This window comes from Empedobacter sp. UBA6305, from assembly GCF_002440405.1.
Taxonomy (GTDB): domain Bacteria; phylum Bacteroidota; class Bacteroidia; order Flavobacteriales; family Weeksellaceae; genus Empedobacter; species Empedobacter falsenii_B.
Genome location: NZ_DJTP01000047.1, coordinates 1 through 57671, shown reverse-complemented (window position 1 = coordinate 57671; position 57671 = coordinate 1). Strand labels below are relative to the sequence as shown.

Sequence of the window (57671 nt, the reverse complement as noted above, 5' to 3'; positions counted from 1 at the left end):
CAGCATCGTCAACCATATCAACTTTGTTTAAGAAAACAACGATACGAGGAACGTTTACTTGGCGACATAATAAGATGTGCTCACGAGTTTGAGGCATTGGACCATCAGTAGCAGCTACTACTAAGATACCACCATCCATTTGAGCAGCTCCTGTAACCATGTTTTTTACGTAATCCGCGTGACCTGGACAGTCAACGTGTGCGTAGTGACGGTTAGCAGTTTCATACTCTACGTGAGATGTATTAATTGTAATACCACGCTCTTTTTCTTCTGGAGCATTATCGATTTGATCGAAAGCTTTTGCTTCTGAATAACCAGCATCAGCTAATACTTTAGTAATCGCTGCAGTCAAAGTTGTTTTACCGTGGTCAACGTGACCAATAGTACCAATATTTAAGTGCGGCTTATTACGGTTGAAAGTTTCCTTTGCCATTTTACTTTTTATTAATTTCTATTGTTATACTTAAATTAAAAAAATAACTTTAAATTATTTTCAAGTGTAAAAGTACACTTTTTGATTTATATAAAGATATTAATTTTTGACTCGCGTTAACCTTGGTTTAAATGAGTTTCAACAACTACTTAAAAGATTAACTATACTGGACGAACCAGAATTTGAGCGGGAAACGGGACTCGAACCCGCAACATTCAGCTTGGAAGGCTGACGCTCTACCAATTGAGCTATTCCCGCATTCACTTCTAAAAAGCTTTGCAAATTTAAAGATTAAATCCTAAACCACAAAAAATTTTAAAAATTAAGTTTGTGGGGAGAGCAGGATTCGAACCTGCGAAGGTTACCCAACGGATTTACAGTCCGTCCTCGTTGGCCGCTTGAGTATCTCCCCGCCTTATTTTTTTGTTCTTCTAAAAACCTTGAGCCGATAGAGGGACTCGAACCCACGACCTGCTGATTACAAATCAGCTGCTCTAGCCAGCTGAGCTACATCGGCATTTTTGTTTTTAAAAGCGTTATTTAAAAGAACAGTCCGTTAAATATGTTTGTTTAACGGACTGCAAATTTACGTTGTTTTTTGAATTAACCAAATTTTTAGGTTCTTTTTTTAGTCAATTCCCTATTTTTTATCTTTCGCTAATTTTTTCTTTTTTTCTGATAATTAATTTTTTTAATGTATCTACCGCTAAATCAATACATTCTTCAAAAGATTGTCCTGTTTTACTTACAACAATATCATCTCCTGGTACTTCTAACTTAATATCAACTGTCTTGTTATTTTTTTCTGCAGTATTCTCTAATTTAAAAGAAACATTCGCTGCAATGATTTTGTCTGACAAAGTTTCTAATTTTTCTAATTTTTTCTCTAAATACTCCTCTAAACCTGGTTTAGTATTGAAGTTTACTGCTTGAAAGTTAATTGTCATAATTACTCTTTTTTGTTCTCACGCGGGTGAGCTTTGTTAAACACTTTTTTTAAATTTTCTATACTCCCATGTGTATAAATTTGAGTCGATGACAAACTTGAATGCCCTAAAATATCTTTTACTGCATTCAGATCTGCTCCTGAATCTAACATATGAGTCGCAAATGAATGCCTCAACATATGAGGACTTTTTTTATGTTTTACACTTATAAGACTAAGATAGTATTTTACTTTCGAATAAACAAGATTATCGTACAAAGGTTTTCCTTTTTCTGTTACAAAAACATTCGTACATTGTAAAGTAATTTCGTTATGTTTTCTAGTGTTATAATTCGCCAAATCCTCTAACAGAAAGGTAGAAATAGGAATTATGCGTTCTTTATTTCTTTTTCCAAGAACTTTTATAGAAAGTGTATTCGGATCGATATCATTTTCTTTCAAACCAATTAATTCGGCACGTCGAATTCCTGTTTGATACATTACATCAATCATTAATCGATCACGTAAACCTTCGAATGTGTCAGGGAAAAATTCATCATTATTCAACAAATCATTCAATTCTGCTTCTGTAAAAGGTACTAAAACTTGTTTATTTTGTTTAAGTGAATGAATTTGCTCGATTGGATTAATGGAAAGATGATTTTCTTTGACCAAATATTTATAAAACGTTCGTAAAGCGCTTAATTTGCGATTAACTGTTTTCTCAGACTTTTCTAATTCTGATAAATGCATCACAAATGCACGAATATGATTTTTTGTTGCAAGTTGTATTTCTGACGAATTTTCTTCTTGTTGATAGAACTCAACAAAATCGTCCAAATCTCTTTTGTAGCTAGTAATTGTTAGCGTAGAATAGTTTTTCTCGAGCGCTAAATAATCTAAGAATAGTTGAATAAATTCCATAAAAAAACCTATTCATCAAAGTTACAACTTTAATAAATAGGTCAACAGAAATTAATTTCTTTATATCGTTTAAAACGGCAATTTATGCTTCCTCCTTTTCGATTAAGGCTTGTTTGTAGATTGCTCTACTCATCTTAATTCTATTTGTAACAGAAGGTTTTGTAAATTGTTGACGTGCTCTTAACTGACGTACAACACCTGTTTTATCAAATTTTCTTTTGTATTTTTTTAGAGCTCTTTCGATTGACTCTCCGTCTTTTACTGGTATAATCAACATAATTTTATCTATTTCTTTTTGAGATGGCAAATATACAACTCTTTAGTAATTAAACAAATCGTTTTGTATTAATCTTTCAAAATATTTCTTCCAATCACTAATTTTTGGATCTCAGTTGTTCCTTCACCGATTGTACACAACTTAGAATCACGGTAGAATTTCTCTACTGGAAAATCTTTTGTATATCCGTATCCACCAAATATTTGAACTGCTTCATTCGAGATTTTAACACACGCTTCCGATGCATAATATTTTGCCATTGCACCTTCTGTCGTCATTGGTTTTTTATGATTTTTTAAATAAGATGCTTTACGAATTAATAATTCTGAAGCTTCGATTTCTGTAATCATTTCAGCCAATTTAAAGTTAATTGCTTGGAAATTTGCAATTGCAGTTCCAAATTGATGACGCTCTTGTGCATATTTCAATGCTGCTTTGTATGCTCCTTTCGCGATTCCTAAAGATAAAGCTGCAATCGAGATACGACCACCATCTAAAATCTTAAGTGCTTGCTTGAAACCATCACCAACATTTCCTAAACGATTTGCATCCGAAACACGTACGTTATCGAAGATTAACTCTGCCGTTTCCGAAGCACGCATTCCTAATTTATTTTCTTTTTTACCCGATGTAAAACCTGGCGTTCCTTTTTCTATTACAAAAGCTGTCGCGTTATTTTTAGCTCCTTTCTCTCCTGTTCTTGTCATCACAACCGCAACATCACCAGAAATTGCATGTGTAATAAAGTTTTTTGCTCCGTTAATCACCCATTCATCTCCATCTTTTACAGCTGTTGTAGACATTCCTCCTGCATCAGATCCTGTGTTGTGCTCTGTTAATCCCCAAGCACCAATCCATTCTGCTGTTGCTAATTTTGGTAACCAACGTTGTTTTTGTTCTTCGTTACCGAATTCTAAAATATGATTTGTACAAAGTGAATTATGTGCCGCTACAGACAAACCAATAGAAGGATCAACTTGTGAAATTTCATCTACAATTGATACATATTCATCATATGACAAACCACTTCCTCCATATTCTTCTGGAACAACGATTCCCATGAATCCCATTTTTCCAAGTTCTTTGAAAACTTCAACTGGAAAAGTTTGAGCTTCATCCCACTCCATTATATTCGGTTGAATGTATTGTTTTGCAAAATCTCTTGCCGATTGCGCGATTAATGATAAATTTTCATTTTCTAAGAAATCCATTTTTTTGAGTTTTTTTGTTTTTTTATGACTTTCCTCCAAAAGTAATAAATTTCTATTAAGTGAAAAGTTTTTCTTTTACGATTATTTTTACTCATTAAAAATAATTGACTATCAGCGTGTTTAAGTTAATAATATCCTTAAAAAAAACAAATGTTTAAAGTCATTTTCGGAAATGATATTTGACATTTTAATTCGGATGAATTAATCCGAGTTTTGTTTCGAAAAATAAAATAAACATTATGAAAAAAGGACTATTAATATTAGGAGCAATCTTTGCATCAACAATTTCATTTGGACAAGAGGCTAGTGAATTACATATGCGTGTAAGAGCAACTGGTGTAGTTCCTATGGAAGATGCTAAAATAGAAGCAATAGGTGGAAATGTAGCAGTTACAAACAATCTTATTCCAGAAATTGACTTTACCTATTATATTACAAAAAATATCGCGGCCGAATTAATCTTAGGAACATCTAAACACGAAGTTGTAGCGGTAAATACTGCATTAGGAAATTTAGATTTGGGACGAGTAATGCTGTTACCTCCAACTCTTAATGTACAATATCATTTGTATCCAACCAAAAACCTAAAACCTTATGTTGGTGCTGGAATTAATTATACAATCTTCTATGATCAAGGGCAAGGAAAAGGGAGAAACGCAGCCGTAACTAGTGTAGATTACAAAAACAATGTAGGTTTCGGATTTCAATTAGGATTTGATTACAAAATCAATGATAAATTATACTGGAACGTAGATGTTAAAAAATTATACTTAAACACAGACGTTACAGTTGGTGCAGCTTTAGACAAACAAGTTTATGTACCAGCAGATGTAGATCTTAATCCTTGGTTAATCAGTACTGGTATTGGTTTCAAATTATTCTAAAATCGACCTTTTATATATATTATGATTTTTTATTAACCAACTAAAAGATCAAAAAGAGAAGCAATTGCTTCTCTTTTTTTATTTAATATAATTTATTTTTACTCCTCCACTCTTTTATCTTCGATGTGATTTGTTCGAAAATATTCTCGAACCGAGACAAAAGTAGGCTCTATATGCACTAATACATCTTTTACTTGTGGCATTTTAGCTTGTACAGCATCTTTCAGATCATGACTAATTTTATGTCCTTCCACCACCGAAATCGTTCCATCGACTATTGCATGTAAATCGACATAATAATTCATTCCATTCTTACGCACATTACATTTTTCAGTCGCCATAACACCCGGAACATGCGAAGCGATTTCTCTAATTTGTTCAATTTCATTTTCGTACAATTGCTCATCCATAATTTCTCCCAACGCAGGTCGAAGGATTTTGTACGCATTATATAAAATAAAACTTGATGCAAAAAGTGCTGCAACATCATCTGCTGCCTCCCAACCTGGTCCCATTACCAATGAAATCGAAATTCCGATAAACGCCATTAACGATGTAATTGCGTCCGAACGATGATGCCAAGCATCTGCTTTTAGAGAAGAACTATTGGTTTCAACACTTTTTCGCATTACATACTGAAACGATAATTCTTTGAATAAAATAATTCCTCCAAGAACTAATAAGGTAAATGGTTTGGGCTGATGATGTGGTGTAATAATATTGTTAATACTTTCTTTTGCAATGATAATCGCAGAAACAATAAGGAAAGTAACCACTAAAAATGTGATTAACGCTTCTGCTTTTCCGTGTCCATAAGGATGATTTTCATCTGCAGGTTTTGCAGAATACTTTAGTCCAAAGAAAACAAATATAGAAGAAAAAACATCTGCCGAAGACTCGATTGCATCTGCAATAAGTGCGTAAGAATTCCCAAAATAACCAGCCAAAAACTTAATTCCAGCCAAAGAAGCGTTTCCTACAATACTAAAAATTGAAGCTTTGATTGCTTTTTCCGAATTATCATTCATACCAAAAAAATAAGCCCTACAAATGTAAGGCTTATTCTAATTTTGTATCTCGAAAATATTATTTTTCTAAGAATGGGTATTTGTAATCTTTTGCAGGAACAAATGTTTCTTTGATTGTTTGAACAGAAGTCCAACGTAACAAGTTCATTGCAGAACCTGCTTTATCATTTGTACCAGAAGCACGCGCTCCACCAAATGGTTGTTGACCTACAACTGCACCTGTTGGTTTATCGTTGATGTAGAAATTTCCACAAGCATTTTTCAATGCTTTAGCAGCTAATTCTACAGCAGCACGATCTTTCGCGAAGATTGATCCTGTTAATGCGTAAGCAGAAGTTTCGTCAACTAATTTTAAAGTTGCTTCAAATTCATTTTCATCATAAACATAAACTGATAATACAGGTCCGAAGATTTCTTCTACCATTGATTCATATTTAGGATTCGTTGCTTTGATAACTGTTGGTTGAACAAAATATCCAACTGAATCATCATAAGTACCACCGATTACAACTTCAGCTTCAGAAGATGCTTGTGCACGATCGATATATGCTTTAGATTTTTCGAAAGAGTTTTTATCGATAACCGCTGTCATGAAATTAGAGAAATCCTCTGGAGATCCTAATCTAACAGTTGCTAACATTTCTTTCATTTGTTTCTCAACTTCGTTCCATAAGTTAGATGGAATATAAGCACGAGAAGCAGCAGAACATTTTTGTCCTTGGTATTCAAATGCTCCACGAACTAAACCTACAGCAACTTCTGTTGGACAAGCTGATTTGTGAACCATTACGAAATCTTTTCCTCCTGTTTCTCCTACGATACGTGGATAAGTTCTGTAATTGTTGATGTTATCTCCAATTTGTTTCCATAAAGTATTGAAAACTTTTGTAGAACCTGTGAAGTGTAAACCTGCGAAATCTTTGTGTTCTAAAACTGTTTTTGCAGTTTCTGCTCCATCAGTTAAGATCATGTTGATTACACCATCTGGTAAACCAGCTTTTTTGAACACTTCCATTGTTACTTTAGCAGCTAAAGTTTGTTTATCAGAAGGTTTCCAAACTACAACGTTCCCCATCAAAGCCATACAAGATGGTAAGTTACCAGCGATTGCAGTAAAATTGAATGGAGTAATTGCGAAAGTAAATCCTTCTAATGGACGATAATCTACACGATTCCAAATTCCAGGAGAAGAAATTGGTTGATCTGCATAAATTTCTGTCATGTATTGTACATTGAAACGTAAAAAGTCAATCAACTCACAAGCTGAATCAATTTCTGCTTGCATTGCATTTTTAGATTGACCAATCATTGTTGCAGCATTTATTTTTGCACGGTAAGGACCAGCAATCAAATCTGCAGCTTTCAAGAAAATTGCCGCTCTATCTTCCCAAGGCATTGCAACCCAAGCTTCTTTTGCAGCTAAAGCTGTATCAATCGCTTTTCTTACATCATCTTGTGTTCCTTCGTGGAAATAACCAACAACTTTTTGGTGGTCATGTGGAGGACGAATTTCTTTTTTATTTCCTGAAAAAATTTCTTCAGAACCAATGTATTGAGGAACTTCAGTTACCTCGTTAAACATTTTTTTGTAAGCGTCTAATAATTGCGCACGCTCTGGTGTTCCAGGAGCATATGATTTTACCTCTTCGTTAACAGCGTGAGGAATTTGAGCAAATGATTTTGACATTTTGATTATTTTGTTTGTTTATACTTTTCAAAGTTCAAATTTAAGAAAAATAAATGGAAATGTTTCAGTTCAGATAATTAAGTCTTTTACCACTTTAAACATAAAATCATCCATTATTCTTCCTTTTTATTTTCTTTTTTATCTTTTGTATGAAGAATTTGATTTTCGATATTCTCTAAATATTGGATTTGCATTTCCTGTATTTCTAATAATTTCTTATTCTGATGAACCAATAAATGATCTATTTTTTCGCTTAATAATTTTATTTCCAATTCAGCTTTCAAGTTAATTTTATAATCATGTTCGGCTCTATCACGGTCTTTATCTTCTTGACGATTTTGACTCATCATAATAATTGGAGCTTGTATTGCTGCTAAACAAGACAAAATCAAATTGAGTAAAATAAATGGATAGGGATCAAAACCTTTGTTGTGCAACATCCAAAAATTAAGAAACATCCAAACCAATAAGAAAATAAAAAACGAAATAATAAATGTCCAACTTCCTCCAAAAGACGCTACTTTATCTGCGATTCTATCGCCTGTTGTCAATGGCTTTGATGTATTTTCTTTTATATTTTCGGAAAGAATAGAATTATCACGAATTGCTTCTACTACATCTTGATCCAATTTTTCCATTTCACCTTTTTCTTGCGAAATCAAATTTGCAAAAAATTGACGACGATATTTGTTCAATATTTTTATCGAAACATAATCTTCTTCGGTAATTGCTGGATAATCTTGCTCAATCAATTTAAAAATCTCTTGCTGAATTTCTTTTCCTTTTACAGCTTCGTAGCGATTAATTGGTTCTTGAGTTACAAAACATTTCATAATAATCTATTTTAGTCAAAAATCACATCACAAAAAACGCTCCTAAAATTAGAAGCGTTTTAATTATTAAAAGTTATTTGTGTAATAATCGAAATATTTACAATTTGATTTTATTTCTTGATATGTTTTCGTGTCCGAATATTGTTTCAAATTTTTAAAATTAGAACGATAATTTGCCACTTTAAACGCTAAAATTTTATCTTCGTTGTCATATTGATTTTCGTACAAACGTTTCAACACAGGATCTTTTGCATTATAAAATCTTCCTTGTTCATTCTTAGACAATGCAAATAAAATTTGCGCTTTCATTTCTTTGTCTTTTGTCGAATCAAAAGCTTTTTTCAAATAATTTTCTGACGGCGTAAAATTATCTACGTAGTTTCCACCCCAACCGAAACTTTTGTAAAAGAAGTTGCTTGTCGCTTCATATTGATCACCATAATTATTAAATTTTGGTCCATTATCATTGTTTCGATCAAATGTCAACAAATAACGATAATAGCCTAAAGTCGTCGTATTGTAAAAGAAATTCCCCAACAAATAATTCGCTTTTGCAGCTTCTTCGGTATTCTTCTTTGCTATTTTATTCAATTCAATCATCGCATTTGTCAATTCTAATTTTGACATTTTTGGTTTGATAAATTTAAATTCATTCAAATAAGGAGTTGCGATCACTTGATTTTCGTCACAATTAAAACATTCAATCTTATTATATCCAAAGATTTTATTCGGAATATTATGATAACCATCAAACTGATTTTCTACCCAAGTTTTGCTTTCTTTTTCTGTTGTATAATCGTAATCATAAACAAAATAAGCACTTTCTGACGTGTGATATTTTTGATCAATCTTCTCAAATTCTTTTTTCGCCAAATCAAATTTCATTTCGCCTAAATACAATGTTCCTTTGAAATCGGCTAAATAATCTGATAATTTAAACTGAATTTCTTTTGATTTTTTTGTTCTCCAATCCCATGAACTCGATTTTACTTTTGCATTAATCAAATATTTTTCGAAAGCTGTTTTATTCGATTTTTTATCCAATTTATCTAAATCATTGATAATCGCCCAATCTGGATTTGAACCTAATTGTGTAATTTCATTATGAATCAAAAATGCTTTTCCTTTGTCACCTTGCAAAAAATATCGATTTGCTAAAACATCTAAAATCACATTTTTCAAGTTCATTTTTTGATCATCTTCATCCGAATAACCATAGACATCTTCTGGTAATTTTGGATATTCATAATTCAAAATCGACGCATATTTTTGCATCAATTGATTCTCAAAACTATCTGTAATTTTCTTTTGTTCGAAAATTTCTAATAAAATTTCAATCACTTTTTTCTGTTGTTGAAATCCTTTCGAAGTTGAATTTACTTTGGTTAAATACGTTTTTGTTTCCGCAAAATTTTTGTTCAATAAATTCAAATATGCCACCGATAATTTCCAATATTCTTTGTCGTCAGCTTTTATCGCTTGTGATTTTGCCAGAGCAATCAATTCATTAATCTGAACTTCATCTTTTGAATCTTCGGGGTTACTGTAATAATTGCCATTTGTTTTTACAGGTAAATATAAATCTGTATATTTTTTTCGTTCTTGAGAAGAATTCCAATAATAATCTTCAGGATTTTGTTGCAAATATTCGCGTTCAATTAAATTAATAGAACGTGCAAATAAAATTCTCGCTTGTGGCGCATTTACATCATTCGCAATAATTTTTTTCGCAGGAGCTAACGGATTCGAAAAATCATTATAACCAATCAATAAATACAAATCATTTTTTTCTTGAATCGTTTTGGCATTGGCTAACATTTTCTCATAATTCAAATCTTCTGTCACGCGCATCGATTGATAAGCACTCATTTTTCGATCATTCGAATGAGAAAAAACTTCGAAAAAGTCATAATTCGCCTGAATATAATTTCCAAGTGCACGCTCCGCTCCACCTTTTTGATCTAACGCATAATAATACATCGAATTTTTGAGTCCTTGCGACGCCACATACATATTAAAATAATTGATAGCGTCTTTATATTCGTGGAAATAATGCGCAAAACGCACCAATTGATAACCGTAACGAACTTTTAATTCTTTGTCCGTTTCTGCATTCCAACTTTTCTTTAGAACCTCAAGAACTTTTCTATAGTTTAGATTATTGACATTTTTTTCTGGACGATCTACATACGACCATTCACCATTATCGATATAATAAAAAGCCATATAAGGCTCTAAATACTTGGCATACGACAAGTAAAGTAAACTTTGCTTATTCTTTTTTACCCAATCTGTTGTCGCAAAATTATAGTTCGTATTGGACGATTTTCCATTCTTTACCATCAAATCAATTTCTTGTTTCGATACTTTAAAAACCAACTCAAACGCTTGCTGATAGCTAATTCCTAACGTTTTTTGCCAATCCAAAATATTCTCATTCTTTTGATTTGCATCCATCGTATAATATGGATTATCCAACGTCATCAAAAATGGCTGATATTGAGGCGCTTCGCTTAAAGTTTGCGAAAAAAGATTGTAGTAATAATAATCTTCTCCACCTCCATCAGCACACGCAAATACTTTGGTTAAACCAAAAGTTAAGCATAAAGTAAGTACTATTTTTTTCATAATTGTGTTGGTATTGTTTTCAAAAATTTTGAGTCTAAATGATAATAAATCAAGCGATAATTGTAAGATAATTTTGTATCGATAAATGATTTTGTTTCAATTAATAATTCAGGAGAAATCATTTCAACTTTTATTGTAAAACCTTTGCTCACATAAAAATTTCGTACAAAAAAATCATCTTCCACTTCATAAAATCCATTTCTGATTTTCTTTACAGGTTTTCCTATCAAATCTTGCTCCGAAAAAGAATTGATTAATTTTATTTTTCCTTGATGATTTGTCAAAATTGCCCACGAATAAATTGGCAAAGCAACATCTAATTTGATTGGATAATCGTTCAAGTTTTTTAAATAATCTTTTGCTATTTTCAAATCTAAAATCGAATTATTTTCAGATTGATCAGTTGGATTTTCGGTTGCATAACACATCAAAACCATTTTATCCAAAGGCGGAACTCCTTCTTTGTCTTTAAATTTGACTTGATGCAAACGCAAAGTTGCCGAAAGTTTTTTGCCCGAAATATGTTTCAATTCCGACAAAAACATAAAATAATTTTCGCGCGTAGATTTCGTCCAATCACAATCTATCTGAATTTCATTGAAACTTTTTAGATTTCCTCTTTCAGCCGTTTCACTCAAAAAATTATACACATCTTTTGCTAAAATTTTGATTTGATCTTTTGATGTATTCAGAAAAGTTTGATTGGTAATAAAAACCGTCGGAATATAATTGACATTGAGTTTCGTTGCATCAAAATTCTGAATAATTCCAACTGGAGAAATTTTATTCAACTTTTTATCCACATCAAAAAAACGAACATAAATATTTTCCACTTTTAGTGAATCAACCGCTTTTTTCTCTGTTTCATTCACCGAATAATTACTTCGCCAATAATAAAAATCAATTGGTGATTTTTTGGTTTCAGAAGTACATCCAACCAAACTAATTATCGTAAACAGTATTAAAAATCTAAATAAAAATTTCATACTCAAATTTAACTCAAAATCTATAAATCACAATCGATGAAAATAGTGAGATTTTATCAAATTAATTGTCGAAATTTATCCTCTATAATATTCTTAAAAAATGAATGATAAAAATTTTCAGCGTGTAATCGAAATGTCTTTTGCAAGTGTTTATCCGCATTACATCACAAAAGCAGAAAAGAAAAACCGAACAAAAACGGAAGTTGATCAAATTATTTTTTGGTTAACAGGTTATACTGAAAAAGATTTGGAAGAAATTTTAACGAAGAAAACTAACTTTCATGATTTTTTTGAAAATGCACCAAAGTTTAATCCAAATGCAACTAAAATAAAAGGTGTGATTTGCGGTTATCGTGTGGAAGAAATTGAAAATCCATTGATGCAAAAAATTCGATATTTAGACAAATTAATCGATGAATTAGCCAAAGGAAAAATAATGGAAAAAATTTTGAGAAGTTAAGCTACTTATCTCCTCGAATTTCCAGTTCCATATCCCATCAACACATCGTATCGTTGTCCCCAAGGGCGATAGTAAAACAATGCTTGATATTGATTTTCGGTTTGCCAAAAACTTCCGCTCACATAACTTGGATCGATTTTGCCTGTTTTGGTATTTTTTACGACATATTGATAATTGTAATAACCTTGTTTCAAGAATAATTCGGTTACCCAAAATCCTGCATCGTCTTTTTCTAATTTCGAATTTTCATCAATTTCCCAATTATTAAAAGCACCTACAACATACGGAACGTATAATCCATTTTGATCTTCGAAAGCATCTAAGGCAAAATAAACCCATGAATAATCTGCTTCAGAATTTGCTGCATATTCGTTTCCATAACGGTTATTTCGGATATAAAAATTACCATTAATGTCTGGATAATCATCATAAGGTAAATTATATTTCGGAATATCTGCACGCAAAACAGTGTGATAAACACTATCTTTTCTGAATGTTTTTTCTGTTGTTAAACTCGGAACTTCTAAATTTTTGTTATCAAACCAATTGTATTCTGCACCACCGTCAAACAAAATATTAGTATCATTATATGTTAATTGATTTGGACGAGAAAAAGATGGTCGATTGACAAAATAACCTTCGTTCCAATTGTTATTTTTCATCAAAAATAATCTTGCACCATCAGGAACTTCAGTTAAATTTTGTGTTCCACTCGAAACTTGAACTTGCAAACGCTGATTCAATTCTTTTACGGTTGGATTATTGTAACGAGAAACCATCACTCCAACATCCGCAATTGGTTGATAAACGGCAAAACGTTTCGTGAAAATTGGGTTTGAATCATTTTCTAAATACACTTTTAACACATAATTTCCAGGTAATTTTACATTCATTTGATCATTCGGAAATTGAATTTGATAATTGGTATATTTTTGATACGTATTGAATGAATTCTTATATGTTCGCGCATAATCAGCATTAACACCATTTAAAAATTCGGTTTGAAAAATATTCGATTCTGACCAATCTGCATTTCTGTGTTCAATAGAATATTGATAACGCTTATAACCTGCACTGATATCATCAAAAAGAAAAATTAATCTTTCGCTAGAACCTAACTTGATAACGGGTGTATTATCGTTTGTTTGCGGATTAAAAACTTGAACCGTCTTGATATTCTTTGGAGGAATTACATCTTGAAATTGCCCAAAAAGAATTGAAGTCAATAGACAAAGTATAATCGAATAGAATTTCATTTTCATTATAATTTTGATTGTTAAAAATACAAAAAAAGCGCATGCCTTTTTGAAAAAGACATACGCTTATATAACTCTAAAATTTATTTTTTAGTACAAAGCAGGAAACTCGTTTGGTTTCGCTTCGCGCATTAGTTCATAGACTTGTTCTGTAATATCATCAACAGAAGGTTTTGAAAAATAATCTCCATCAGTCGCATACGCAGGACGGTGAGCTTTCGCTGTAATCGTCAATGGTGCGCTATCTAATGTAAAATATCCACCTTGTTTCTCGATAATTTCTTGTAACAAGAATGCACTTGCTCCACCTGGAACATCTTCGTCAACAATAACTAAACGATTCGTTTTGTTCAAACTTTTTGCAACATCTGCATTGATATCGAAAGGCAATAAAGATTGTGCATCAATTACTTCAACAGAAATACCTAGTTGCTCCAATTCTTTCGCAGCATCCATCACAATTCTCCAAGTAGAACCGTATGTTAATAACGTTACATCTTTTCCTTCTTTTGTAATTTCTACTTCACCTATTGGCGTTGTAAATTCTCCAATATTAGTTGGTGCAGGTTCTTTCAAACGATAACCATTCAAACTTTCTACAACAATTGCAGGCTCATCTGCTTGCATCAATGTATTGTAAAAACCTGCGGCTTTTGTTAAATCACGTGGAACTAAAACATTCACGCCACGAACCAAATTCAAAATTCCTCCCATTGGCGAACCTGAATGCCAAACACCTTCTAAACGGTGACCACGCGTTCTGATAATCACAGGCGCTTTTTGACCTCCATTCGAACGATAAAGCACAGTTGCCAAATCATCAGAAATTCCTTGTAAACAATAAAGGATATAATCTAAATATTGAATTTCTGCAATTGGACGTAAACCACGCATCGCTAATCCAATTCCTTGACCAAGAATTGTTGCTTCGCGAATACCTGTATCCGAAATACGATCGATACCATATTTTGCTTGAAGACCTTCTAAACCTTGGTTTACATCACCAATATTTCCAGCATCTTCACCAAAAACTAATGCCTTTGGATATTTTTCGAAGATTTTATCAAAGTTATCACGAACAATTACACGACCATCTTCTAACGCTGGATTTTCTCCAAACTCAGGTTTTACTTGTGGTACTTGAGTTGCCGTTCCTGAAACTAATTTAGTCGAATAGATTTCTTCTTCGCGCTTCATTTTGGCATCTAACCAAGAAATTAATTCAGCTTTTGTAACTAAATTTTCTGAACGTATTAAACGAATTACTTTACGAACAGCTCCATAAACATCACGTTTGAAAGGACTTTTCTTTGATTTTAGATTACTAATTTCAATGTTGATAAAAGCACCGTTTGCACTTTCTAAAGCAATTTTCGTTAATAATTCTAACGCTTCATTTTTCAAATCCAAAATTGGATTCAAATAATCGTCCCAACATTGTTTTTGAGAAGCTTTTACTTCAGCTTTTACTTCAGCTTCTAATTGATCCAACTCTTCCGCAGAAATAATTGCTTCTGAATGATCTGCAAATGCTAAAATATATTCACGGAATTTTGAGATTCCATCAAAATCTTTTTCCCATGTCAAACGCTCCTCTGATTTATAACGCTCGTGCGAACCAGAAGTCGAGTGACCTTGTGGTTGCGTACATTCTTGCACGTGTACAATACACGGAATGTGATGCTCACGCGCAAATCTTTCTGCACGTGTATACGCTTCAATCAAAGCAGGATAATCCCACGCTTTTACAGTAATAATTTCGTAACCTCTTTCCTCTTCCGTTCTTCCGAAACCTGATAATAATTCAGAAAGATTCGATTTTGTGCGTTGAAATTTAGCTGGTACAGAAATTCCGTAACCATCGTCCCAAATAGAAACAACCATTGGCACTTGCAAAACTCCACCTGCATTTATCGTTTCCCAAAAATGACCTTCAGAAGTACTTGCGTCACCAATTGTTCCGAAAGCAATTTCATTTCCGTTTACAGAAAATTGTTGATCTTCGTCTGATTGAGGAACATTTCTAAAATATTTTGAAGCTTGTGCTAAGCCTAACAAACGTGGCATTTGACCAGCTGTTGGCGAAATATCAGCACTCGAATTTTTTTGTTCTGTTAATTTTTTCCAAGAACCATCTTCATTTAAAGAACGTGTTCCGAAATGAGATGTCATTTGACGACCTCCTGATGAAGGTTCTTTCTCTAAATCTGTTAAAGCGTATAATTGTGCAAAAAATTGTTCAACAGTTAATTGACCAATTGCGAACATAAATGTTTGATCGCGATAGTATCCAGAACGGAAATCTCCATTTTTGAATACTTTTGCCATTGCAATTTGTGGTAATTCTTTTCCATCACCAAAAATCCCAAATTTTGCTTTCCCAGTAAGTACTTCTCTTCTTCCTAAAAGACTTGCTTCACGAGACATAAAAGCCGTCTTGTAATCATTAATGATTTGACTTTTAAACTCTTCGAAAGTAATTTTATTTACCTCTTTTGTTTCCATTTCTTTTGTTTGTTGCATCACAAATTTAACAAAAGATTTGTAACTTACACCATACAATTTGCGTCTAACGAATAGATTATAGAATTGTATCATCCAATTAATAACTATAAAAATAAATACATGAAAAAAACTTTACTGAGTATATGTCTGGTTTTTGCCTTTGCAAATTCACCATACTTAATGGCTCAAACGAAATCTGGAAACGCAACTTTTGTGACGCAAGTAGAAGGAATTAAGGAATACAAACTACCAAATGGATTACAAGTTTTATTAGTCTCTGATCAATCGCAAAGTAATGTTGTAGTAAATATTGTTTACAATGTTGGTTCTAAACACGAAGGTTACGGTGAAAAAGGAATGGCGCATTTGTTAGAACATATGTTGTTTAAATCAACAAAAAACTTAGGTGATATCAAGAAAATGTTATCTGACAAAGGTGGACGTGCAAATGGAACGACATATTATGATCGTACAAATTATTACGAAGTTTTCCCATCAAGCGACGAAAATTTACGTTGGAGTTTGGAAATGGAAGCTGATCGTATGATTAATGCAACCATTAAACAAGAAGATTTGGACAAAGAATTTTCGGTTGTACGTAATGAATTTGAAATTGGTGAAAATGATCCGTCAAGTGTTTTAATGGAACGCGTTATTTCTGCTGGCTATTTATGGCACAATTACGGAAAATCTACAATTGGATCTAAAGAAGATATTGAGCGTGTAAAAACACCACAGTTGCGCAAATTCTACGAAAAATATTATCAACCAGATAATGCAACCTTAATTATTGCTGGAAAATTTGACGAGAAAAAAACGATGGAATATGTGAATCAGTATTTTGCTTCGATTCCAAAACCAACTCGTGTTTTAGACGAAATTTTAACAGTTGAGCCAGCGCAAGATGGTGAAAAATTTGTTGAAGTAAAACGTGCAGGAGATTCCCAATCTGTTGGTGTAATGTATCACGTTGCAGCATATAGCGATAAAGATTATGCAGCAATTGATGTTTTAAATAATATTTTAACTTCAGATCCTTCGGGATATTTGTACAAATCTTTAGTTGACACACACAAAATTGCTTCAATTTGGGCGTATAGTCCAGAAGTTCGCGATGCGAGTTTCTTCTACATCGGAACTGAAATTCCAAAAGAGAAAAATATCGAGCAAACTAAAAATGATATTCGTTCAGAATTAGACAAAGTTGCTACAATTAATTATACTGATCAAGATGTGCAACGTGCGAAAGCAAGTATTGTGAAAAACATCGAAAATCAAAAAAATAATACGATTAATTATGCCATTGGTTTAACAGAAATTGTTGGTGCTGGTGATTATCGTTTAGGTTTCTTGTACCGCGATAATATCGAGAAAGTAACCAAAGAAGATGTAAAACGTGTTGCTGAAAAATATTTTAGAGCGAATAATAGAACAGTTGGAACTTTTATTCCGACGAAAGATGAAATTCGTGTAAAACCGACTGAATTAACGAATAAACAAATCTCAGATTTAGTTTCGAACTACAAAGGTCGTGCAGTTGAGAAAGAAGCAAAACCATTTGAAGCTTCGATCAAAAATTTGAAAGCTCATTATGCAGAAGGAAAATTGAACAATGGTCTAAAATACGGAATCATCGATAAAGAAATTAAAGGTGAAAAAGTAATTCTTTCGTTTAATTTGCCAGTTTCTAATGAAAAAGATTTGGCAAATAAAGGAATGATTGGTCAACTAACAGCTGAATTGTTAATGTCTGGAACGAAGAATCTAACAAAAGAACAAATCAAAGATCAATTAGATGCTTTAAAATCTTCGGTTGGATTTAGATTTAGTGGACAAAATTTATCTGTAACAATCAATACGTACAAAAATTCATTAGACAAAACTATGGATATCGTACGTCAAATCATTACAGAACCTACTTTCCCAGATGCTGAATTAGCGAAATCTGTAAATGAATATGTAACATATTTGGATGCAAATACAAACGATCCGCAAGCATTAGCCTTCAACGAAATTAGTCGTTTAACATCTAATTATCCTAAATCTTCTATTTTCTACACAGCTTCTTTTGCTGAAACGAAAGATGATTTGAAGAAAATCAAACAAGCTGATTTAGTTGATTTTTATAAAAATATTTTAGGTGCGCAAAATGGTGTTGTTTCTATTGTTGGAACAAATGACAAAGCAAAAGTTGAAAAATTATTGAATGATACTTTTGGTAAATGGAACAGCAAATCGAAGTACGAAAAGGCGTATCCAACTTTTACAGCAACGAAGAAAGAGGATAAACTTTACAACATTCCAGACAAAGAAAATGCTGCTGCAGTTGGATCAATTAACTTCAAAATGAATCGTGAAAGTGCTGATTACGCCGCAATGGTTATGGCAAATGAAATGATTGGAAGTGGAGGATTTTTATCTGCTCGTATTCCAATGCGATTAAGAGAAAAAGAAGGAATCAGCTACGGTGCAGGTTCATTTGTTTCGATTCCAAGCGATCCTAAAAACGATGTTTCTTCTTGGGGATATTATGCATTCTTGAATCCAACAAAACGTGAAGCGGTAGAAAAAGCATTGAAAGAAGAAGTTGCAAAAGCATTGAAAGATGGTTTCACAGCGGACGAATTGAAAACAAATATTGTAAGTTGGAAAAACGGTCGTACGACTTCTTTGGGAACTGACGGAACTTTATTAGGTTTATCGAATGGTTATTTATTGAACGGAATTACGTTTGATGAATTTGATAATTTAGAGAAAAAGGTAGATGCATTGAATATAAACCAAGTAAACGAGGTTTTCAAAAAGTACATTTCTTTGGATAAATTGACTTCTGTTTACACAGGAACTTTTGATAAAAAGTAAATACAATTCATCAAAATAGAAAGAAAGCTTCAGATTATTCTGGAGCTTTTTTTATGATTTATTTAGAATAAAATTCTGTATGATTATTCATTTTCGGTCTAAAATGTGAAAAAATTTGTTAAAAAACCCTCATTTTAACATCATCATAAGTTTTTGGCATCATAATTTCTTAACACTAGAAACAATAAAAAAACAATTAACCTTAAATAATAATTCATATGCAAGGATTAGAAGAAAACAATCAACCAACAAACAAAGGAAAAAACGGTTTAGTAGTTCCTTTGGCATTAGTCGGAATCTTATTAGCAGGAAGTGTAGGATATAATATTTATCAAGCAAACCAAATCGGGAATCTTGAAAAAAATGAATCTTTAAATTCTCAAATCCTTAAAAACGAAACGGGTCAAAAAGATCAAATTCGTAAACAATATGATTCGATTTTAAACGACTATACACAATATAAAGCACGCATCGAAGATCGTAACAATTTATTGAGCGATAAAGAAAATATGATTCAGTTAAAGAATCAAGATATTCAAGAAATTTTAGATAAAGACAATCCAACTGCAGAGGAAATGAATCGTGCTCGTAAAATGATTAACGATTTAGAAGGAAGTGTAAAAAATTACAAATCTGAAGTTGCTCGTTTACAAAAAGAAAATGCAATTCTTGTACGTAGCGTTGACGAATTAAATAATAAAAATTCTGCTTTAACAACAGACAACAACAATTTAAGAGAAAACAATAAAGAGTTAACATATAACTACGAAACAGAAAAAAGTGTTCGTCAAAAAGACAATGCAATTTCGAAAGGAAAGATCAATGAATTAAGTTCAACTTTATCTGTTTCTAATCAACAAATCAAAGGAATTCGTGTAAGAAATAGCGGAAAAGAAGTTGAAAAAACACGTGCAAAACGTATTGATAAAATTCGTGTTTCTTTTGATGTAGATCGTAATTCGAGAACAGAATCTGGAGACAAAAAATTATATGTTGCTATCTATAATCCTGACGGAACATTAGGAAGATATGGAAATGCGCAAGGCGGACAAATTGAATTGAGATCTGGAGATACAGTTAATTTCTCTGATGCAATCAACTTTAATTACACAAACGGACAAACAAAAAATATTACGTTTGATTGGGAAAACGAGGAATTCCAAAAAGGAGTTTACACGTTCAATGTTTACGAAAATGGATTTAAGATTAGTCAAGCAAAAATAACCCTAAACTAATTATTGACACAAGACTAACCAAGAAAGCTCAGCAATTGCTGAGCTTTTTTTGATTTAATATATCTTTTAAATATTATCGTTTCAAAAGATTGATACTAACAGTTGCCAATTCACTGTTTGGATATTTTTTGAACAATGTTTTATCTGGAACTAAACCAGTTTCTTGACAAATTCGATGAAAAACATCGACTTCTACAATATATTGATCCGAAAATCCATGCGTTGCATCATACGCTGTTGCAGGTGTATTTCCTAAATTCTCCGCCGTTAAATCTGGAGCAATCGTATGTAATTCGATCAATAACAAACCAAATTTATCTACATAAGGCGCCCATTTTTTGAGATGATTCAATAAATTTTGTTCCACATCATTATTTGACAATCGTTTTCCTCTAAACGCAAAAGCTCCTGTAGAAGCACTAATTCGATTTGTTTTGATATCTTCTACATCTTCCCAAATTCGATTATGATCTAAAAATGTTCTAATGTTTAATAAATCACTCAACTCTATTGAATAATCATTTTTCAAATCTGTTGCCAAACGATCTGGATCACCAATATCACCCCAAATCACTTTTGCCCAAATATCATTTTTAATTAAATTGGCACGCGTTACTTTCAGCGCTGCTTGATTATAATCTGCACCAACCAAAAAAAGTGGATATTCGTCGAGATGTTTTCCCCGTAAGGTTTGACGTTCTATCACATCATACAAATGTTGTAAAAGCGCTCCATTCCCGCATCCCATATCCAAAATTCCTTTCGGTTGCTCTTCTATTGGACGATTAAAAATATCTACAATAAACTCATCAATCACTTTGAAATAAGTGGAATGCGCTCCTCCACTACCCCAAACATTCATTTCGCGATTCACGTGTTGTTCATCTTCGCCTTCGGTAATTTCACGCAATTTTGTTGGCGAACCAAAAAGCAAATCATTCAACTTCGCGAACATTGGTAAATAAGAAACTGTAACACCATAAGATGTTGCACGGCGCGCAAAAAATAATCCTATTTCTGTGAATTTATAGTTTTTTTCGTGTTTTGTAAACCAACCTAATTCGGTTAATCGTTCCAATATTTTCTCGAAAGTTTGTGGGTTTTTGTGAAATTCATCTGGATTGAAAGAAGCTTCCATAAAGTATTTATGAAACAAACCACTCATTCCCATTCGCACAATAATTGGTCCAACTAAAACGCCTTCGATATGTTTGGTAATTTGATAATGCAAAGGTTTTTCAAGAAACTCTTCGTCGTCAGCAGTCATCAAATAAGTTTTATATTTATCAAATAATTTAATCCATTTTTTACAAAATTCATCCGAAAAATCATGTTGATTAATTACTTCATTTTCTGCCAAAAAAACAGCTAAATCATGGTAAATATCAACATTAGTAAATGCGCGATCTGAATATTTATTGGTTTGAATCTCGACGCTATTTTCTGCATTATTCACTGAATATTCTAACATATTCTGCGAAGCCAACACACGCAAAGCAACATTTAGATAACCTTCGTTTGCCTGAAATTCGTTTGTCAATTCTTCTAACTGTATAGTTTTACGCTCGACGATATAATGCAAAGCTCCTTTTTTAGCCAAAGCACTTAATACCGGAGCCGTTACCAAACCATCGAGATGTCTAAAAATTAACGATCTCAAATATTTTTTATCCATTTTGGGCGATTTTTTCTACTATAAATATATTGAAAATTGCGAAAAGTTGATGTGAAGGTTATTGTAAAATTTTAAAAATTAGAAATTAAAAAAAACCTCATCTATTGACAAGGTTTTTGATGTATTTGATTAATCAATTTTGATAAAATTACCATTCAAATCAAATTTCAAATCGACATTATTTTGTAACAATTCTACTTTTATTTCTTTGTCTTTTGTATCCATTTCAATTGATTTCGCATCGATTTTAGGATATTTTGATTGAAGATATTTTTGAATATTATCTGGGAAAAATTTAATCGGAATCGCTTTTCCTAAACCATTTTTCACCTCCTTCCAATCACCATTATCTGTAAATTCTATTTTTGTTCCGTCTTTCAACTGAATATTATATGTTGTGATATTGCGTTCAACTTCTTTTATCGCATTCACAAACTCCATATTACCAAAGTTTTTCGAAACAAAATTTTGTGCATTAATAGGTAAACTATTTGCTGAAATCACCGTTTCATTTGGATCAATATTTACCGTTTTTTGTTGACCATTATCTTGTAAAACCTCATAAGTATTTTGTGAAGTCGATGACTCTGGATGATTCGCAATATCACTTTCCGAAACAATTGGCTGTTCTGCAACTTCAGATTTACTTGTGATAACTTCTGAGTTTTCTGTTTTCTTCGATTCACACGAAGAGAAAACTAAGCTTAAAATGGCGGCTGTTGATAAAATTATTTTTCTCATGATTTGGATTTTAAACGTTTATCAACAAGCATTATACCATAAAAAAAGCTGATTAAAAATTTAACCAGCTTTTAAGAATTTATTTTTTCTTCTGAACTAAAATCAGGTATTCCCAAGGTTTTAATTTCAGTTTTGTTGTTGCATCAAATGTAACATCTTCGTTGTTCATAAAGTTTTTGTACACACCATTAATTGGAACTATAATTTCTTTATTTGCTTTCGTAAAATTCGCAATAAAATAAGCTTCTGTCGTATTTTTATGACGTTTGAACGCTAAGATAGATTTATCATCAGATGTTTTCAAACGTTCGTAAGAAGCCGCTTTTTTCGCTCCATTAAATGCTTCATTTGTGATTTTAAGTTCTCCTAACTTTTCATAAACGCCACGCATTTTTGCTGTTGGATTACGATCAATAGAATCTTTGACAAAGAATTTTAAACGACGATTAAAATCTTCTTCTTGTCCATTATAAATCAATGGAATTCCAGGTAAAGTATACGTTAATGCAGCAAATGTTTCTACCGCATCACCCATTCTTTCGTATTCAGTTCCAGCCCAAGAATTTTCGTCATGATTTGATGTGAATAATAATTTGTAATCATCTGCTTGCCATTTTTTCGGAATCGAATCCATGTACGCATCAATCGCAGAAACATTCTTTTTACCTTTTGCAATATCATTCATGATATGATGAATTTCCCATCCGTAAGCGGCGTCAAATGCATCATTTGCTAATAATTCTGGTTTCTCCGTTTCAGCTAACATAAAAATTTCGCGACCATTTGCCAATTGCGGTTTTGCTTCATTCCAAAAATCTGTCGGAACTTCGTGCGCCATATCACAACGGAAACCATCAATTTTGAAATCATCTAACCAATATTTCATATCGGCAATCATCTGTTTGCGCATTTCTTTGTTATCGAAATTTAATGCCACAACATCCGACCAATCGTAAGGAGAATGCATTTTTCCGTTCTTATCTTGTTCGTACCAATCGGGATGTTGTTTTACCCAAGGATGATCCCAAGCCGTGTGATTCGCAACCCAATCCAAAATCACATAGATTCCGTTTTTGTGCGCTTCATCAACTAATTTCTTAAAATCTTCGGCATTTCCAAATTCTGGATTGATTCCTCTATAATCTTTGATCGAATAATACGAACCTAAACCTTCTTTTCGATTTTCTTCTCCAATTGGATAAATAGGCATAATCCAAAGGATTTTAACACCTAATTTTTTGATATTCGAAATCTCATTTGTTACCGCAGCAAAAGTTCCTTCTGGCGAAAATTGACGAACATTCACTTCATAAATCACAGAAGTTTCCGCCATATCAGCCGTAAAAGGCAAAATACTTTGTTCTTTCCTTTCTTTTTTAACGTCTTCTGACTTTGTTTCCTTTTTGCTTTCACAACTTGTCAAAAACAAAGTTGTTATCAAGGTTAAACCAACTATTTTTTTTATCATTTTTCTTCTATTACTTCTCAAAAAATTAATTCACTTTTTCCAATAATACAATATCAGAAGTCGTATTCAATTCTAAATTTCCGTTCACAACTTTTCCTGAAAAACCTGAATAAGCATCGCGAATTTTAGTACCATCTTTCCAGATAGAACTTACATTAATTGTTTTTTTACCAATTGGCATTTCCAATCCAATCACCACTTCGTCTGTTTTATATTTTCTTGTAAAAATATACGGAGAATTTTGCAAATCTGTTTGATTTCCTGCTCCAACCGCTGGATGATCTCGTCTAAATTGTCCTAATTTTTGGTAATGATTCAATAATGATTCCGTTTCTGAATTTGGTTTAATAACTTCCCAGTTCATATTCGAACGAAGATTTGCATCTCCATCAACACCTTCAATCTCTAACGGACGAGCCGTTTCGTCTCCATAATAAATTTGCGAAATCCCTGGCGCCAATAACAATCGAGTTCCTGCATCCCAAGGATTTTGACGATTTTTATCAAAAGGCGAACCGTCATCGTGCGAGGTAATGTAGCTCATCACAGACTTTCCTTTCATCTTATTTTGAAGAATATCATTGTATCGATCAAAAACAGTTTGATTAGATTCTTTTTGAGTTGAACGCAAATCGAAATTGATTAATGCATCAAATCCATTCTCGAAATAATTAACTGTTTTATCAGGAAAATTATATTGCTGACCATCATTAATCGAATATCCATAAACTTCTCCTAACAAGAAAAACTTATTTTGATCCAATACTTTTGTAGGATTATTCGTTTTATATTCTGCGAAAGCATCTTGACAAATTTCTTCGAATTTCTTCCAAACATTTTCTTCCGTATGTTTCACCGTATCGACACGATAACCATCAATTCCATACTTTCTAATATAATCTGAAAGCCATTTCATAATATAATATTTCGGTGCTTTTGGAAGATTATATTTCGCGAAAAAAGCATTCAATTCAGCAACTTCTTTGTCTAAACGACCTTCTTGCGACCATTTTGCTAACAATTGCGGGGGCAACATCACATCATTTTCTGATTCCGTTAAAATGTCTGGAAGATTTTTTACCAACGTACATTCAATCGTCGTTTTGTAAGACTCATAAGTACATTGTGGCGAAACACGAACCCAATCAGCAGGAAACACACCATCCGAATTTGTAACTGGACCTGTGTGATTAATCACCGCGTCCAACATAATACGAATGCCTTTCGCATGTGCTTTGTCTACTAATTCCTGTAACTCTTTTTCAGTTCCCCAGTTTTTATCAATCGACGTCCAATCTTTTGTCCAATAACCGTGAAATCCATATGTTTTTCCTTGTCCTTCATCAACATATCCATGAATTTGCTCCACAATCGGTGTCATCCAAATCGCATTAACTCCTAAATCTGAAAAATAATTATCTTCGATTTTATTGATTACCCCACGAAAATCTCCTCCTTCAAAACCTCTTAATTTAGATGTTTTAGCAGTTCTCCCGTAATTAACATCATTCTTTTTATCTCCATTCTCGAAACGATCGGTCAATAAAAAATAAATATTTGCACCATTCCAAACAAATAGTTGTTTTTCTGAATGATTTGTCTGCGTAGCTTGTGTTGTTGTTTTTGAACAAGAGCTTAAAAACAATGAAGCTATTCCTAACGTGAAAAGTATTTTTTTCATACTAAAAAGTTTTGAGTAGTAAGTTTTGAGTATTGAGTAACAAGTTTCTCAATACTCATCACTCATTACTTATTTAATTTCTTTGATACTAATTGCAAAACCTCCACCAGCTTGAGATGTTAAATCTAAAACAGATTTTGAATCAACCTTTTTTGTTTCAATTTTATAGGCTTGTGGATTTGTTTTGTAATGCGCATCTTTTGCATCTGCATAAATTTTCGCTTCGTATTTTTTTCCTTTATCTAAGAAATCTAATTTAATTTTTGTTGAACGAGGCGTTTCACCATTTACATTTCCAACAAACCAATTGTTCGAATTTTTATCTTTACGCGCAATTGTTAAATATCTTCCTGGTTCAGCTTCCAAATAATTAGAATCTTGCCAATCTACAGGCACATCTTTGATGAATTGAAATGCATCAGAAAATTGTTTGTAATGCTCGATAATATCAGCAGCCATTTGTAAAGGAGAATACATTGTCACGTATAAAGCCAACTGATTTGCAATCGTAGAATTAACGTGAGAATGATTGTTTGGATTTAATTTTTTCACATCCATTTCGAAAATACCAGGCGTGTAATCCATTGGTCCACCTAATAGACGTGTGAAAGGTAAAACCGTTACGTGATTTGGTTTAGAACCACCGAAAGCTTGGTATTCTGTTCCACGTGCAGATTCGTTTCCGATTAAATTTGGCCATGTACGCGCAACTCCTGTAGGACGAACCGCTTCGTGTGCGTTGACCATTATTTTATAATCAGCCGCTTTTTCGATTGCATATTGATAATGATTAATTGTATTTTGGCTGTAATGATAATCTCCACGAGGAACGATATCACCAACATATCCACTTTTTACAGATGTATAACCATTATCGTTCATGAATTTATATGCTTTATCCAAATGTCTTTCGTAATTACGAATTGATCCCGAAGTTTCGTGATGCATCATAATTTTTACACCTTTTGATTTTGCATATTCATTTAATGCTTTTACATCAAAATCTGGATAAGGCGTTACAAAATCGAACACATAATCTTTGTGATTTCCGAACCAATCTTCCCAACCTTCGTTCCAACCTTCTACCAATACCGCATCGAAACCATGTTTTGCAGCAAAGTCAATGTAATTTTTTACATTTTCGTTATTAGCCGCATGTTTTCCATTTGGTTTTGCGTTTTTATAATCCGTTATTCCTAATTGCACTGTAGAAAAATCGTCTGTATAAGCCCAAGAACCACGACCTGTAATCATTTCCCACCAAATACCTACATACTTCACTGGTTTGATCCATGAAGTATCTTCAATCTTTGATGGTTCATTTAAATTATATACTAATTGTGGCCCTTTAAACGCAATATCTGCCGCATTATCACTTGCAATAACTGTTCTCCAAGGTGTATTAAAAGGCGCTTGTAAATATCCTTTATCACCTAATGCATCAGGCGTTAACCACGATTCAAATACTAAATTTTTATCGTTTAAATTTAGATTCATTGCTGGATAATTGATTAAAGCTGCTTCATGAATGTTGATGTATAATCCATTCTCAGCTTTCATCATTAATGAAGTCTGAACTCCTGTTTTAGAAAATGATTTTTGTGATGCATTTCCAGTATAGGCTTGATCAAATAATCCTCTAATTTCTGATAACTTTGATTCTGTGTAATCATATTCTTGCGTATCATAGTCACCCGGAATCCACCATGTTTTGTGATCTCCTGCCATAGCAAATTGAGAATGCTCTTCTTTTATCACAAAATATTTTAAATTCTTTTGCTCAGGAAATTCGTAACGGAATCCTAAACCATCATCAAATAATCGGAATCTAATCACCATTTGACGATCTGTTTTCGGTTGAGAAACTGTAACTGCTAATTCGTTAAAATTATTTCTGATTTTAGCTACTTCTCCCCAAACTGGTGTCCACGTTTCATCAAAAGTTGAAGTCTTTGTATCTACGATTTGAAAACCAGATACAAAATTTGTAAATGCATTTTTATCTCCGACTTGATTTTCCCATTCAAAACTCATTTGATTGTTCGCTTTAAATTCGAATCCTAAAGTTGAAGGTTTGATGACATCTTTCCCTTTGTATTTTAATTGATACGTTGGTTTTCCATCTTTCGATAAAGAAAAATCTAATTTGAAATTTCCATTTGGTGATTTCAATTCTTGACCGTAAACGACGCTCATCATTGAAATTCCTAACGCTATAATTGATTTTAAGTGTTTCATTATAATTTGTTTATTTTTTATATCTATATTTTTTTGTCTTTTTGAGATTGCCGAAGAATTAATTCTCCAATATTCTTTTCTTGATAAAAAAGTATTCAAATTGTCAAGCTAAATTTATTTCAGCTTCTCATCATCTTTAATTTGATCCTGCACTTCGACTTCGCTCAGTGACCTATTCAAGATTACTTTAAATAACATTCTAAGCTTATCAAAGAAGCTTAAAAATACACTTCGACAAGCTCAGTGTGACAATTTATTAATGAGAATTGAAAGAAGTTCTACGTAAAACGTATCACGTAGAACTTAAAACATTTTCTACTTTATTGGAAAAATCGAAATTGCTGTTCCTCCACTCGCCGCTAAATTCAATTTCAGTTTTGATTTTGAATTTACTTTTACTTTTTTGATGTCGTATGCTTTTGGATTTTTATCCCAATGTGCATTTTTCGCATCTTGGTAAATTGTTGCTTCGTAAGTTACTCCAGGCGTTAAGAAATCTAATTTAATTTCAGTTTTTCGAGGATTTTCATCTGTAATCGCACCTACAAACCAATTCTCCCTTCCTTTTGCTTTACGCGCTACTGTTAAATAATCACCAGGCTCAGCTTCTAAGTATTTTGTATCGTCCCAATCCACTGCCACATCTTTGATGAATTGGAAAGCATCGGCATACTTCTCGTAGTTTTCTGGTAAATCGGCAGCCATTTGTAACGGAGAATATAACGTCACATATAAAGCCAATTGTTTCGCTAAAGTGGTATGCACTTTTGTATCACGACCAACATTATACACTTTCATTTCTGTTTCAAAAATACCAGGCGTATAATCCATAGGACCACCTAACTGACGTGTGAAGGGTAGAATGGTTTCGTGCGCTGGAGGATTTCCATAACTCCATGCATTAAACTCGTTTCCTCTCCCTGCCTCAGCAGCAATATAATTTGGATACGTACGGTGATAACCCGAAGGACGAGAACTCTCGTGTGTATTGACTAAAATTTTATTTTCAGCGAAACGCTCTACCGTCCAATTGAAATGATTGACCATTGTTTGTCCATCGTGATATTCTCCTCTTGGAATGATGCGACCAACATAACCTGTTTTTACTGCAGGATATTCGTAATGTTTCATTACCTCCATTGCACGGTCAAAACGACGTTCGTAGTTGGCTACTGAACCAGAAGTTTCGTGGTGCATAATCATTTTTACACCTTTTGATTTTGCATAAGCAGAAATTTCTTTGATATCGAAATCAGCATAAGGTGTTGTGAAATCGAAAACATCTTCTTTCCAGTTCCCATACCAATCTTCCCATCCTTCATTCCAACCTTCCACTAAAACTCCGTCGAATCCGTGTTTCGCTGCAAAGTCGATGTAACGTTTTGTATTTTCTGTAGTCGCTCCGTGAGGAAATTTAATTGCCTCCTGTCCGACTTGGTTTTGTGCGTTTTGAGTTCCTTGACGATCCCACGTTGATTTCCCAACGTGCATTTCCCACCAAATTCCGACATATTTCATTGGTTTAATCCAAGATGTATCTTCAATTTTTGATGGTTCATTTAAATTTAAAATCATTTGAGGACCTTTCCCTACGATATCTCGGGCATCATCTGATACCATTATTGTACGCCAAGGTGTGTTGAAAGGCGCTTGTAAATAAGCTAAATCTCCAATTGCGTTTGGTGCTAAATGCGATTTGAATTGATAGGAGTTTTTATCAAATTCTAAATGCATTACTGGATAATTAACCACTGCAGCTTCGAAAATATTTAAGTAAATATTATCCGAAGTTTTCATTTGTAATGGCGTTTGAACTGAATTTGGTTTCCCAATTGATTTCACTCCAATCCCATTATTCATATCAATTTTACTGTGATCGATTCCTGAAATCTTCGATTCGATGTATGTATATTCTTGTGTATCGAAATCACCAGGTAACCAAAATGTTTGATGATCTCCTGTTAAATTAAATTGTGTTTTTTCTTCTTTTACGACAAAGTAATTTAAGTTTTGTTGCTTCGGAAATTCATAGCGAAAAGCTACACCTTCATCAAAAACTCGAAACGTAACATTTACATTTCGGTTAGTAGAAGTTTGCGTTAATTGAAACGTACCTTCGTTATGAATATCTTTAATTTCTTTGTATTCTCCTAAAACAGGTTGCCAAGCATCATTTACTGATTTAGTCGTATAATTTGTAACTGTAAATCCGTTTTCTAAAGCTTCTGCATCTTTTAAAATGAAACCTAATGTTGAAGGTTTTACAATTTCTTTTCCTTTATAAGTTACCGAATACGATGGTTGACCATTAGCTGTTAATTCGAAGTTAACTTTTACTTCCTTTGATGGCGATTCAATGATTTGGGCATTTAATGCGCCTATGGCAAGTAAAGTAAATATAGTTGTTGTTAATTTTTTCATTTGCTTTTTACGTTGTACGTGATATGTTTTACGTTATACGATTTTGTTATTCTGAGCTTTTTAAGAATTATAAAAAACATTTCGACAAGCTCAGTGTGACAGTAATTCTATTTCATCAATTCAATAATCATCGAAGATTTTCCATCAATTGTGATTTCACCGTTTGGATGAATTGTGAAATCTTGATTCGATAAAATATCTTTTCCAGTATGATATCCTTTGATCGATTCTTCAAAACGATCCAATTGGAGGGTTTGCTTATCTAATTTATTATTTAAAATCACCATTACCGATTCGTTGTCATTGTATCGGAAATACACATAGACATCATTGATTGGTGCATAATGTTTGGTTTTACCGGAATGAATCACCTCTTTATTTTTACGCCAATTGAATACTTTCGCTGTAAAATCATAGAACGCTTTTTGCGTTGCTGTTCGTGAATTTGGATTAAATGCATTTTGTGTATCAGACTTCCAACCACCAAGAAAATCTTGACGAATTGCTGCATCTCCACCAGTATTTTTATCTCCAGCCATACCGATTTCAGTGCCGTAATAAATTTGTGGAATTCCACGAACCGTTCCGATTAAAGTCGTTGCTAGTTGATACGGCTTAATATCTCCTTTGTAGATTTCGTTCCAACGTTCGGTATCGTGATTTTCAAAAAAGACCAATAAATTATTGATGTCTGGATATAAGAAATCATTCGTGAATGATTCGTAGATTTTCACCAAACCTTTATCCCACGATTCTTCTTCCTGAAAAGCTTTCGTCATATTTGCATACAACGAAAAATCCATCACCGCTGGTAAATTCGAATTGTACCCCGCCATTTCACCGATTTTCGAATCTTTTTGCCAATACGATACATGAGCTGGCGAATGCATCCACGCCTCTCCTACTACATTTAGATTGGGATATTCATCTGTAATTGCTTTTACCCAAGTTGCCATTCCTTCTTTGTTATTGTAAGGATATGTATCTACACGTAAACCTCCTAATTCGGCATATTCTATCCACCAAATGGCATTTTGAGTGATGTACTTTAATACTAATGGATTTGCTTGATTGATGTCTGGCATCGTCGTATCGAACCAACCATTTAATGCGCCTATTTTATCAATCTCTGAAGCATTAGGATCAAATTGGGTTGTTGTTCTATAATTCGAACGACGGAATCCATTTTCTCCTTCTGGAAATGTATGGATCCAATCTTTTGAAGGTAAATCCTGAATCATCCAATGTGAGATTCCCCAGTGATTCGTGACATAATCTTGAATCAAATACATTCCACGTTGATTCAATTTCTGAGACAATTCACGGTATTCTTCGTTTGTCCCGTAACGACCATCAATTTTATATAAATCGGTTTGAGCATACCCGTGATACGAATATTCTTTTTCATTGTCTTCGTTTACTGGAGTTAACCAAACTGCAGTGGCTCCTAAATTTTGGATATAATCTAAGTTGTTGATAATTCCTCGTAAATCTCCTCCGTGACGACCACCTGGCAATTGACGATTAACTTTCTCACGCAATTCTTTTTTCGAATCATTGCTTTCATCTCCATTGGCGAAACGATCCGGCATAATTAAATACACCACATCTTTTGATGAAAACGATGAACGATTCGCTGAATTTGGTTGACGATCTTTTAACTCGTATGTATACGAATCAACGATTTTATTTTTGTTTTTGATGTTAATTTTGAATGATGATTTGTTTACTTCATTCGTATTAATCGTTACAAAAACATAATTTGGATTTTCAGTTTTCTGTAAATTTTGAATTTTTACATTATCCGATAATTCAATATTGTATTTACTAATATCTTTTCCATAAACCAGAATTTGAACTTCTGGATTTTTCATTCCTTTCCACCAAAACATTGGCTCTACTTTTTGAATCTGTGCAAAAGCAAATGTTGATAGGAAAGATGATAATAATAGTATTTTTTTCATGTGTTTTGTTTTTTAGATTCCTCCATTCTGCGGAATGACATTTACTTTATTGTCGTTAATGAACTTGTCATTCTGAGTTTATCAAAGAATCTTTTTAAATTCTCTGTCCAGCTGAACTTGTTTCAGCTTCTCATTCTCTGCTTCATGCGATCCTGAAATGAATTCAGGATGACTTTTTTAAAATACGTTTTCAGAATAAACTTAGAACTTAAAACATCTATTCTAAATAAAAATACCCTGAAAACCGAAGCCTTCAAGGTATTAGATTCCCTTTATTAAATCGAAGGCTGAACAACTACTTTCTGGTCGAAAACATAAACCTCTAACGGTTCTGTTCCTTCCAGTTCAAAAATTGTTTCTCCTTTATTTACAATAACTTTTAGGATTTGATGACGGAAATTGACTTTGAACGAAAAACCTTCCCATTGTTCTGGTAAACGCGGCTCAAAATACAATTGATCGTTTTTCACACGCATTCCACCAAATCCTTCTACAATCGACATCCAAGTTCCAGCCATAGATGTGATGTGTAATCCTTCGTGAACTTCTTTGTTATAATCATCTAAATCTAAACGAGAAGTTCTCAAATAAAATGTATATGCTTGCTCCATTCTTCCTAACGTTGCTGCTTGGATGGAATGAACACAAGGCGATAATGATGATTCGTGAACCGTTAATGGTTCGTAAAAATCAAAATGTTTTTCTAATTGATCTTTCGAAAATTGATCTTCGAAATAATAGAACGATTGTAAAACGTCTGCTTGTTTGATATAAGCTGAACGTAAAATTCTATCCCAAGACCATTTTTGATTAATCGGACGTTCTTCTTTTGGTAATTCAGAAACAGGTGTTAAATCTTTATCCAAGAAACCATCTTGCTGTAAATAAATTCCTAATTCTTCACTGAATGGAAAATAAATATTCTCTGCAACTTCTTTCATTTCTGCTAATTCAGCATCAGTAATACTTCTCTTTGCAGCGATTCGAGCGAAATCCTCTGGATAATTTGTTTTGACGTTTTCAACTTGTTCCAACAAATAATTCATACACCATTGTGCACAATAATTTGAATGGAAATTGTTGTTGACATTATTTTCATATTCGTTAGGTCCCGTAACTCCTAACATCACATATTGTTTTTTGTCGTTTGACCAATTCACACGCTGTTTCCAAAAACGTGCAATTCCTAATAAAACCTCTAAACCAGCTTCTGGAATATACGTTTGATCTCCCGTAAAACGAACATAGTTGTAAATCGCAAATGCAATAGCTCCATTACGGTGAATTTCCTCGAATGTAATTTCCCATTCGTTATGGCATTCTTCACCATTCATCGTAACCATCGGATACAAAGCTGCACCTTTGTTGAAGCCTAATTTTTCTCCATTTTCAATCGCTTTATCCAATTGATTAAAACGATACATTAATAAGTTTCGCGCAACTTCTTGATTTTTTGTTACCATGTAAAATGGCAAACAATATGCTTCTGTATCCCAATATGTAGAACCTCCATATTTCTCTCCCGTAAAGCCTTTTGGACCGATATTCAAACGCTCATCTTTTCCAGAATACGTTTGATTTAATTGAAAAATATTAAAACGAATACCTTGTTGCGCTTTTGTATCACCTTCTATAGTGATATCAGCCATTTCCCAAATCTTTGCCCAAGCTTCTTTTTGGTTTATTAACAATTGTTCATAACCTTGTTCATTTGCTTGAGATAATACATTTTCGGCAGCGTTAATTAATTCATTTTTAGGATGATTTGTCGAAACTACATAACCTCCAAATTTCTCAATTGTCGCGGTATCATTCGCTTTTACCTCAACTTCATATGTAAATTCTACTTTTGTTTCAGTTTTAACATCACTTGTTGGTGTATTTTGTTGATAACTTCCATTTACCAAGATTTTATTCTGCATAAATGTTACGACTTCAAAATGAGTTTTGAACGTACGCGCTTGTACAAAACCTTGTTCACCTTTAATTTCAGAAAAAATTGGTTCCCAAAAAATCTCTTCCCAGTTCGCATCTTCGTTCTTTACAGCTGCATCAACATAAGGTTTGAAGACAATTTTCGCATCATCATTGATTGGTTTGATGTCATATTTAATTGCTCCTAATTCATCTAAATCAGCAGAAAGAAAACGTCGAACAAAAACCTCAATTTCTAATCCTGAAGGTAAAATCGCAATAAATGAACGATCCAATAAACCTTCTTTCATATTCAATTCGCGACGGAAATTTTTAACTTCTTTACAAGTGTTTAAATCAAATTTTTCACCGTTAATTTCGATGTCAATTCCAATCCAAACTGGCGCATTTAATACTTTTGCAAAATATTCTGGATAACCGTTTTTCCACCATCCCACTTTTGTCTTGTCAGGATAATAAACGCCGGCAATATAGCTTCCTTGAAATGTATCACCTGAATAAAATTCTTCGAAATTGGCACGTTGTCCCATTGCTCCATTTCCGATAGAAAATAAACTTTCAGACGATTTTACACGATCTTTTTCAAACCCTTCTTCGATAATTGACCACGCATTCGGGATGATATAATCTTGATTCATTTTGTTTGTTGTATGTAGTTTGTATAATTATTGATTGATTAATTCGACCAAGAAATCCTCTGAGATTTCAGTAAAATTTTTAAAGTTGTATTTCGCTTCATTCAAAACCGAAGCTTCTCCAATTCCGATGCTTGTCATTCCTGCTACATTTGCTGCTTCAATTCCTGCAACAGAATCTTCAAATACAATTGAATTTTCGTTTGTTTGATTCGCTTTTTTCGCTCCAACGATAAAAACTTCTGGATCTGGTTTTGCGTTAGAAACATCGTTTCCATCTACGATATCATCGAAATAATTTAGAATATTAACTTTCTCTAAAATTGGACGTGCATTTTTAGAAGCTGATCCCAAAATAATTGGTTGATTGTTTTCTTTTAGAAAGTTTAAAACGTCCATAACGCCTGGTAAAATTTCAGAATCGTCCATCTTATCAATGTATTCTAAATATTCTTTGTTCTTCTGAATTAACCATTCGTTTTTCTGCTCATCAGAAGCTTCAACATTTCCCAATCCAAGAATAATTTCTAATGATCGCACACGAGAAACACCTTTCAATAATTCGTTATGTTCGTGCGTAAAATCGATGTTTAGATTATTCGCTAATTTTTTCCATGCTAAATAATGGTACATTGCAGTGTCGACGATGACACCATCTAAATCAAAAATAAATGCTTTAGTTTTCAAAATGATTATGCTTTGATTGGTTCATCCACATCTTTTACGCGCGTTACAAAAAGTGCTGCAATAATTAGCGCAACACCGCTGGTAACAATGGCGAAAATTGGATTATCGTGATATAAATATTTTACAATTGGACCGCCTAACAATGCGTTGACGATTTGAGGCATACAAATGAAGAAATTGAAAATTCCCATGTAAACACCCATTTTTTTCGCTGGAATTGCTCCCGCTAAAATTGCATAAGGCATCGATAAGATACTTGCCCAAGCGATTCCTACTCCGATCATGGAAAGGATTAGTAATTTTGGATCGTGAATAAAATAGATTGAAATTAATCCTAATCCTCCACAAATTAATGAAATAGCATGTGTTGTTTTTCGACCAAATTTTAAGGCTATTGCTGGTAAAAAGAAGGCGAATATTGCAGAAATTCCGTTGTAAACTCCGAAGATAATTCCAACCCAATCCCCTGCTTTTTGGTACGTTTCTGAATGTGTATCACTCAAAGACAAACCGTACACATGATGAGCGATTGCAGGCGTAGCAAATACCCACATACCGAATAATGCAAACCACGTAAAGAACTGTACCAAACCTAATTGTTTCATCGTTTTTGGCATATTCCCAAAATCGGTAAAAATCTGTGTTAAGCTTGCTTTTTCTTCAACAATTGGTTCTCTACCTTCTGCTTTTTCGAAAGCGTCTAATTCTTCTGGCGAATATTCTTTTGTTGTAAAAATGGTAATTAAAACGGTTACAATAATTGCAATTGCTCCAATAATGAATGATAAAATTAAGTGAAACGGAACTTCTCCTTCCGCTGCAATACTTGAAACACCAAACCAGTTGCTCAAAATATAAGGCAACCACGAACCGACAACAGCTCCTAAACCAATAATTACAGTTTGAATTGAATATCCTAATGTACGTTGATCCGAAGGCAACATATCTGCTACAAATGCACGCATCGGTTCCATCGCGATATTGAATGAAGCATCCATTATCATCAAGAATCCAGCACCCATCCATAATGCAGGCATCAATGCCGTAAATGCACCTGCTTGTGGCATTAAGATTAATCCGAAAGAAGCCAATAAAGCTCCTACTAAAAAGTATGGTTTTCTTCGTCCAAATTTAGACCAAGTATTATCTGAATAATGACCAATAATAGGTTGAACAATCAATCCCATTAGCGGTGCAACAATCCAAAACCAAGACAATTCGTGCACATCGGCACCAAATGAACTTAGAATACGGCTCGCATTTGCGTTTTGCAAGGCGAAACCCATTTGAACTCCTAGATATCCGAAACTTAAATTCCAGATTTCAAGAAATCCTAATCTACGCTTTCTCATTATCGTAATTTTTTTATGTATTTTACGATAAGCGTTTTATGCTTATCAAAACTATATTTTTGTAATTTGAGAAGTAAAAATATGTTTTGATTTGTTTACAATGTTAAAACTTTTTTTTGGGATTATTGCAACTGTAACAATTATTTAACCAAAAAAAACTTACTAAATCGTTGTAGTTTCTCTGTGTAATAATTCTGTTCCGACAACTTCGGTAATGTAATGCTCATGCTCGTTTTCTGACTCTAATTTTTGAATCAATAAACGCGCTGCAATCTCACCCATTTTGAATGCATTTTGTTTGACTGTAGAAATGCTTGGAATTGAGTTCTTGGAAATTACACCATCTGTAAAAGCTATTAAATGTAATTCTTCTGGCACTTTGATTCCTTTTTTCAGTGCTGCTCTCAACACTTTTACGGCATATAATTCATTTACTGCCATTACTGCGTCAAATTTATTTTTTTCGAAAAACTCATCAATCATAGTGTCCAACTGACTCTCGTCTTCTACACGCAAAATCAAGTTTTCGTCAACTGCAATTCCATTCGCTTCTAATGTTCTTTTATATCCTTCGGTTCTTAAGCGTCCAACACTTATATAATCTGGCGTTGTGATAAAACCGATTTTCTTGCGTTCTTTACTTATAAAATACTGAATTGCTTCTTGTGTCGCAAGTACATCATCAATAATCACTTTATCAGTATAAACCTCACGCGTTACACGGTCGAACATCACAACTGGCATTCCTTGGTTGATGATTTCTTTGATATGATGATAATCTTTTTTGGCTTGAGTTTCTTTCGAAAGAGAAATCACAAATCCGTCTATACTACCCGCTGCAAGCATCTCCATATTAATCACTTCACGTTCGTACGATTCATTTGACAAACATATTAAGACATTATAACCATATTGATTGGCTAAATTTTCGATTCCACTAATTACCATCGCAAAAAAATCGTGAACGATTTCGGGAATAATCACGGCAATGGTTTTCGTTTTACGATTCTTTAGACTTAATGCTATATTATTCGGTTTGTAGTTGTATAATTTTGCAAATGCCTGAATCTTTTGTTTCGTTACAGCACTAATCTCTTCGCTATTTTTCAACGCCTTAGAAACCGTTGATATCGAAACATCTAACTCTTTTGCAATCTGTTTTAATGTCAAATTCTTTTTCATAATCTTCTTTCTACCTTAACCATCAATCTTATTCTACTAATTTCCGTCTTTTTTATTAAAAATTAACATGCTATAACAATTAATTTAATTATTTATTAACACGAAAACGTTTTCGTTTAACTAGTTAGTGTATTACATACACAATCAATCAATTAAACAACTTATATTTGGTAATGAGAAGTAAAAATATAAATTAATAATTAACGAAACAAAACAAAAAATATATGAGGATTTTAAAACAATCTCTTCTAGCATTAGTTTTATCAAGCCCTGCTATTTTATCTGCACAAACTGCGATAAAAGGAACAGTACAAGATAGCGCTAATAACACGGTTTTAGCTGGTGCAGATGTTTCGAACATTACAACAGGAGAATCGACAGTTTCTGATGAAAAAGGAAATTTTACATTAGAAGCGAACGATGGTGATATAATTGTTATCAGTTTTTTTGGTTATGACGATCAAGAAATAACTTTTGCGGGACAAACGCAATTACAACTTCGTATGTCTAAAACGACAGAAAACTTGAAAGAAGTAGTTGTAATTGGATATGGTACAGCTAAAAAAGAAGATGTCACAGGTTCTGTAAATCAATTAAATTCAGAAGATTTCAACAAAGGATCAATCACTTCTGCGCAAGAATTAATGACAGGGAAAATCGCTGGTGTTGTGGTAACATCTGCTGGTGGAGCTCCTGGTGACGGTCAAAACATTATCATTCGTGGTAATAGTTCGTTATCATTAAACTCTCAACCATTATATGTAGTTGATGGTGTTCCTTTATCTGAAGTAAATATTGGAGGTTCTCGAAATCCTTTGGATTTCTTAAATCCTAACGACATCGAAACGATGACTATTTTGAAAGATGCTTCTGCAACTGCCATTTATGGTTCTCGTGCTGCGAATGGGGTTGTAATGGTTACAACTAAAAAAGGAAAAGGAAAAAAATTCCGTTTTAATTATAATTCAATTACATCAATTTATCAACCAGAAGGTTATATTGATGTAATGAATGCAGATCAATTCCGTGAATTGGTAAAATCTGTAGGAACAGCTGACGAAATTTCTCGTTTAGGTAACGCAAATACAGATTGGCAAAAAGAAATTTATAGAACAGCTGTAGGTTTTGATCACAACTTTAGTGCAACAGGAAATATTGGAGGTAAAATGCCGTCTCGTTTTTCTATTTCTAACACAGATCAAGATGGTATTTTGAAAGGAGATAACATCAATCGTACAACAGCTTCTATGAACTTAAGTCCATCTTTCTTAGATGATCACTTAAAATTTGAATTGAATGCTCGAGGTTCTTATATCGAAAATCAATTTGCAAACAGAGGTGCAATTGGAGCTGCTTTAGAGTATGATCCAACTCAACCAGTTTATTCTGGAGCAAATATATTTGGAGGTTACCACACTTGGATGGACGGATCTGTTAAACACAATTTAGCGCCAACTAACCCAGTTGCATTAATCAACGAAAACAGAGATACATCAGAAGTTCGTCGTTTTGTAGGAAATGCAAAAATGGATTATAAATTACATTTCTTACCATCTGTTACTGCAACAGTTAATGTAGGTTATGATATTTCTAATGCGAATGGACGTAATGTAACAACTGCAAATATGCCAAACTCTTCTTTGACATGGGATGGTTCTAAAACAACATTTAGCGCACAATTCTACAACAAATTATTTGATGCATATTTAACATTCAACAAAGATTTTGGACAACACGGATTAACTGTTGTTGGAGGTTACAGTTATCAATACTTTAATACATACAACACCAATTACGATAGTGAATTAGAACAACAAGGTTCTGATCAATTTACATTCGTAGACCGTGATCACTATTCTTTACTATCATACTTCGGACGTTTAAACTATAATTTTGATAATCGTTACATCTTAACAGCTACTATGCGTGCAGATGCTTCATCAAAATTAAGCCATGACAACCAATGGGGTTATTTCCCTTCTGCAGCTATTGCATGGAATATCTCTAAAGAAGAATTCTTGAAAGGAAGTTCTGTTGTAAATGATTTGAAATTACGTGTTGGATATGGTAAAGTTGGTAATGTGAACGGATTAGGAAACTTCCAATTCTTAACGCGTTATCAAGGATCAGAATCAACTGCTTATTATCAATTTGGTTCAACATTCTATCAAACTTATCGTCCTCAACCATTTAATGGTGATTTAAAATGGGAAATTTCTAGTACATTAAATGCTGGTATTGATTACTCTTTATTCAAAAATAGAATCTATGGTACATTAGACGTTTACAAGAAAAAAACAAGTGATTTAATTGCGAGTGTTTATGTAGATCCATTTACAAACTTTGGAAATATGATCGATAAAAATATCGGTGATATGGAAAATAAAGGAATCGAATTTAGCATCAATGCTGATATCGTAAAAACAAAAGATTTTGATTGGTCTTTTGGATACAACATCGCTTTTAATGATAATAAAATTGTCAACTTACCTACTGATAATTTAACAGGTGGTATCGATGGAGGAACTGGTAACAATATTCAAATTCAACGTGAAGGAGAAGAACCATTTAGTTTCTACGTATACAAACAAATTTATGATGCAAACGGAAAGCCTATCGAAGGAGCTTACGAAGATTTGAACAACGACGGAATCATCAACGAAAAAGACCGTTATATTCACAAAAGTCCTTTCGCAAAAGTAACAATGGGATTCAATACATTCTTCCGTTACAAAAATTGGGATTTAAGTGCAACTGCTCGTGCTAATATCGGAAACTATGCTTACAATAACATGGCTTCGTCTAAAGGTTACAGCAAAAAAGCGACAGGAAATGGTCAAAACTATTTATCTAATGTGCTTTCAAGCTACTACAACACAGGTTTCACAAGTATCACAGAAACTAATTTGTTAAGTGACCACTTTATAGAAGATGCATCTTTCTTCCGTATTGATAACATTACATTAGGTTACAACCTAAAACAAGCAATCAAAGGATTAGATATTCGTCTTTATGGAGCGGTTCAAAACGTAGCTGTATTCACAAATTACAGTGGTTTAGATCCTGAAATTTACCGCGGAATTGATAATAGTTTTTATCCAAGACCGAGAACGTATGTATTTGGTTTAAATGTTAATTTCTAAGAAAACTACAATGAAAAAGATTAAAATTTCAACATATATTTTAGCTGCGGCATTGGCTTTCTCTGTTTCTTCATGTCATGATGATTTAGATTTAATGCCAAATGATCCAGATACTTATACACAATTTGATGTATTCAAAGATGTTGCTACTGCAAAATCTGCTTTAGCAAAAGTATATTCTTCTTTAGCACTTACTGGACAAAAAGGTCCAGCGGGAAGTGGAGATATTCAAGGTATTGACGAAGGTGCTTCTCAATATACTCGTTTAATGTTCAACTTAAATGTATTAACAACAGACGAATCTATTGTTGGCTGGGGAGATCCAGGTTTACCAAACTTGCATGAGATTTCTTGGGGAGCAAGTAACAGTTTTGTTGAAGCGATGTATTATCGTTTAGCACAAACCGTTTCTTTCTCTAATTCATTTATTGCAAACGCTGAAGCTTTATCAAGCACAACTCCAGAAGTGAAAGAATATGTAGCTGAAGCGCGTTTCATTAGAGCATATGCTTATTATAGCTTAATGGATTTATATGCGAATGTTCCGTTAGTAACAGAAGTTTCTTCTGAATTACCGAAACAAAGCAATCGTAAAGAGATTTTCACTTTCGTTGAAAGCGAACTAAAAGCTATCGAAGCTGAATTAAAAGCTGGTCGTACAAACGAATACGGACGTGTAGACAAAGCAGCTGCCGAAGCATTATTATCTCGTTTATATCTAAATGCAGAAACTTGGATTGGTGAAGCAAAATATACAGAAGCCATCACTTATTCTAAATTGGCTATGCAAGCTGGATATACGCTTAACATAACTGATGGAAATAAAAATGGTTCTGCTTATGACGAATTATTTTTAGCTGATAACAATACGAATGGCGCGCAGAACGAAGCTATTTTCGTTTTAAATTTTGACGGAAATAATTCTCGTACATATGGAGGTTCTACTTTCTTAGTAAAAGCTGCAATTGGTGGAAAAATGACAGCTGCTGATTATGGTGTAAATGGTGGATGGGGAGGTCCTCGTTCTACAAAAGCATTGGTGAATCAATTTACAGATGCTGTAACAACGAAAGACAGTAACGGAAATCCAACTGCATGGAAAGATAAACGTGCGATGTTCTTTACAGATGGACAAACATTTGAAATTAACAACATAGGTACATTTGGAGAAGGTTATGCTGTTTACAAATGGTCAAATAAACGTTCAGACGGAAAAAGTGCAAACGACGCAACAGGAGAATATGTTGACACAGATGTTCCTATAATTCGTTTAGCAGAAGTTTATTTAAACTATGCCGAAGCTGTTTTACGTGGAGGAACTGGTGGTGATCGTGCAACTGCATTGAGCTTAATCAACGAATTAAGAACTCGTGCATACGGAAATACATCAGGTAATATTACTGACGGACAATTAAACTTAGATTTCATTTTAGCAGAAAGATCAAGAGAGTTGTACTGGGAAGGAACGCGTAGAACGGATTTAATTCGTTTCAGTAGATATACAAATAATTACAATTGGCCTTGGAAAGGAGGCGTTCAAAACGGAACTTCTGTAGATGCTACAAAAGCTATCTTCCCAATTCCAAACAATATTATTGTCATTAATCCAAACTTAACTCAAAACCCAGGTTATTAAGATGAAAAATTTTATAAAATATATTTCGTTAGCTTGTGCGAGTATTTTTGCCTTAAGCGCATGTAACGATGATGAAGATATCATCAAATTAGATCCCTCAAATTTTGTTGCACCGAAAGTAGAAACACCTGCTTCATCAACAATTGAATTATTAGAAGAAAATGCTGCAAATACAGCAATGACATTTAATTGGAGTGCCGCAAATTATGGAACAAATACTCCTCCTAAATATGAATTACAAATTGATGTAAAAGGAGATAATTTTGAAAATCATCAAGTTCTTACTTCAACTTCAACATTAACAGCTGATGTTACCGTAAAAGAATTGAATTTAGCAGTTATTGCTTTAGGATTAGAACCTTTTAAAGAAGGAGAAATAGAATATCGTATTGTCTCTACAGTTGGTACTCCTGGTTCTCAACAGTTAATTTCTAATGTCAATATATTAAAAATAACGCCATATCCAACAGATTTATCTACAAATTGGGGTGTTGTTGGTTCTGCTACTCCTAACGGTTGGGACGGGCCAGATGTTCAATTTTGGAAAACTGATGTTACAAATGTATTTGTAGCGTATACAGATTTAAAAGCTGGTGAAATCAAATTCCGTCAAGACAACAAATGGGAGTTAGATTATGGTGGATCTAATGGAAAACTTGAAAAAGGAGGTAAAAACATCGCAGTAGATGCCGGTACTTACAAGATAACTATGGACTTAACAAATCTAACTTATAAATTAGATAATTATTCTTGGGGATTAGTAGGTGACGCTACAGCAAACGGATGGGATGGTCCAGACCAAAAATTGTCTTATGATGGTACTTTAGATGCTTGGACTATTACTACAACATTAAAAGATGGAGAATTTAAATTCCGTTTAAATAATGATTGGGGAACAAATTTTGGTGGTACAAGTAATGCAGGAGAATTAACAGACAAAGACGGTACTAACATCAAAATAAAAGCTGGGAAATATAAAATCACAGCTAATTTCAACAAGAAAACTTATACAGTAGAAGCTCAATAAAATTTTTTCTCATCAACAAATAATTTTTTAAAAGCCATTAAAATTCAATTACGTTTTTTAATGGCTTTTTTCTAAAACTACACAAAACATGAAAAACATTCTATCTATTTTAATGCTTTTAATGGTAATATCTTTTACCAAAGCACAAATTACAACAACTCCTTCACCACCCGAAGCAAACCAAGCAGTTGTAATAAACTTCGATAAAACAGGAACAGGTCTTGCCAATTATTCAGGAGATATTTATGCGCATACAGGCGTAACTATTGATGGAAAACAATGGGAAAATATAATTGAAAGTTGGGGAAATAATACCACTCAACCCAAATTAACTTTCGTTTCTGGATCAACCTACAAATTAGAAATCCCTACATCTATTTATCAATTCTATGGAGTTGATACTTCTAAAAATATTACAGCAATAGATGTTGTTTTTAGAAGTGCAGATGGAAAACAACAAACTACGGATCTTTCTATTTCGGTAGGTTCTTTCAAAGTTACTTTAACTAATCCGCTCGAAAATTCAATTACAAATGTTTCTTCAGGATCAAGTTTTAACATCAAAGCGATAGCTACAAAATCTGCTAATTGGACATTATCTGCTAACGGAACTCAAATTGATGCATTAAATAATTCAACTTCTTTTGATAAAAATTATACCATTTTACAAAATCAGAATTATACATTAAATGCAACTTTTAATGGTCAAACAATAAGCAAATCTTTTACAATTAATATCAAACCAACGGTTAAAGATGTAGCCATTCCATCTAATTTACATGAAGGAATTAATTATTTGAATAATGATTTTACAAAAGCATATTTGGTTTTATACGCTCCACAAAAAGAGTTCATTCATGTAATCGGAAGTTTCAATAATTGGCAACTTTCTGATCAATATGTGATGAATCGAGATACAACTAACAAGGATTTATATTGGATTGAATTATCTAATCTTAAAGCAAGTGAAATCTATACGTTTCAATATCGAACAAGTGATGGAATCAAAACTGCAGATCCTTATTCGACTTTAGTTTTATCGCCTTATGATGATCCGTATATTACCGCAGCAACTTACCCAAATATGCCTGTATATCCTACTGGACAACAATTTGAAGTTTCGGTTTTACAAACAAATCAAGCAAAATACAATTGGAAAGTTTCAAATTTCAATCGCCCAAATAAAGAGAATTTGATGATTTACGAATTATTAATTCGTGATTTCAATTCGACAAAAACATGGCAATCTTTAATTGATGATTTTGATTATTTCAAAAAATTAAACATCAACGCAATCGAAGTTATGCCCGTAATGGAGTTTGAAGGAAATATTTCTTGGGGTTATAATACAGCTTATCATCTTGCTTTGGATAAAGCTTATGGACCAGCAGATAAAATGAAAAAGTTCATCGATTTGTGTCATCAAAATGGAATTTCAATCATTTTAGATGTTGCTTTAAATCATGTTTATGGTCGATCTCCGTTGGTTAGAATGTGGATGAATGATCCCGACAATGATGGTTTTGGAGAACCAACTACTACAAATCCTTATGTTAATCAAACCTCAAAACATAGTTACAATGTTGGATACGATTTAAATCATCAATTAACACCAACTCAAAATTATGTACAACGTACATTAAAACATTGGATTGAAGAGTTCAAAATTGATGGATTTAGATGGGATTTAACAAAAGGATTTACACAAAATTGTACACCTTCTGATGAAACTTGTACAAACGGATATCAGGCTGATCGTGTAGCAATTTTAAAAAAATATGCAGATATGCAATGGACAATTGATCCGAATTCCTACATCATTTTTGAACATTTAGGAAATAATGGTTCAGCACAAGAGGAAACAGAATGGGCGAATTATCGCATTAACGAAGGTAAAGGAATTATGCTTTGGGGTAAAGCGACTAATAATTTTAATCAAAATACAATGGGATATGCTTCGGATAGTAACTTTGATTGGTTGAAGCATACTGTAAAAGGTTTTACGAAAAAACATTTGGTTGCCTACGCAGAAAGTCATGATGAAGAAAGAATGATGTACAAGAATTTACAATATGGTGCATCATCAGGAACTTATAATGTAAAAGATTTAAAAACTTCTTTAGAAAGACAAAAAGCTTTAGGTGCCGTTCTATTTACGATTCCTGGTCCTAAAATGTTGTGGCAATTTGGAGAATTAGGATATGATTATTCGATCAATCATTGCGAAGATGGAACAAATAATGACGGATGTCGCACCAATCCAAAACCTATTCCAAGCGAAATTGGTTACTTAACAAATGCCGATAGAAAATCTGTTTATGAAGTTTGGTCAAAAATTATTGGTCTTAAATTAAACAACAAAGTTTTCGAAACTGATAATTATACAATTACATCTGGAGATTTAAAACCGCGTATTCAGATTACAAATAATTTATTATCGTCGTCTGATTTATATGAGGTAATTGTTATTGCAAACTTCACAACAAGCACTCAAGCAATTGCGCCACTTTTTCCATTTACAGGAAATTGGTACAATTTGATGGACGAAACAACGCTGAATGTCACCAATACAAATTCATCATTTACAGTTAATCTAAATCCAGGTGAATTTAGAATTTTCGGGAATGCAAAAGCAAATTTATCAACAGATAATATTGAGGTTAATTCAGAAAAAATCTCTGTAACTCCAAATCCAGTTTCTTCCTCTTTTTCATTAAATATTAATTCAGAAAAAGTAAAAATTTATGATTTATCAGGAAAGTTGGTCAAAGAATTTTCAGGAAAATTTTCAGCAATACATCAATTTAACATCAAAGAATTACCAAAAGGTATTTACATTCTTGACATTGAAGCTAAAAATCGAAAATCGTCGGCGAAACTGATTAAAAATTAATTTTAAAAAAAGCCATTAAAATTCGTTTTGATGGCTTTTCATTTTCACAAATCGTTGAAAAATCAATAACTTGTCGGTTAATTTACACCATGACAAAAAAGAAAAATTCTACTTGCCATTTTTTCCTTCGCTTATACGCTGGGATTTGCCCAAACCAACAAACAAGTTTTATTTACAATCAAAAATCAATCGGATGTCAAATGTTATCGCATTCAGAGTATCATTACATCAGCAAAAGGAATATTGATTGCGGCAATCGACGAGCGTGTTCCAAATTGTGGCGATTTACTTTACAATCCTAATATCAATATTGTGATTAGGAAAAGTGATGACAAGGGAAAAACATGGTCAGCAATCAAGCGAGTTATCGATTTTCCAGATCAAGAATCTGCTTCTGATGTATCGATGGTTTTGAATGAAAAGACAAAAGAAATTTATCTTTTTTACAATTACATGAATCAAAAAAATTGCGAAAAATGAATTTCGATTACATTTTGTAAAAAGTGCTGACAATGGAGAAACGTGGTCAAAACCTGTTGATATTACAGACCAAATTACGCCAACGGAATGGAAAAAAGATTTTAAATTCATTACTTCTGGTCGTGGCGCATACACAAAAGAAGGTTGGATTTTGAATACATTGGTTCGATTGAAAGACGGTGTTTACGTATTCGGAAGTAAAGATCATGGAAAAACGTGGGAACGAATTTCGAGTGTTGCAGATAAAGCAGACGAAACAAATATTGTACAACTTCCGAACAAAGATTGGATGTTAAATGCGCGCGTTCAAAATGCTGGTTTCCGTAAAATATTTATCTCAAAAGATCAAGGAAAAACGTGGGTTTCTAAAATGGAAGAACAATTAATTGATCCAATTTGTAATGCATCGACATTAGTTTTAGGAAAAAATATTGTGTTTAGTAATTTGCATGATTCAAAAGATCGTCAAAATCTGGGATTGAAAGTAAGTAAAGATCAAGCGAAAACATGGAATTTTATCAAAACTATTGAACCAAATTCTTCGGCTTATTCCGTTTTAACGAATATATCAAAAAATAAAGTTGGTATTTTTTATGAAGCTGATGATTACCAAGATATGTTTTTTGAAGTAGTTGATTTAAAATAAATTCAATCATAAAAATATAAAAAAACCTCATCAAATGATGAGGTTTTTTGTTGCTTAAAAATTAAGCTTAATATTATATTTTTCGTAGAAATTCTCGATGTGAGCAACTGCTTCTTCTGCTGTATCAACCAAACGGAAAAGATCCAAATCTTTCTCAGAAATATAACCTTCTCTCAAAACTGTTTCTTTGATCCAATCAATTAAACCTGACCAATATTCAGTTCCAACTAACACAATTGGGAAACGTCCTGTTTTCTTCGTTTGTACCAATGTCATCGACTCAAATAATTCGTCTAACGTCCCAAAACCTCCTGGCATTCCGATAAATCCTTGTGAATATTTCACAAACATTACTTTTCGTGCAAAGAAATAATCGAAATTAATTTCATATTCACGGTCGATATATTTGTTCAAGTCTGTTTCGAAAGGCAATGTAATTCCCAATCCAACAGAAGTTCCTCCACCCTTTTGCGCTCCTTTGTTTGCAGCTTCCATAATTGCCGGACCTCCACCAGTAATTACACCAAAACCTATTTGCGTTAATCGATACGCAATGTCCTCTGCTAATGCATAATATGGATGATCTGGAGAAGTACGTGCCGAACCAAAAATAGACACGCAAGGTCCTATTTTAGACATTACTTCGTAACCATTTACAAACTCTGCCATAATCTTGAACAACGCCCAAGAATCATTTATTCTAATCTCATTCCAATCTTTTGGTCGAAACGGAGATTGTATTCTATCGTCTTCTTTTTCTTTATCTGTCATAGTATCTTAAATAAAAAAACCGCAACAAAAATGCTACGGTTCAATATACAAATTTATTGTTTCTTCATGATTAATCTCTACTCATAAAAATTCTCGAAATATACCAAAACAATAACATTAATGAAGCAAATAACGACAATGCCGCTGCAACATACTGTTGTGTTCCGAACTCATATTTTAATTGGTGAGTGTTGTACAAAATTGCTCCACCAGCTAAGGCGCACATTCCAACTGAGAACCATAATCCTAGATCGAACCCGAATAACATCCCTGCAATAATCAATCCAATTGCTAAGAAAAATCCTATAGTTAATGCTCCTCGTAAAATAGAGAAATCTGCTTTTGTTAAAAATACAATAGCTGACAATCCTACAAATAATCCGCCTGTTACTACAGCTGCTTGTTTTATCACATAAGTTCCGCCATAATACAATGCGATGTAAAGCATTGGTACAAAAATTAAAGCTTCTGCAACTATATATAAAAAGTAGCCTAAATATTGTTTAGATTTTGAAATCGATCCGTACGCCATTTTTTGAGCAACCCATGTAATTCCCATGAAACCTGCTAATAAAATAAGCCAAAGATATCCAGAAGTTAAACTCAACATGAAGCTTACTAATGCTTCTGATTTTAACATCAAAGATTCGATTAAAACAAATACCAAAACTCCTCCAGCAACGTGTCCGTAAGTATGTTTATAGAAATTTGCCCTTTCTACGCTCGTTGCCTCTGCAACCAATTGGTTTTGTTGATATACGTGTTGATTTTCCATATTCGTAATTTTTATAGGTTTTTCAAATTCAATTTATAAGGCTAAAATACTAATTTTAAATTATTTCTTAGCTCACTATTTTTTGGGAGTTTTTTACTGATTTTATCCAATCGATTAATCCGATAAATGATAAAATCAATAAGACAATATATTGCACAGAAGTGATAACTGCTCCTTTGTAAATCATTAATGGAATCATGATTAAATCGCCGATAATCCAGAAATACCAGTTATCAATTTTTCGTCTCGCCATCATCCACATTCCAATCAAAAAGATAGCGGTCGTCGAAGCGTCTACAAAATCAATTTTGGAATAATGTAATTTACATTGGTTTATAAAACTGAAATCAAAACCATTTTGAATAACTGGACGAAAATAATAAATCGTCAAAATAAAGATAAAACTCAACGCGAAAAGTAAAGTTGCGTACAGATATTCTTTCTTCGTTGCCCACGAAACATCGACATGTTTATGATCTGCTTCGAGATTTTTTTGCCACAAAATCCAACCATAAATCGCCATCGAAGTATAGTAAACATTAATAATTGTTTCACCATATAATCCCCAATTAAAAAATAAATAAATGAAAATAAATGTTGAAATAATTGTAGTTGGATAAACCCAAATATTGCGTTTGTAGGTATAATAAACTGAAATAATTCCGAAGAAAGTTGCTATCGTTTCGAGCAAAATATTCAGCGTAGAATAGGTTTTGTAAGGCGCAAGGATGTAATCAATAAAATCGTTCATTGTTAAGTTGTGAGTTGTGAGTTGTGAGTTGTGAGTTAAAAATAATTCATTCTAAATCGTAAATCAAAATTCTAAATTCGTAATTCTAATTTCTAGCTTCAATCTATTCATAATCCAACACCCAAACCAAATAATATTCACCAATCATTTTATAGAATGCATGATATTTACGAGATTTCACATCATCCGAAATCCAACAAATAAATTGTTTATTTTCAACTAATTCAAATTCTTCTGCACGATAATGATTCAGAAAATTCCAAAGATTTCCACCATTCAATTTGTACAAACCTTCTTTCATTCCCCAAATTATATGCAGATATTCAGTCTCGTGCTCATGAGGAATCCAAGCTATTTCATCTGGACGCGCAAACTTATGTTTGATGTTCAAAATTTTTCTTGGTCGAGCCAATTCAATATCAATTCCAATATTATATTCGCTCACGCCAACAGAAACCAATCCATAGGAATGTGTAATGGAAATTTCTTTATTTGTAGGTAAAAAAGGTTTTCCACGTTCGTCATAATTTACATCATAATCCAAGTCCAATTTCTTTAGACAAGCGCGCAAACCAAGATATTCTCTGGCCTGTTTAGGTCGAAGATTATTATATTTTTCTATCCTATAATCCTCTAAATGAAGATATTCTAATAATTCTTCATTCGATTCTGTTACATTCCACGTGATAATGCGGGTATGTTTAAAATCGTTAATATAATCGATAACGGGCATTTTATTAATCGAAATTTGTTTGTAAATTTGTTCCTTATAAACTTTAAAAAAAAGTTAGTTAAATATATCAATTGATGGATACAAAAACGCAATACATTCCATACAAAGTTAAAGATATTTCTTTAGCTGAGTGGGGAAGAAAGGAAATTACGTTGGCTGAGGCAGAAATGCCTGGGTTGATGGCTATCCGTGAAGAGTACAAAGCTGCTCAACCTTTGAAAGGTGCTCGCATTGCAGGTTGTCTACACATGACAATCCAAACTGCAGTATTAATCGAAACGTTGGTTGCTTTAGGAGCTGATGTTACATGGTCGTCATGTAATATTTTCTCTACACAAGATCACGCTGCTGCTGCAATTGCTGCTGCTGGGATTCCTGTGTATGCTTGGAAAGGGATGAACGAAGAGGAATTCGATTGGTGTATCGAGCAAACATTATTCTTCGGAGAAGATCGCAAACCATTAAACATGATTTTGGATGATGGTGGAGACTTAACGAATATGGTGATTGATCGTTACCCAGAATTGGTTGCTGAGATCAAAGGATTATCAGAAGAAACGACTACAGGTGTACACCGTCTTTACGAAAGAATGGAGAAAGGTACATTGCCTATGCCTGCAATTAACGTAAATGATTCTGTAACAAAATCTAAATTCGACAACAAATACGGATGTCGCGAATCTGCAGTAGATGCTATCAAACGTGCTACTGACTTGATGATCGCTGGTAAACGTGTTGTAGTTTGTGGATATGGTGATGTTGGTAAAGGTACAGCGGCTTCTTTCCGTGGTGCTGGAGCAATTGTTACAGTAACAGAAATCGACCCTATTTGTGCTTTACAAGCATCTATGGAAGGTTACGAAGTAAAAAAATTAGATACAGTGGTTGCAAACGCTGATATCGTAATTACGACTACTGGTAACTTTGGAATTGTACGTGCAGAGCATTTCGAGAAAATGAAAGACAAAGTAGTTGTGTGTAACATTGGTCACTTCGATAACGAAATCGATATGGCTTGGTTAAACGGAAACTACGGAAACACGAAAGAAGAAATTAAACCACAAGTTGACAAATACAACATCAACGGAAATGACATCATCATTTTGGCTGAAGGACGTTTAGTTAACTTAGGTTGTGCAACAGGACACCCTTCTTTTGTGATGTCAAACTCTTTCTCTAACCAAACTTTAGCTCAAATCGAATTGTGGACAAATTCATCAGCTTACAAAAATGAAGTATATACTTTACCTAAGCATTTAGATGAAAAAGTTGCAGAATTGCATTTAGCTAAATTAGGAGTAGAATTAGAAGTTTTATCTCAAGAACAAGCAGAATACATTGGTGTAACGGTTGAAGGACCATTTAAACCAGAATATTATAGATATTAATTAATTTTAATTCAGAATTTTTATTTGAAAAAAGAAAAAAGCACTTAACTATATGCCCTCGCCCTGAACAAGCGAGGGCTTTTTTGTTAGTCTTTATTTCCAAATAGACAAACAACGCTTAATCATTTTTAAAACATTATCTTTAAATCATTATTGAATAATTTTCATTACTGATTATGATTAAAAAATGTTTACAACTTGGATTCGTTTTAATTGGTTGTTCTTCACTTTTTGCACAAACCGAAAAACCTTCAGAAATATTCTGGAAAAATCTCGAAAAACATTGCGGTAAAGCTTACGAAGGCAAATTGCCTGAACATATTACGCGCGATGATTTTGCGGGTAAAAAATTAACCATGCATGTAAAAAGTTGTTCTACAAACGAAATTAAAATTCCGTTCAATGTTGGTGATAATTATTCGAGAACGTGGATTTTGACTAAAAAAGATGGAATCATCACGCTAAAACACGATCATCGTCACGAAAATGGAACTTCGGAAACAATTACATTTTATGGAGGAACAAATACAAATTATGGTTTCAAAGATTTCCAGATGTTTCCTGCTGATCAAGAAACTGCAAGGTTAATAGATTATGCTTCGACAAATATTTGGTGGATTACCTTGGATGATAAAACGTTTAGTTACAATTTGCAAAAAGCAGGTTCTAAAATACCTTTCAACGTCTATTTTGACTTGACAAAAGAAATTGAAACTCCGCCAGCACCTTGGGGTTGGGGAACACCTCGATAATAAAAGAGCTTTTCAGCTCTTTTATCTTTTTATCAATAAATCAGCATTTATAGATGGTTTTGCTCCCAAAGGATTTTTCTCAAAACCTCCATTTGTCGTTAAGTTTCTTGTAAATCCATTCGACAAAATAACACCACTTAAACAAACAAATTCATCAACCAATCTTTTTGTTATCAAAACACTTATATAAAATTCATCATTATAACTAATATTATCATCGGTTAAATCAAGTTTGTACGATTGATTTACAATATCACTTGGAGAAATCTCAATATTATTCTTTTCAAAAAATACATTATCAACAGGAGTATTTTTAGACGATTTATATAGTTTTAAATTTAATTTAAAACTTTCTTCTTTTGGAGGATATGAAAAATTAAAATTAATCGCTTTTACAATAAAATCTTTCTTAGGAGCATTCACCTGAATAAAACTTTCTATGATCGGTTTATTCCATTTTACACTATCTTTTATTGTAGAAAATTGAAGGCAAATACTTTTAGATTTTGTTTCTGGACCAACACGTTTCAAGCGAAATTTGCTTTTATCATACAAAATCGTTTCGTGTAATTCTATCGTATCTTTTTTATAATCTTGCGCATTTGCAAACGTTATAAAACATAAAAAAAAGAAGTAAATTTTTGTCATCTATTGGTTTTAAAATCATTTATCAATTTTATAAAATATAGATGTTCAAAATTCATAAAGGTTACACAATAACATGTTAAAGTTTCAATTTGGATATTAAGAATAATTTTATTATCACATCATTTTTTTGCATAATTTTAATAAAAACTGAAATTTGAATGAAAATTAGATTATTACTTTCAATAATTTTTGTGTTTACTTTTTTACAAATTCATGCACAAAAAAAGGAACTTTCTTTGTCTGAAAATGTAAATAAAGAAACTATCTCATTTCAATTTATCAAGAATTTAGTTGTTGTTCCAATTACATTTAATGGTCATCAAATGAATTTCATTGTAGATTCTGGACTTAAAGAAACTATTTTATTCAGCCAATATGACAAAACAATCAACAAAAACAATCTTCGCCAAATTAATTTAAAAGGTCTAGGAAAAGATAATGCTGATACAAAAGGATTTTTTTCATCAAAAAATCAAATCGTTTTAGGTCAAAATTATTCTTCAAACAATATGGATATTATCGTGATACAAGACGAGAATTTCAACCTCTTTTCTCGGTTAGGAATTGATGTTCATGGAATAATTGGTTCTGAATTTTTTAAAAACTATCCAATTCAAGTAGATTATGCAAAAAGAAAAATCACCATTTATAAATCTATTCTTGAAGTTAAAAAATTAAAGAAATTTCAATCAAATCCATTAGAAATAAGTCCAGAAATAAAACCTTTTACAACTGTTGATTTTACGCATCAAACAACTTACACAAATCAAAAAATGTTGATAGACATTGGAAATAGTGATGGTTTGTGGCTTTTCGAAAATCAAATTGAGAATTTAGCACCTTTACAACATGTATTTTCGGATGAATTGGGCAAAGGTTTTAATGGTTCTATTAATGGCAAACGTGGAGTTATAGATGCCGTAAACTTAGATAAATATAAACTTAATCAACCTTTAATTGCTATTCCAGACATCGAATCGATCCAATATCTTAACTTAAAAAATAATCGAAAAGGTTCTATCGGCAATGAAATTTTGAGAAGATTTACAATTATTTTAGATTATAAAAATCAGTTGTTTTATTATAAACCGAATCGAAATTTCAAAGATGCTTTCCACTACAATAGAAGCGGATTAACGATAATTCACGATCAATTTGAGTGAAAAAAAACATCGGTTAGAATGACATTCAACACAAACGATGTTGATAAAGACAATGGTACTACAACACAAAAGATGAATTACCAATTTGAAATGAAACCTGTTTATAAAATAGAAGCGGTTCGTAAAAAATCGAATGCAGATTTAGTAGGTTTGAAAGCAAATGATATACTTACAAAATTGGATGGAAAACAAGTGAATAAAATGAGTTTAAATGATATCGAAAAATTCATGATTAAAAATGAATTTCAGCAAATTTCTGTAGAAATTCTCCGAAATAATGTTCCAATGAAATTTAAGTTTGTACTTGATATTCCATATTAAAAAAAGAGTAACTTTTGGTTACTCTTCTAATTGATGTAATATATTTTCTAATTCTACCAGATTCTTTTTATAATAAGTAGAAATCCACCATTTTAATAATAAAACGCAAATTAAAACATAGAAAAATAGTGTAAGAAAAATATAAAGATAAAACTGAAATTTGTATTCAAATTGCAACGAGTTTGGATGCTGGATATACGAAATACCAATAACCATCAACACTAAAATAGAAATCAAGTACGAATAAATACTGTAAATATCAATCGCAGATTTGTAATTATAATAAAACCAATTGATGTTCTTTAGCGAATTATATTCCAAATGATAAGATCGTTTATAAAACTTGAAAATATAAATAAACGGTACCAAAAAAGACAACGAAATACACAACAATGTCCACCAAATTGTTGGCGTATTTGCATCAAATAAGAAAGGAAAAGCATATAAAAACAATAATCCTAATGATTGAAAATAAAATTCTTGTTTCAATGTTTTTCTTACTTTATCAATAATGGTATTTGCTTCTTGATTAAGTTCAAGATTTGGATCAATTTTCACTTCATCTGAAGATTGATTGTCCCATTGTTTTTGTAATTCATCAAAATTCATAACCGTATTTTTTTATGATGATTTGTATTTTTTCTTTCGTTCTGTTCAATTTCACACGTGCATTTACTTCCGAAATTCCCAAGTTGATACTAATTTCCTTGTGATTTTGCCCTTCCAAAAACAGAAAAATCAATGCTTTCTCTACTTTATTTAATTCATGAACTGCTTTGTAAAACAATTCGAGTTGCGTTTCTTTTTCACCAGAATCCACCTCATCTACTTGATCAATATTTTCTAAAAAAGTATGACGATCTGCTTTTCTCTTTTCTTTTCTAAAATAAGTTAACGCCGTATTCAACGAAACGCGGTACATCCATGTCGAAAATTGAGACTTACCTTCGAAACGATCAAAAGATTTCCATAACTGCAAAACAATCTCTTGTATCAAATCATTTTGATCTTCAGAATTATCCATATACATCATAGCGATTTTGTGTAAAATCCCTTTGTGCTGATCGATTAATTCTAAAAAAAGAGTTTGTTTAGCTTCCAAAATCGTTACTTTATTTTTTTCAACGCAACTTGTTCATCATCGATAAATAAAATACAATTGACTCCGAAAAATTCTTGCAAAATATTTACTTTGATATTTAACTTTTCATCTTTAGAATTTTTCAAATGCCCCGTTAAAATTGGCGCAGAAAAATAGTTAATTTGATAATCTTGTAATTTGTCATTTACAAAAAGTTTTTCGCCAGAAAACCAATTATTCTCGATTCTGATAACATTATTTTCAACTGTTGCTTCCCAAATAGATTTCATCGTTTAATTATTTTAGTGTTTACTAGTAAGTAGAAAAAAAATAAAAACGTTACAAACTTTTTTGAAAAATATTTAGAATAGAGAAAGAATTAATGCAGAAATGTATAAGCCAAAACCGAAAATAAAATGTGTGAGTAAACTGCGAAAACGCATTACATTTGGCGATGGAAGTTTGGAAGATGCAAGTCCGAGCCCAAATGCTGGTTGCATAATAAAAAAAGGTGCTACAATTGTAAACAATCCTACAAATAAAGCGGGAAAAACGGTCGGATGATTTAACCATTCTACCCCAAAAATCACGACTAATAAAATAGAAAATGTAATTCCGATTAAGTAATGCGCCAACCAACCGATAAAAATTTCATTTTGAATTGGTTTTGAATCAAATATTTTATCATGTGTAAACTTTCCATTTGCAAAATGTCCAATCCAACGTCCTACAAATCTATAATCCAAAGATTTAATATTGAATAATTTCAAAATAAAAGCCCAAATATCCATCACAATTGTTGCACCAACGCCAACCAATATTGTTTTTATAATTATCTCCATCGTTTATTTTTTTAATAAAGATAGATTATTTCTTAATTAATGCAACTTAATCGCATTAATATATTTCAAAATATTTCCTTAAAATTTCATTTCTAACCAAATCGGTAAACTGAATTCTTCTAATAAATGAGCCAATTGAAATTCTTTGTAGTTTTCTTTCGTTATCCACGCCATTTCTTCTATCTCAGAAGCGATTTTAAGCGTTTCTAATGATTTTAATTTAACATGAAATACATTTGCATAAACTTCGGTATTAACTTCATTAACGGCAATAGAAGTGTGTTGCCCTAAAAATGAAACATCGTGCTGTAGAATATCAACATTAATCTCTTCTAAAAATTCGCGTCGAAGTGTGGTTAATAATTCTTCATCTTGTTCTCGTTTTCCACCAACCATCTGAAAAAATTTCGATTTCTTTTTTCGGACAGCTAACATTCTACCCGTTTCATCTGTAACCAAGGCGTTCACCAAATAAATATGATTCATTGTTATGCGTTATGCGTTATGC

At 32.7% G+C, this 57671-nt stretch carries 47 protein-coding genes and 3 tRNA genes (1 of these 50 running past the window's edge); 14 read left to right on the top strand and 36 right to left on the bottom strand.

Features of this window, described 5'->3' with window-relative positions; genetic code table 11:
• From tuf to B3M86_RS12270, 8 genes are all read right to left on the bottom strand, one after another.
• Positions 1-433: the 5' end (the start) of an elongation factor Tu gene (tuf, locus tag B3M86_RS12305; protein WP_038331067.1), read on the bottom strand. 755 nt of this gene lie to the left of the window's left edge; 433 of the gene's 1188 nt are visible here — the first part of the coding sequence; its start codon is at positions 431-433; its stop codon lies off the left edge, out of view.
• A gap of 185 nt (positions 434-618) precedes the next feature.
• Positions 619-691 (bottom strand) — tRNA-Gly (locus B3M86_RS12300).
• 73 nt (positions 692-764) lie between these two features.
• Positions 765-845: transfer RNA gene (locus tag B3M86_RS12295), tRNA-Tyr, on the bottom strand.
• A 31-nt stretch (positions 846-876) separates the two neighbouring features.
• Positions 877-950 (bottom strand) — tRNA-Thr (locus B3M86_RS12290).
• A gap of 130 nt (positions 951-1080) precedes the next feature.
• On the bottom strand, positions 1081-1380 hold the full coding sequence (hpf, locus tag B3M86_RS12285; protein ID WP_038331066.1) for a ribosome hibernation-promoting factor, HPF/YfiA family: 300 nt from the start codon (positions 1378-1380) through the stop codon (positions 1081-1083).
• Between the two features lie 2 nt (positions 1381-1382).
• The gene (locus tag B3M86_RS12280; protein ID WP_125349436.1) at positions 1383-2282 is read right to left on the bottom strand and encodes a tyrosine-type recombinase/integrase; all 900 of its coding nucleotides are present in this window, start codon (positions 2280-2282) and stop codon (positions 1383-1385) included.
• Positions 2283-2364: 82 nt separating this feature from the next.
• Complete coding sequence (rpsU, locus tag B3M86_RS12275; protein ID WP_038331168.1) at positions 2365-2559, bottom strand: 30S ribosomal protein S21; 195 nt, start codon at positions 2557-2559, stop codon at positions 2365-2367.
• Positions 2560-2627: 68 nt separating this feature from the next.
• Positions 2628-3770, bottom strand: a complete 1143-nt coding sequence (locus tag B3M86_RS12270) for an acyl-CoA dehydrogenase family protein (protein ID WP_038331167.1) — start codon at positions 3768-3770, stop codon at positions 2628-2630.
• A 239-nt stretch (positions 3771-4009) separates the two neighbouring features.
• On the opposite strand from B3M86_RS12270, the gene B3M86_RS12265 reads away from it, so the two are divergent.
• On the top strand, positions 4010-4654 hold the full coding sequence (locus tag B3M86_RS12265) for an OmpW/AlkL family protein (protein ID WP_286495079.1): 645 nt from the start codon (positions 4010-4012) through the stop codon (positions 4652-4654).
• A 98-nt stretch (positions 4655-4752) separates the two neighbouring features.
• Here the strand turns inward: B3M86_RS12265 and B3M86_RS12260 are convergent, their stop codons facing one another.
• The 5 genes from B3M86_RS12260 to B3M86_RS12240 form a co-directional block, all read right to left on the bottom strand.
• Positions 4753-5682, bottom strand: a complete 930-nt coding sequence (locus tag B3M86_RS12260) for a cation diffusion facilitator family transporter (RefSeq protein ID WP_125349438.1) — start codon at positions 5680-5682, stop codon at positions 4753-4755.
• Positions 5683-5740: 58 nt separating this feature from the next.
• Positions 5741-7369, bottom strand: coding sequence for an L-glutamate gamma-semialdehyde dehydrogenase (gene pruA / locus B3M86_RS12255; RefSeq protein WP_219033765.1), 1629 nt, complete (start codon positions 7367-7369; stop codon positions 5741-5743).
• Between the two features lie 113 nt (positions 7370-7482).
• Positions 7483-8202, bottom strand: a complete 720-nt coding sequence (locus tag B3M86_RS12250; RefSeq protein ID WP_291047729.1) for a DUF1003 domain-containing protein — start codon at positions 8200-8202, stop codon at positions 7483-7485.
• Between the two features lie 66 nt (positions 8203-8268).
• Positions 8269-10830, bottom strand: coding sequence for a hypothetical protein (locus tag B3M86_RS12245; protein ID WP_291075991.1), 2562 nt, complete (start codon positions 10828-10830; stop codon positions 8269-8271).
• Positions 10827-11816 carry a hypothetical protein gene (locus B3M86_RS12240; protein ID WP_291047725.1) on the bottom strand — a complete coding sequence of 330 codons (990 nt, stop codon included), beginning with the start codon at positions 11814-11816 and terminating at the stop codon, positions 10827-10829. The genes B3M86_RS12245 and B3M86_RS12240 overlap by 4 nt, the downstream gene beginning before the upstream one ends.
• 100 nt (positions 11817-11916) lie before the next feature.
• Between B3M86_RS12240 and B3M86_RS12235 the strand changes: the two genes are divergently transcribed.
• A complete protein-coding gene (locus B3M86_RS12235) occupies positions 11917-12276 on the top strand; it encodes a DUF2200 domain-containing protein (protein WP_219033767.1) in 360 nt (119 codons plus the stop codon).
• Positions 12277-12281: 5 nt separating this feature from the next.
• Here the strand turns inward: B3M86_RS12235 and B3M86_RS12230 are convergent, their stop codons facing one another.
• Entirely contained in the window at positions 12282-13538 is a 1257-nt protein-coding gene (locus tag B3M86_RS12230) for a type IX secretion system plug protein domain-containing protein (RefSeq protein WP_286495085.1), read from the bottom strand.
• Positions 13539-13622: 84 nt separating this feature from the next.
• Complete coding sequence (locus tag B3M86_RS12225) at positions 13623-16037, bottom strand: alpha-ketoacid dehydrogenase subunit alpha/beta (RefSeq protein WP_291047720.1); 2415 nt, start codon at positions 16035-16037, stop codon at positions 13623-13625.
• Positions 16038-16217: 180 nt separating this feature from the next.
• On the opposite strand from B3M86_RS12225, the gene B3M86_RS12220 reads away from it, so the two are divergent.
• A complete protein-coding gene (locus B3M86_RS12220) occupies positions 16218-18899 on the top strand; it encodes a M16 family metallopeptidase (protein WP_291070506.1) in 2682 nt (893 codons plus the stop codon).
• Between the two features lie 218 nt (positions 18900-19117).
• Positions 19118-20134: a hypothetical protein gene (locus B3M86_RS12215; protein ID WP_038331054.1), complete on the top strand. Its 1017-nt coding sequence runs from the start codon at positions 19118-19120 to the stop codon at positions 20132-20134.
• Positions 20135-20207: 73 nt separating this feature from the next.
• Here B3M86_RS12215 and B3M86_RS12210 read toward each other — a convergent pair whose 3' ends face one another.
• From B3M86_RS12210 to B3M86_RS12160, 11 genes are all read right to left on the bottom strand, one after another.
• On the bottom strand, positions 20208-21809 hold the full coding sequence (locus B3M86_RS12210) for a class I SAM-dependent methyltransferase (protein ID WP_221853989.1): 1602 nt from the start codon (positions 21807-21809) through the stop codon (positions 20208-20210).
• 129 nt (positions 21810-21938) lie between these two features.
• Complete coding sequence (locus B3M86_RS12205; RefSeq protein WP_286495093.1) at positions 21939-22550, bottom strand: PepSY-like domain-containing protein; 612 nt, start codon at positions 22548-22550, stop codon at positions 21939-21941.
• 79 nt (positions 22551-22629) lie between these two features.
• Positions 22630-24018 carry an alpha-amylase family glycosyl hydrolase gene (locus B3M86_RS12200; RefSeq protein ID WP_291047717.1) on the bottom strand — a complete coding sequence of 463 codons (1389 nt, stop codon included), beginning with the start codon at positions 24016-24018 and terminating at the stop codon, positions 22630-22632.
• Between the two features lie 25 nt (positions 24019-24043).
• A complete protein-coding gene (locus B3M86_RS12195) occupies positions 24044-25699 on the bottom strand; it encodes an alpha-amylase family glycosyl hydrolase (RefSeq protein ID WP_291047715.1) in 1656 nt (551 codons plus the stop codon).
• A 69-nt stretch (positions 25700-25768) separates the two neighbouring features.
• Positions 25769-27937, bottom strand: coding sequence for a glycoside hydrolase family 97 protein (locus B3M86_RS12190; RefSeq protein ID WP_221853992.1), 2169 nt, complete (start codon positions 27935-27937; stop codon positions 25769-25771).
• Positions 27938-28252: 315 nt separating this feature from the next.
• Positions 28253-30358, bottom strand: coding sequence for a glycoside hydrolase family 97 protein (locus B3M86_RS12185; protein WP_219033777.1), 2106 nt, complete (start codon positions 30356-30358; stop codon positions 28253-28255).
• A 107-nt stretch (positions 30359-30465) separates the two neighbouring features.
• The gene (locus B3M86_RS12180) at positions 30466-32322 is read right to left on the bottom strand and encodes a glycoside hydrolase family 13 protein (protein ID WP_291047710.1); all 1857 of its coding nucleotides are present in this window, start codon (positions 32320-32322) and stop codon (positions 30466-30468) included.
• 275 nt (positions 32323-32597) lie between these two features.
• Positions 32598-34895 carry a glycoside hydrolase family 65 protein gene (locus B3M86_RS12175; protein WP_114998830.1) on the bottom strand — a complete coding sequence of 766 codons (2298 nt, stop codon included), beginning with the start codon at positions 34893-34895 and terminating at the stop codon, positions 32598-32600.
• A 27-nt stretch (positions 34896-34922) separates the two neighbouring features.
• Positions 34923-35579, bottom strand: a complete 657-nt coding sequence (pgmB, locus tag B3M86_RS12170) for a beta-phosphoglucomutase (protein ID WP_291075989.1) — start codon at positions 35577-35579, stop codon at positions 34923-34925.
• 5 nt (positions 35580-35584) lie between these two features.
• On the bottom strand, positions 35585-36931 hold the full coding sequence (locus tag B3M86_RS12165; protein ID WP_038331042.1) for an MFS transporter: 1347 nt from the start codon (positions 36929-36931) through the stop codon (positions 35585-35587).
• 162 nt (positions 36932-37093) lie between these two features.
• A complete protein-coding gene (locus tag B3M86_RS12160) occupies positions 37094-38113 on the bottom strand; it encodes a LacI family DNA-binding transcriptional regulator (protein ID WP_038331040.1) in 1020 nt (339 codons plus the stop codon).
• 224 nt (positions 38114-38337) lie between these two features.
• Between B3M86_RS12160 and B3M86_RS12155 the strand changes: the two genes are divergently transcribed.
• The 6 genes from B3M86_RS12155 to B3M86_RS12130 all read left to right on the top strand — a co-directional run bounded on the left by B3M86_RS12155 (position 38338) and on the right by B3M86_RS12130 (position 47938).
• A complete protein-coding gene (locus tag B3M86_RS12155; RefSeq protein WP_125349452.1) occupies positions 38338-41256 on the top strand; it encodes a SusC/RagA family TonB-linked outer membrane protein in 2919 nt (972 codons plus the stop codon).
• Between the two features lie 10 nt (positions 41257-41266).
• Entirely contained in the window at positions 41267-42892 is a 1626-nt protein-coding gene (locus tag B3M86_RS12150; RefSeq protein WP_038331160.1) for a RagB/SusD family nutrient uptake outer membrane protein, read from the top strand.
• 1 nt (position 42893) lies between these two features.
• Positions 42894-43919 (top strand): SusE domain-containing protein, encoded by a 1026-nt coding sequence (locus B3M86_RS12145; protein ID WP_125349454.1) that lies wholly within the window; start codon positions 42894-42896, stop codon positions 43917-43919.
• A gap of 88 nt (positions 43920-44007) precedes the next feature.
• Entirely contained in the window at positions 44008-46812 is a 2805-nt protein-coding gene (locus tag B3M86_RS12140) for an alpha-amylase family glycosyl hydrolase (protein ID WP_291068675.1), read from the top strand.
• 243 nt (positions 46813-47055) lie between these two features.
• Positions 47056-47292, top strand: a complete 237-nt coding sequence (locus tag B3M86_RS12135; RefSeq protein ID WP_257468011.1) for a sialidase family protein — start codon at positions 47056-47058, stop codon at positions 47290-47292.
• A complete protein-coding gene (locus B3M86_RS12130) occupies positions 47270-47938 on the top strand; it encodes a sialidase family protein (RefSeq protein WP_349676201.1) in 669 nt (222 codons plus the stop codon). Before B3M86_RS12135 ends, B3M86_RS12130 begins: the two co-directional genes overlap by 23 nt.
• A gap of 54 nt (positions 47939-47992) precedes the next feature.
• Here the strand turns inward: B3M86_RS12130 and B3M86_RS12125 are convergent, their stop codons facing one another.
• The 4 genes from B3M86_RS12125 to B3M86_RS12110 all read right to left on the bottom strand — a co-directional run bounded on the left by B3M86_RS12125 (position 47993) and on the right by B3M86_RS12110 (position 50968).
• Positions 47993-48709 (bottom strand): TIGR00730 family Rossman fold protein, encoded by a 717-nt coding sequence (locus tag B3M86_RS12125; RefSeq protein ID WP_219033784.1) that lies wholly within the window; start codon positions 48707-48709, stop codon positions 47993-47995.
• A 70-nt stretch (positions 48710-48779) separates the two neighbouring features.
• Positions 48780-49484 carry a Bax inhibitor-1/YccA family protein gene (locus B3M86_RS12120; RefSeq protein ID WP_291068673.1) on the bottom strand — a complete coding sequence of 235 codons (705 nt, stop codon included), beginning with the start codon at positions 49482-49484 and terminating at the stop codon, positions 48780-48782.
• 67 nt (positions 49485-49551) lie between these two features.
• The gene (gene pnuC / locus B3M86_RS12115) at positions 49552-50235 is read right to left on the bottom strand and encodes a nicotinamide riboside transporter PnuC (RefSeq protein WP_219033785.1); all 684 of its coding nucleotides are present in this window, start codon (positions 50233-50235) and stop codon (positions 49552-49554) included.
• Between the two features lie 103 nt (positions 50236-50338).
• The gene (locus B3M86_RS12110; protein ID WP_286479202.1) at positions 50339-50968 is read right to left on the bottom strand and encodes a 4'-phosphopantetheinyl transferase family protein; all 630 of its coding nucleotides are present in this window, start codon (positions 50966-50968) and stop codon (positions 50339-50341) included.
• A gap of 74 nt (positions 50969-51042) precedes the next feature.
• Between B3M86_RS12110 and ahcY the strand changes: the two genes are divergently transcribed.
• Positions 51043-52356 (top strand): adenosylhomocysteinase, encoded by a 1314-nt coding sequence (gene ahcY, locus B3M86_RS12105; RefSeq protein WP_280049878.1) that lies wholly within the window; start codon positions 51043-51045, stop codon positions 52354-52356.
• 176 nt (positions 52357-52532) lie between these two features.
• Positions 52533-53108, top strand: coding sequence for a hypothetical protein (locus B3M86_RS12100; RefSeq protein WP_280045485.1), 576 nt, complete (start codon positions 52533-52535; stop codon positions 53106-53108).
• A 21-nt stretch (positions 53109-53129) separates the two neighbouring features.
• Here the strand turns inward: B3M86_RS12100 and B3M86_RS12095 are convergent, their stop codons facing one another.
• The gene (locus tag B3M86_RS12095; RefSeq protein WP_291075985.1) at positions 53130-53756 is read right to left on the bottom strand and encodes a hypothetical protein; all 627 of its coding nucleotides are present in this window, start codon (positions 53754-53756) and stop codon (positions 53130-53132) included.
• A 158-nt stretch (positions 53757-53914) separates the two neighbouring features.
• On the opposite strand from B3M86_RS12095, the gene B3M86_RS12090 reads away from it, so the two are divergent.
• On the top strand, positions 53915-54919 hold the full coding sequence (locus B3M86_RS12090; protein WP_291047689.1) for an aspartyl protease family protein: 1005 nt from the start codon (positions 53915-53917) through the stop codon (positions 54917-54919).
• Positions 54920-54937: 18 nt separating this feature from the next.
• Positions 54938-55240 carry a PDZ domain-containing protein gene (locus tag B3M86_RS12085; protein WP_291047687.1) on the top strand — a complete coding sequence of 101 codons (303 nt, stop codon included), beginning with the start codon at positions 54938-54940 and terminating at the stop codon, positions 55238-55240.
• A gap of 18 nt (positions 55241-55258) precedes the next feature.
• Here B3M86_RS12085 and B3M86_RS12080 read toward each other — a convergent pair whose 3' ends face one another.
• The 5 genes from B3M86_RS12080 to B3M86_RS12060 all read right to left on the bottom strand — a co-directional run bounded on the left by B3M86_RS12080 (position 55259) and on the right by B3M86_RS12060 (position 57649).
• On the bottom strand, positions 55259-55849 hold the full coding sequence (locus B3M86_RS12080) for a hypothetical protein (RefSeq protein WP_291047685.1): 591 nt from the start codon (positions 55847-55849) through the stop codon (positions 55259-55261).
• Positions 55839-56270 carry an RNA polymerase sigma factor gene (locus B3M86_RS12075; protein WP_409410629.1) on the bottom strand — a complete coding sequence of 144 codons (432 nt, stop codon included), beginning with the start codon at positions 56268-56270 and terminating at the stop codon, positions 55839-55841. Before B3M86_RS12075 ends, B3M86_RS12080 begins: the two co-directional genes overlap by 11 nt.
• A gap of 77 nt (positions 56271-56347) precedes the next feature.
• On the bottom strand, positions 56348-56611 hold the full coding sequence (locus B3M86_RS12070; RefSeq protein ID WP_291047683.1) for a hypothetical protein: 264 nt from the start codon (positions 56609-56611) through the stop codon (positions 56348-56350).
• A 72-nt stretch (positions 56612-56683) separates the two neighbouring features.
• Positions 56684-57163, bottom strand: a complete 480-nt coding sequence (locus B3M86_RS12065; RefSeq protein ID WP_291047682.1) for a DUF2938 domain-containing protein — start codon at positions 57161-57163, stop codon at positions 56684-56686.
• Positions 57164-57241: 78 nt separating this feature from the next.
• On the bottom strand, positions 57242-57649 hold the full coding sequence (locus tag B3M86_RS12060; RefSeq protein WP_291047681.1) for an NUDIX hydrolase: 408 nt from the start codon (positions 57647-57649) through the stop codon (positions 57242-57244).
• Positions 57650-57671 lie beyond the last annotated feature (22 nt).

Excerpts from the sequence above, each read along its gene's own strand:
- B3M86_RS12180 (WP_291047710.1), bottom strand. The coding sequence starts at position 32,322 with ATGAAAAAAATACTATTATTATCATCTTTCCTATCAACATTTGCTTTT.
- B3M86_RS12110 (WP_286479202.1), bottom strand. The coding sequence starts at position 50,968 with ATGCCCGTTATCGATTATATTAACGATTTTAAACATACCCGCATTATC.
- B3M86_RS12095 (WP_291075985.1), bottom strand. The coding sequence starts at position 53,756 with ATGACAAAAATTTACTTCTTTTTTTTATGTTTTATAACGTTTGCAAAT.
- B3M86_RS12075 (WP_409410629.1), bottom strand. The coding sequence starts at position 56,270 with ATGTATATGGATAATTCTGAAGATCAAAATGATTTGATACAAGAGATT.
- B3M86_RS12065 (WP_291047682.1), bottom strand. The coding sequence starts at position 57,163 with ATGGAGATAATTATAAAAACAATATTGGTTGGCGTTGGTGCAACAATT.
- rpsU (WP_038331168.1), bottom strand. The coding sequence starts at position 2,559 with ATGTTGATTATACCAGTAAAAGACGGAGAGTCAATCGAAAGAGCTCTA.
- pruA (WP_219033765.1), bottom strand. The coding sequence starts at position 7,369 with ATGTCAAAATCATTTGCTCAAATTCCTCACGCTGTTAACGAAGAGGTA.
- B3M86_RS12235 (WP_219033767.1), top strand. The coding sequence starts at position 11,917 with ATGAATGATAAAAATTTTCAGCGTGTAATCGAAATGTCTTTTGCAAGT.
- B3M86_RS12150 (WP_038331160.1), top strand. The coding sequence starts at position 41,267 with ATGAAAAAGATTAAAATTTCAACATATATTTTAGCTGCGGCATTGGCT.
- B3M86_RS12090 (WP_291047689.1), top strand. The coding sequence starts at position 53,915 with ATGAAAATTAGATTATTACTTTCAATAATTTTTGTGTTTACTTTTTTA.
- B3M86_RS12245 (WP_291075991.1), bottom strand. The coding sequence starts at position 10,830 with ATGAAAAAAATAGTACTTACTTTATGCTTAACTTTTGGTTTAACCAAA.
- B3M86_RS12120 (WP_291068673.1), bottom strand. The coding sequence starts at position 49,484 with ATGGAAAATCAACACGTATATCAACAAAACCAATTGGTTGCAGAGGCA.
- B3M86_RS12265 (WP_286495079.1), top strand. The coding sequence starts at position 4,010 with ATGAAAAAAGGACTATTAATATTAGGAGCAATCTTTGCATCAACAATT.
- B3M86_RS12280 (WP_125349436.1), bottom strand. The coding sequence starts at position 2,282 with ATGGAATTTATTCAACTATTCTTAGATTATTTAGCGCTCGAGAAAAAC.
- B3M86_RS12155 (WP_125349452.1), top strand. The coding sequence starts at position 38,338 with ATGAGGATTTTAAAACAATCTCTTCTAGCATTAGTTTTATCAAGCCCT.
- hpf (WP_038331066.1), bottom strand. The coding sequence starts at position 1,380 with ATGACAATTAACTTTCAAGCAGTAAACTTCAATACTAAACCAGGTTTA.
- B3M86_RS12225 (WP_291047720.1), bottom strand. The coding sequence starts at position 16,037 with ATGGAAACAAAAGAGGTAAATAAAATTACTTTCGAAGAGTTTAAAAGT.
- B3M86_RS12070 (WP_291047683.1), bottom strand. The coding sequence starts at position 56,611 with ATGAAATCTATTTGGGAAGCAACAGTTGAAAATAATGTTATCAGAATC.
- B3M86_RS12160 (WP_038331040.1), bottom strand. The coding sequence starts at position 38,113 with ATGAAAAAGAATTTGACATTAAAACAGATTGCAAAAGAGTTAGATGTT.
- B3M86_RS12185 (WP_219033777.1), bottom strand. The coding sequence starts at position 30,358 with ATGAAAAAATTAACAACAACTATATTTACTTTACTTGCCATAGGCGCA.
- B3M86_RS12175 (WP_114998830.1), bottom strand. The coding sequence starts at position 34,895 with ATGAATCAAGATTATATCATCCCGAATGCGTGGTCAATTATCGAAGAA.
- B3M86_RS12250 (WP_291047729.1), bottom strand. The coding sequence starts at position 8,202 with ATGAAATGTTTTGTAACTCAAGAACCAATTAATCGCTACGAAGCTGTA.
- B3M86_RS12100 (WP_280045485.1), top strand. The coding sequence starts at position 52,533 with ATGATTAAAAAATGTTTACAACTTGGATTCGTTTTAATTGGTTGTTCT.
- B3M86_RS12240 (WP_291047725.1), bottom strand. The coding sequence starts at position 11,816 with ATGAAATTTTTATTTAGATTTTTAATACTGTTTACGATAATTAGTTTG.
- B3M86_RS12210 (WP_221853989.1), bottom strand. The coding sequence starts at position 21,809 with ATGGATAAAAAATATTTGAGATCGTTAATTTTTAGACATCTCGATGGT.
- B3M86_RS12270 (WP_038331167.1), bottom strand. The coding sequence starts at position 3,770 with ATGGATTTCTTAGAAAATGAAAATTTATCATTAATCGCGCAATCGGCA.
- B3M86_RS12165 (WP_038331042.1), bottom strand. The coding sequence starts at position 36,931 with ATGAGAAAGCGTAGATTAGGATTTCTTGAAATCTGGAATTTAAGTTTC.
- B3M86_RS12195 (WP_291047715.1), bottom strand. The coding sequence starts at position 25,699 with ATGAAAAAAATACTTTTCACGTTAGGAATAGCTTCATTGTTTTTAAGC.
- B3M86_RS12125 (WP_219033784.1), bottom strand. The coding sequence starts at position 48,709 with ATGACAGATAAAGAAAAAGAAGACGATAGAATACAATCTCCGTTTCGA.
- B3M86_RS12200 (WP_291047717.1), bottom strand. The coding sequence starts at position 24,018 with ATGATAAAAAAAATAGTTGGTTTAACCTTGATAACAACTTTGTTTTTG.
- B3M86_RS12085 (WP_291047687.1), top strand. The coding sequence starts at position 54,938 with ATGACATTCAACACAAACGATGTTGATAAAGACAATGGTACTACAACA.
- B3M86_RS12215 (WP_038331054.1), top strand. The coding sequence starts at position 19,118 with ATGCAAGGATTAGAAGAAAACAATCAACCAACAAACAAAGGAAAAAAC.
- B3M86_RS12220 (WP_291070506.1), top strand. The coding sequence starts at position 16,218 with ATGGCTCAAACGAAATCTGGAAACGCAACTTTTGTGACGCAAGTAGAA.
- B3M86_RS12140 (WP_291068675.1), top strand. The coding sequence starts at position 44,008 with ATGAAAAACATTCTATCTATTTTAATGCTTTTAATGGTAATATCTTTT.
- B3M86_RS12190 (WP_221853992.1), bottom strand. The coding sequence starts at position 27,937 with ATGAAACACTTAAAATCAATTATAGCGTTAGGAATTTCAATGATGAGC.
- B3M86_RS12260 (WP_125349438.1), bottom strand. The coding sequence starts at position 5,682 with ATGAATGATAATTCGGAAAAAGCAATCAAAGCTTCAATTTTTAGTATT.
- B3M86_RS12205 (WP_286495093.1), bottom strand. The coding sequence starts at position 22,550 with ATGAGAAAAATAATTTTATCAACAGCCGCCATTTTAAGCTTAGTTTTC.
- B3M86_RS12060 (WP_291047681.1), bottom strand. The coding sequence starts at position 57,649 with ATGAATCATATTTATTTGGTGAACGCCTTGGTTACAGATGAAACGGGT.
- ahcY (WP_280049878.1), top strand. The coding sequence starts at position 51,043 with ATGGATACAAAAACGCAATACATTCCATACAAAGTTAAAGATATTTCT.
- pnuC (WP_219033785.1), bottom strand. The coding sequence starts at position 50,235 with ATGAACGATTTTATTGATTACATCCTTGCGCCTTACAAAACCTATTCT.
- B3M86_RS12080 (WP_291047685.1), bottom strand. The coding sequence starts at position 55,849 with ATGAATTTTGATGAATTACAAAAACAATGGGACAATCAATCTTCAGAT.
- B3M86_RS12230 (WP_286495085.1), bottom strand. The coding sequence starts at position 13,538 with ATGAAAATGAAATTCTATTCGATTATACTTTGTCTATTGACTTCAATT.
- B3M86_RS12145 (WP_125349454.1), top strand. The coding sequence starts at position 42,894 with ATGAAAAATTTTATAAAATATATTTCGTTAGCTTGTGCGAGTATTTTT.